The organism is Sphingobium sp. L-44 (assembly GCF_056859495.1).
Genome location: NZ_JBSXOQ010000089.1, coordinates 115,344 through 165,651, shown reverse-complemented (window position 1 = coordinate 165,651; position 50,308 = coordinate 115,344). Strand labels below are relative to the sequence as shown.

General features: G+C 65.2%; 47 protein-coding genes and 2 tRNA genes (1 of these 49 running past the window's edge). 20 read left to right on the top strand and 29 right to left on the bottom strand.

Features of this window, described 5'->3' with window-relative positions:
- Window positions 1–1,045 precede the first annotated feature (1,045 nt).
- The 7 genes from AC13EK_RS12645 to AC13EK_RS12615 form a co-directional block, all read right to left on the bottom strand.
- Window positions 1,046–1,121: transfer RNA gene (locus AC13EK_RS12645), tRNA-Lys, on the bottom strand.
- A gap of 59 nt (window positions 1,122–1,180) precedes the next feature.
- Window positions 1,181–1,256, bottom strand: a tRNA-Lys gene (locus AC13EK_RS12640).
- Window positions 1,257–1,376: 120 nt separating this feature from the next.
- A complete protein-coding gene (gene rodA, locus AC13EK_RS12635) occupies window positions 1,377–2,489 on the bottom strand; it encodes a rod shape-determining protein RodA (protein ID WP_004212355.1) in 1,113 nt (370 codons plus the stop codon).
- Window positions 2,489–4,606: a penicillin-binding protein 2 gene (gene mrdA / locus AC13EK_RS12630; RefSeq protein ID WP_277788321.1), complete on the bottom strand. Its 2,118-nt coding sequence runs from the start codon at window positions 4,604–4,606 to the stop codon at window positions 2,489–2,491. The genes rodA and mrdA overlap by 1 nt, the downstream gene beginning before the upstream one ends.
- Entirely contained in the window at window positions 4,603–5,130 is a 528-nt protein-coding gene (gene mreD, locus AC13EK_RS12625; RefSeq protein ID WP_017499256.1) for a rod shape-determining protein MreD, read from the bottom strand. The genes mrdA and mreD overlap by 4 nt, the downstream gene beginning before the upstream one ends.
- The gene (gene mreC / locus AC13EK_RS12620) at window positions 5,127–6,047 is read right to left on the bottom strand and encodes a rod shape-determining protein MreC (protein WP_004212358.1); all 921 of its coding nucleotides are present in this window, start codon (window positions 6,045–6,047) and stop codon (window positions 5,127–5,129) included. The genes mreD and mreC overlap by 4 nt, the downstream gene beginning before the upstream one ends.
- A gap of 17 nt (window positions 6,048–6,064) precedes the next feature.
- The gene (locus AC13EK_RS12615) at window positions 6,065–7,111 is read right to left on the bottom strand and encodes a rod shape-determining protein (protein ID WP_004212359.1); all 1,047 of its coding nucleotides are present in this window, start codon (window positions 7,109–7,111) and stop codon (window positions 6,065–6,067) included.
- 134 nt (window positions 7,112–7,245) lie between these two features.
- Between AC13EK_RS12615 and mutL the strand changes: the two genes are divergently transcribed.
- A complete protein-coding gene (gene mutL, locus AC13EK_RS12610; RefSeq protein ID WP_004212360.1) occupies window positions 7,246–9,060 on the top strand; it encodes a DNA mismatch repair endonuclease MutL in 1,815 nt (604 codons plus the stop codon).
- Between the two features lie 10 nt (window positions 9,061–9,070).
- Here mutL and sppA read toward each other — a convergent pair whose 3' ends face one another.
- Window positions 9,071–10,954: a signal peptide peptidase SppA gene (gene sppA, locus AC13EK_RS12605; RefSeq protein WP_069338196.1), complete on the bottom strand. Its 1,884-nt coding sequence runs from the start codon at window positions 10,952–10,954 to the stop codon at window positions 9,071–9,073.
- 154 nt (window positions 10,955–11,108) lie between these two features.
- Here sppA and gpmA point away from each other — a divergent pair, with 154 nt between their 5' ends.
- The 8 genes from gpmA (at window position 11,109) to AC13EK_RS12565 (ending at window position 19,302) form a co-directional block, all read left to right on the top strand.
- Window positions 11,109–11,795 carry a 2,3-diphosphoglycerate-dependent phosphoglycerate mutase gene (gene gpmA, locus AC13EK_RS12600; protein ID WP_069338195.1) on the top strand — a complete coding sequence of 229 codons (687 nt, stop codon included), beginning with the start codon at window positions 11,109–11,111 and terminating at the stop codon, window positions 11,793–11,795.
- A gap of 252 nt (window positions 11,796–12,047) precedes the next feature.
- On the top strand, window positions 12,048–12,536 hold the full coding sequence (gene purE, locus AC13EK_RS12595; protein WP_026108770.1) for a 5-(carboxyamino)imidazole ribonucleotide mutase: 489 nt from the start codon (window positions 12,048–12,050) through the stop codon (window positions 12,534–12,536).
- An 8-nt stretch (window positions 12,537–12,544) separates the two neighbouring features.
- Window positions 12,545–13,615: a 5-(carboxyamino)imidazole ribonucleotide synthase gene (locus AC13EK_RS12590; protein ID WP_069338194.1), complete on the top strand. Its 1,071-nt coding sequence runs from the start codon at window positions 12,545–12,547 to the stop codon at window positions 13,613–13,615.
- A 127-nt stretch (window positions 13,616–13,742) separates the two neighbouring features.
- The gene (locus tag AC13EK_RS12585; RefSeq protein ID WP_069338193.1) at window positions 13,743–14,237 is read left to right on the top strand and encodes a dihydrofolate reductase; all 495 of its coding nucleotides are present in this window, start codon (window positions 13,743–13,745) and stop codon (window positions 14,235–14,237) included.
- A gap of 137 nt (window positions 14,238–14,374) precedes the next feature.
- Window positions 14,375–15,301, top strand: a complete 927-nt coding sequence (locus tag AC13EK_RS12580) for a bifunctional riboflavin kinase/FAD synthetase (protein ID WP_069338192.1) — start codon at window positions 14,375–14,377, stop codon at window positions 15,299–15,301.
- A 151-nt stretch (window positions 15,302–15,452) separates the two neighbouring features.
- A complete protein-coding gene (gene ileS / locus AC13EK_RS12575; RefSeq protein ID WP_069338191.1) occupies window positions 15,453–18,359 on the top strand; it encodes an isoleucine--tRNA ligase in 2,907 nt (968 codons plus the stop codon).
- Window positions 18,356–18,868, top strand: a complete 513-nt coding sequence (gene lspA / locus AC13EK_RS12570; RefSeq protein WP_004212370.1) for a signal peptidase II — start codon at window positions 18,356–18,358, stop codon at window positions 18,866–18,868. The genes ileS and lspA overlap by 4 nt, the downstream gene beginning before the upstream one ends.
- Window positions 18,868–19,302 carry a DUF3035 domain-containing protein gene (locus AC13EK_RS12565; RefSeq protein ID WP_069338190.1) on the top strand — a complete coding sequence of 145 codons (435 nt, stop codon included), beginning with the start codon at window positions 18,868–18,870 and terminating at the stop codon, window positions 19,300–19,302. Before lspA ends, AC13EK_RS12565 begins: the two co-directional genes overlap by 1 nt.
- 1 nt (window position 19,303) lies before the next feature.
- Here the strand turns inward: AC13EK_RS12565 and AC13EK_RS12560 are convergent, their stop codons facing one another.
- The 11 genes from AC13EK_RS12560 to AC13EK_RS12510 form a co-directional block, all read right to left on the bottom strand.
- Window positions 19,304–19,633, bottom strand: a complete 330-nt coding sequence (locus tag AC13EK_RS12560) for an ArsR/SmtB family transcription factor (protein ID WP_069338189.1) — start codon at window positions 19,631–19,633, stop codon at window positions 19,304–19,306.
- Window positions 19,620–20,075: an SRPBCC family protein gene (locus tag AC13EK_RS12555; protein ID WP_069338188.1), complete on the bottom strand. Its 456-nt coding sequence runs from the start codon at window positions 20,073–20,075 to the stop codon at window positions 19,620–19,622. The genes AC13EK_RS12560 and AC13EK_RS12555 overlap by 14 nt, the downstream gene beginning before the upstream one ends.
- 64 nt (window positions 20,076–20,139) lie before the next feature.
- A complete protein-coding gene (locus AC13EK_RS12550) occupies window positions 20,140–21,615 on the bottom strand; it encodes a DUF4403 family protein (RefSeq protein ID WP_139150075.1) in 1,476 nt (491 codons plus the stop codon).
- An 84-nt stretch (window positions 21,616–21,699) separates the two neighbouring features.
- Window positions 21,700–23,619: a 1-deoxy-D-xylulose-5-phosphate synthase gene (gene dxs, locus AC13EK_RS12545; protein WP_069338186.1), complete on the bottom strand. Its 1,920-nt coding sequence runs from the start codon at window positions 23,617–23,619 to the stop codon at window positions 21,700–21,702.
- Window positions 23,620–23,629: 10 nt separating this feature from the next.
- Entirely contained in the window at window positions 23,630–24,652 is a 1,023-nt protein-coding gene (locus tag AC13EK_RS12540) for an AAA family ATPase (protein WP_069338185.1), read from the bottom strand.
- Complete coding sequence (gene pnuC / locus AC13EK_RS12535) at window positions 24,649–25,218, bottom strand: nicotinamide riboside transporter PnuC (RefSeq protein WP_017499241.1); 570 nt, start codon at window positions 25,216–25,218, stop codon at window positions 24,649–24,651. Before pnuC ends, AC13EK_RS12540 begins: the two co-directional genes overlap by 4 nt.
- Before the next feature lie 10 nt (window positions 25,219–25,228).
- Window positions 25,229–25,696 (bottom strand): Fur family transcriptional regulator, encoded by a 468-nt coding sequence (locus tag AC13EK_RS12530; RefSeq protein WP_017499240.1) that lies wholly within the window; start codon window positions 25,694–25,696, stop codon window positions 25,229–25,231.
- A gap of 44 nt (window positions 25,697–25,740) precedes the next feature.
- Complete coding sequence (locus AC13EK_RS12525; RefSeq protein ID WP_010339052.1) at window positions 25,741–26,070, bottom strand: DUF423 domain-containing protein; 330 nt, start codon at window positions 26,068–26,070, stop codon at window positions 25,741–25,743.
- A complete protein-coding gene (locus tag AC13EK_RS12520; RefSeq protein WP_004212381.1) occupies window positions 26,067–27,869 on the bottom strand; it encodes a cation:proton antiporter domain-containing protein in 1,803 nt (600 codons plus the stop codon). Before AC13EK_RS12520 ends, AC13EK_RS12525 begins: the two co-directional genes overlap by 4 nt.
- The gene (locus AC13EK_RS12515) at window positions 27,869–28,291 is read right to left on the bottom strand and encodes an iron-sulfur cluster assembly scaffold protein (protein WP_017499237.1); all 423 of its coding nucleotides are present in this window, start codon (window positions 28,289–28,291) and stop codon (window positions 27,869–27,871) included. Before AC13EK_RS12515 ends, AC13EK_RS12520 begins: the two co-directional genes overlap by 1 nt.
- Window positions 28,292–28,486: 195 nt before the next feature.
- Window positions 28,487–29,383 (bottom strand): LysR family transcriptional regulator, encoded by an 897-nt coding sequence (locus AC13EK_RS12510; protein WP_004212385.1) that lies wholly within the window; start codon window positions 29,381–29,383, stop codon window positions 28,487–28,489.
- A gap of 99 nt (window positions 29,384–29,482) precedes the next feature.
- On the opposite strand from AC13EK_RS12510, the gene AC13EK_RS12505 reads away from it, so the two are divergent.
- The 3 genes from AC13EK_RS12505 to AC13EK_RS12495 all read left to right on the top strand — a co-directional run bounded on the left by AC13EK_RS12505 (window position 29,483) and on the right by AC13EK_RS12495 (window position 32,194).
- Window positions 29,483–30,469, top strand: a complete 987-nt coding sequence (locus AC13EK_RS12505; RefSeq protein WP_069338184.1) for an aldo/keto reductase — start codon at window positions 29,483–29,485, stop codon at window positions 30,467–30,469.
- Between the two features lie 97 nt (window positions 30,470–30,566).
- Entirely contained in the window at window positions 30,567–31,022 is a 456-nt protein-coding gene (locus AC13EK_RS12500; protein ID WP_037507162.1) for a YaiI/YqxD family protein, read from the top strand.
- Window positions 31,022–32,194 carry a BaiN/RdsA family NAD(P)/FAD-dependent oxidoreductase gene (locus AC13EK_RS12495; protein WP_069338183.1) on the top strand — a complete coding sequence of 391 codons (1,173 nt, stop codon included), beginning with the start codon at window positions 31,022–31,024 and terminating at the stop codon, window positions 32,192–32,194. The genes AC13EK_RS12500 and AC13EK_RS12495 overlap by 1 nt, the downstream gene beginning before the upstream one ends.
- On the opposite strand, the gene AC13EK_RS12490 is transcribed toward AC13EK_RS12495, so the two are convergent.
- Both AC13EK_RS12490 and AC13EK_RS12485 read right to left on the bottom strand, forming a co-directional pair.
- Window positions 32,191–33,909 (bottom strand): ATP-binding protein, encoded by a 1,719-nt coding sequence (locus AC13EK_RS12490; RefSeq protein ID WP_277788319.1) that lies wholly within the window; start codon window positions 33,907–33,909, stop codon window positions 32,191–32,193. The genes AC13EK_RS12495 and AC13EK_RS12490 overlap by 4 nt on opposite strands.
- Before the next feature lie 170 nt (window positions 33,910–34,079).
- Window positions 34,080–36,155: a transglycosylase domain-containing protein gene (locus AC13EK_RS12485; protein WP_277788318.1), complete on the bottom strand. Its 2,076-nt coding sequence runs from the start codon at window positions 36,153–36,155 to the stop codon at window positions 34,080–34,082.
- A 107-nt stretch (window positions 36,156–36,262) separates the two neighbouring features.
- Here AC13EK_RS12485 and AC13EK_RS12480 point away from each other — a divergent pair, with 107 nt between their 5' ends.
- Window positions 36,263–36,472, top strand: a complete 210-nt coding sequence (locus AC13EK_RS12480) for a hypothetical protein (protein ID WP_004212393.1) — start codon at window positions 36,263–36,265, stop codon at window positions 36,470–36,472.
- On the opposite strand, the gene AC13EK_RS12475 is transcribed toward AC13EK_RS12480, so the two are convergent.
- Window positions 36,469–37,788 (bottom strand): MFS transporter, encoded by a 1,320-nt coding sequence (locus AC13EK_RS12475; protein ID WP_004212394.1) that lies wholly within the window; start codon window positions 37,786–37,788, stop codon window positions 36,469–36,471. The two genes, AC13EK_RS12480 and AC13EK_RS12475, sit on opposite strands and share 4 nt — an antisense overlap.
- A 131-nt stretch (window positions 37,789–37,919) precedes the next feature.
- On the opposite strand from AC13EK_RS12475, the gene pgsA reads away from it, so the two are divergent.
- From pgsA to AC13EK_RS12460, 3 genes are read left to right on the top strand one after another with little or no spacing between them, the layout of a single operon-like run.
- A complete protein-coding gene (pgsA, locus tag AC13EK_RS12470; protein ID WP_004212395.1) occupies window positions 37,920–38,483 on the top strand; it encodes a CDP-diacylglycerol--glycerol-3-phosphate 3-phosphatidyltransferase in 564 nt (187 codons plus the stop codon).
- A 5-nt stretch (window positions 38,484–38,488) separates the two neighbouring features.
- On the top strand, window positions 38,489–38,749 hold the full coding sequence (moaD, locus tag AC13EK_RS12465; protein ID WP_069338371.1) for a molybdopterin converting factor subunit 1: 261 nt from the start codon (window positions 38,489–38,491) through the stop codon (window positions 38,747–38,749).
- Window positions 38,746–39,189 carry a molybdenum cofactor biosynthesis protein MoaE gene (locus AC13EK_RS12460; protein ID WP_483022212.1) on the top strand — a complete coding sequence of 148 codons (444 nt, stop codon included), beginning with the start codon at window positions 38,746–38,748 and terminating at the stop codon, window positions 39,187–39,189. Before moaD ends, AC13EK_RS12460 begins: the two co-directional genes overlap by 4 nt.
- 4 nt (window positions 39,190–39,193) lie before the next feature.
- Here the strand turns inward: AC13EK_RS12460 and AC13EK_RS12455 are convergent, their stop codons facing one another.
- Window positions 39,194–40,123 carry a hydrogen peroxide-inducible genes activator gene (locus tag AC13EK_RS12455; RefSeq protein WP_004212401.1) on the bottom strand — a complete coding sequence of 310 codons (930 nt, stop codon included), beginning with the start codon at window positions 40,121–40,123 and terminating at the stop codon, window positions 39,194–39,196.
- A gap of 39 nt (window positions 40,124–40,162) precedes the next feature.
- Window positions 40,163–40,936: a sulfite exporter TauE/SafE family protein gene (locus AC13EK_RS12450; protein ID WP_004212403.1), complete on the bottom strand. Its 774-nt coding sequence runs from the start codon at window positions 40,934–40,936 to the stop codon at window positions 40,163–40,165.
- A gap of 188 nt (window positions 40,937–41,124) precedes the next feature.
- On the opposite strand from AC13EK_RS12450, the gene epsC reads away from it, so the two are divergent.
- The 4 genes from epsC to AC13EK_RS12430 all read left to right on the top strand — a co-directional run bounded on the left by epsC (window position 41,125) and on the right by AC13EK_RS12430 (window position 45,359).
- Window positions 41,125–41,841: a serine O-acetyltransferase EpsC gene (epsC, locus tag AC13EK_RS12445; RefSeq protein ID WP_010339066.1), complete on the top strand. Its 717-nt coding sequence runs from the start codon at window positions 41,125–41,127 to the stop codon at window positions 41,839–41,841.
- The gene (locus tag AC13EK_RS12440) at window positions 41,841–42,188 is read left to right on the top strand and encodes a DUF2794 domain-containing protein (RefSeq protein ID WP_069338373.1); all 348 of its coding nucleotides are present in this window, start codon (window positions 41,841–41,843) and stop codon (window positions 42,186–42,188) included. The genes epsC and AC13EK_RS12440 overlap by 1 nt, the downstream gene beginning before the upstream one ends.
- Window positions 42,189–42,509: 321 nt before the next feature.
- The gene (locus AC13EK_RS12435) at window positions 42,510–43,853 is read left to right on the top strand and encodes a UDP-glucose dehydrogenase family protein (protein WP_004212408.1); all 1,344 of its coding nucleotides are present in this window, start codon (window positions 42,510–42,512) and stop codon (window positions 43,851–43,853) included.
- Window positions 43,854–44,213: 360 nt separating this feature from the next.
- The gene (locus AC13EK_RS12430) at window positions 44,214–45,359 is read left to right on the top strand and encodes a family 16 glycosylhydrolase (protein WP_069338374.1); all 1,146 of its coding nucleotides are present in this window, start codon (window positions 44,214–44,216) and stop codon (window positions 45,357–45,359) included.
- Here AC13EK_RS12430 and AC13EK_RS12425 read toward each other — a convergent pair.
- The 5 genes in view from AC13EK_RS12425 to AC13EK_RS12405 are tightly spaced (each overlapping or abutting the next) and all read right to left on the bottom strand, a layout consistent with a single transcriptional unit that may run on beyond the window.
- Complete coding sequence (locus AC13EK_RS12425) at window positions 45,344–46,279, bottom strand: glycosyltransferase family 2 protein (RefSeq protein ID WP_277788317.1); 936 nt, start codon at window positions 46,277–46,279, stop codon at window positions 45,344–45,346. The two genes, AC13EK_RS12430 and AC13EK_RS12425, sit on opposite strands and share 16 nt — an antisense overlap.
- On the bottom strand, window positions 46,279–47,364 hold the full coding sequence (locus AC13EK_RS12420; protein ID WP_069338375.1) for an acyltransferase family protein: 1,086 nt from the start codon (window positions 47,362–47,364) through the stop codon (window positions 46,279–46,281). The genes AC13EK_RS12425 and AC13EK_RS12420 overlap by 1 nt, the downstream gene beginning before the upstream one ends.
- Complete coding sequence (locus AC13EK_RS12415) at window positions 47,361–48,482, bottom strand: endo-1,4-beta-xylanase (protein ID WP_069338376.1); 1,122 nt, start codon at window positions 48,480–48,482, stop codon at window positions 47,361–47,363. Before AC13EK_RS12415 ends, AC13EK_RS12420 begins: the two co-directional genes overlap by 4 nt.
- The gene (locus tag AC13EK_RS12410; RefSeq protein WP_004212417.1) at window positions 48,479–49,444 is read right to left on the bottom strand and encodes a glycosyltransferase family 2 protein; all 966 of its coding nucleotides are present in this window, start codon (window positions 49,442–49,444) and stop codon (window positions 48,479–48,481) included. Before AC13EK_RS12410 ends, AC13EK_RS12415 begins: the two co-directional genes overlap by 4 nt.
- Window positions 49,444–50,308, bottom strand: partial view of a glycosyltransferase family 2 protein gene (locus AC13EK_RS12405; protein WP_069338377.1) — the 3' portion only. It continues 77 nt past the right edge of the window; 865 of the gene's 942 nt are visible here — the last part of the coding sequence; the start codon falls outside the window, past its right edge; its stop codon occupies window positions 49,444–49,446. The genes AC13EK_RS12410 and AC13EK_RS12405 overlap by 1 nt, the downstream gene beginning before the upstream one ends.

Sequence of the window (50,308 nt, the reverse complement as noted above, 5' to 3'; positions counted from 1 at the left end):
ACATGCAGATCGAGGGCATGGCCGCCCTTGCCACACCCATAACCGAGGAGGTTCAGCCGCTACAGATTACACCCAAGGCCGCCTGAAAATGCAGCCCGATGGCCAGCACCGAAATTACACCACATTGACGGACGTGACCATTCGGGGCAAGCCGCTGGAGGCCGGATCATCCGGTTTTCAGCGGCTTTTTTCGTGCCGATGGGGTGGCCCAGACGACTTGGAGATGCCGGCGCCAAACAGCCGCAAAAGCGCCTAATGGCGGATTTGCGGTCGTCCCCGTTCACTGTCCTTTTCGGGTCGTTTGACGCTTGGGTTGAGCAGGAGGTGCTGCCTGGCATTGAGAGCGGGGCGCTGGACCGGCGCGATATGGTGGCGGTCGTCGCTGCCCTCCGTCGCTGGGAGCATGACGGGACATGGAGCGCGAGCAACGGTGCGCTAGACAGGTGACTGCACTCCCTTACCGTGCTCAAGAGCAACGATAGGAAAGAGAATCAGTGCGCGGGGACATCGATAATACTCAGCCGGTCTGTCTTGATGGTGCATCGTCAGCCAAGGCCCGCGTAATATACTCGCTACGGCGGGTGCCCGAGCAAAAGCTGCAATTTGGCACAGTCCAAGTCGACTATGGCACTGTGGCGGTTTGGCGACCGTTCGACCCTGACGATACCGGATATGAAGCGGCGTGGAGGTCTATCCCTTGGCGGAATGTTTATCGCATTCACGTTCCTCGGCATCCTATCCCAGACCGACCGAAGTATGTCGAATATGCGATCGAGGAAATGGCATTGGGCGATGTGCGTGCAAAGCTACCGGTCGCTATGCTTGAGTTGAGCTACCATCTCAAAGAGCATCTTAAAACGCTCTGATCCGAGAAAACCGACGCGTCAGCGCCCTGCACCTATCTGGTGTGGGGCGCTGCTATGATGGGCGTTTGGGCTGCTAGCGGAGCCTGCTGCGCGGCTAGCATAGTGCTAGCATGGAAATGCTAGCAGCGTTCGGAAGCTGGCCCCATGTGGGGTAAGTTGCTGTATTTTCTAGGAAAGTTTGGTGGACGCACTTGGGCTCGAACCAAGGACCCGCTGATTAAGAGTCAGCTGCTCTACCAACTGAGCTATGCGTCCACACTGGCCTATAAGCGATCCGCTGGAGGATCGAACCTGCATCAGGCCGATGCAGGATTTGGTGGACGCACTTGGGCTCGAACCAAGGACCCGCTGATTAAGAGTCAGCTGCTCTACCAACTGAGCTATGCGTCCATTCCGTTGCCGGTCAGTCTTGGTGACTGATCGCTTCGGTGTGGGCGGGCTGTTAGCAGGCACATTTGATTCTGCAAACAGTAAATTGCGTTATCGCACAATTTTTTCTCGATCGACCGCTCAGGCCCAGTTGCCGATGCGCGTGGTGCGCCTGGTCGAGCGGTCGATCGACATGATGATGCCTACGCACAGCATGACGGTCAGCATCGACGAACCGCCATAGGACATGAAGGGCAGGGGGATGCCGACCACGGGGGCAAGGCCCATCACCATCATCAGGTTGATCGCCATGTAGAAGAAGATGGTGGTGGTAAGGCCCGCTGCGACCAGACGCGCGAACTTGTCGGGCGTGCGCAGCGACACGCGGATGCCCCAGCGGAACAGCAGCATGAAGGCGCCGATCAGGAACACGCCGCCGGCCATGCCCCATTCCTCCGCCATGGTGGCGAAGACGAAGTCGGTATGGCCTTCGGGCAGATATTGGAGATGGCTCTGCGTGCCCTGGAGAAAGCCCTTGCCCCAAATGCCGCCGGAGCCGATCGCGATCTTCGACTGGCTGATATGATAGCCCGCGCCCAGCGGATCGCTTTCCGGGTCCATGAATATCAGGACGCGCTTCTTCTGATAGTCATGCAGGAAGCTGAAGGCGATCGGGATGATCGCGGCGACGGTGAGGCCGGAGCCGATGAACAGGCGCAGCGGCAGGCCGGCCAGGAACATGACGGTGATGCCGCCCGCCAGGATCATCGTCGCAGTGCCCAGATCCGGCTGTACCAGCACCAGCGCCCAGGGAACGCCGATCAGCACCAACGCGGGCCAGATGGCGTTCCAGCGGCGGATTTCCCCCACTGGCAGCATCGCATAGAAGCGGGCGACCGCCAGCACGATGATCGGCTTCATGAATTCCGACGGCTGCAACTGCATGAAGCCCAGGTTGATCCAGCGCTGGCTGCCACCGGCAACGCCACCGATCAGTTCCACCAGCACCAGCGACACCAGCACCGCGCCATAGGCGGGGAAGGCAAAGCGGGCGAACAGCTCCAGCGGGATGCGGCTCAGCACCAGCGCCATGACGGCGAAGATGACGAAGCGCACCCCCTGGTTGATTGCCCAGGGGGTGATGCTGCCGCCCGCGGCGCTGTAGAGCACCAGCGTCCCGAACAGGGCAATGGCGGCAAGCAGGCCCAGCACGCGCCAGGGAAATTCGGTGACGGACTGGGGTATGATGCTCATTACGGGTTTCCAGGACCGGGGGGCGCGGGCAGGTCGTCGCCATCATCGGCGTCCGCCGGGGGCGTTGCTGGTGGTGGCGGGCTGGCGGCGGGCGTGCTGGCGGCGGGCGTGCTGGCGGTCGGCGCGGTCGCATTGGCGGCCTCGCTACCATTGGCGGCCGCCGCCGCCGGTGGCGGCGCCTGTCCCTTCTCGATCGCCTTGGCCAGGCGGAAGGCGGCCATCTGCCGGGCCTGGCGTTCGGCCGGGGTGCCGCCCCAGCCCTTTTCCAGCGTCACCAGCTTCTCCATCGCCTTCTGCGGATCGAACAGATAGGACATGGTATCGCTGGCGATCATCGGCGCATCCTCATTGCGGATGGTGTGGCCGCCATGTTCGATGATGCAGGCGATGGCATAACGGGGATTGTCGAACGGCGCGAAGCCCTGGAATAGGGCGTGGTCGCGCAGCTTGAAGGGCAGGCCGGCATTGCCGCGCACGCCGCCGGCGCGCTCCGCCATGGTGATGCGACGCACCTGCGCGGTGCCGGTCTTGCCGGCGATCAGCACATTGGGAATGCTCATCCGTGCCGCGCCGCCGGTGCCGCCGCCATTGACCACCGCGCTCATCGCGTCGCGGATCGTCACCAGATGCTCCTCGGGCACGCCGACCAGTGCCGGCTCGGGCCGGGCCGCACCATGCAGGAAATTGGGCATCAATTGTCGTCCGGTCGCCAGCCGCGCTGCCATCACCGCCATCTGTAGCGGATTGATCAGCATATAGCCCTGGCCAATGGTCGCGTTGACGGTGTCGTACACCTGCCATTTCTGGTTATACTTCTTGAGCTTCCACGCCGGGTCCGGGACCGTGCCATAGCTTTGGCTGGGGAAGGGCAGGTCGAAGCGCTGGCCCATGCCGACGCGCCGGGCCATGCTGGCGATCCGTTCCATGCCGATCCGCTGGGCCATCTGGTAGAAATAGATGTCGCAGCTCTGGGCGATCGCGCCGCGCATGTTGAGCGGACCGTGGCCGCGCTTCTTGTGGCAGTGAAACAATGTGTTGCCGACGCGGATCGCGCCGCCGCAACTCACCGTCTCGGCCGGCGATACGCCCGCCTCCAGCAATGCCAGTGCCACCATCGGCTTGACCGTCGATCCGGGTGGATAGAGGCCCTGCAGCACCTTGTTGCGCAGCGGGACATGGTCGTCCTTCGACAGCATTTCCCATTCCAGATGGCTGATGCCGTCGGAAAAGCTGTTGGGGTCGAAGCTGGGCATCGATGCGCAGGCGAGCACATCGCCATTATGGCAGTCGATCACCACCACCGCGCCGCTCTGGGTGGCGAGGCGCCGGCCGGCATATTCCTGCAGGCCGGCGTCGATCGTCAGCTTGATCGGATTGCCGGGTGTGTCGGGCCGCGTCGTCAATTCGCGCACGATCTTGCCGCGTGCGGTGACTTCCACCCGCTTGGCGCCGGGCTTGCCGGTCAGATGCTCGTCATAGGCGCGCTCCAGCCCGTCCTTGCCGACCTTGAAGCCCGGCGTGATGAGCAGCGGATCCTTGCGCTTCTTATAGTCTTCCGCGGTCGCCGCGCCGACATAGCCGAGCAGATGGCCGACCGTGGCACCGGCGGGATAATGGCGCGAAAAGCCCTGGCTCGGCGCGACGCCGGGCAGGTCGGTCAGGCGGACGGAAACGGCGGCGAACTGGTCATAGGTCAGCTTGTCGGCGACCTGGACCGGACGGAAGCCGGCCGACTTGTCCAGTTCCTCCTTGATCCGATCGACATCGTCGGGCTGGAGCGAGAGGAGTTGCGCCAGATGGCCCACCGTCGCCTCGGCATCGACGATCCGCTGCGGGATCAGGTCGACGCGGAAATCGGTGCGGTTATTGGCCAGCGGCCGGCCGTTGCGATCGACAATCCAGCCGCGCCGGGGCGGGATCAGCGTCAGGTTGACGCGATTGCTTTCCGACAGGAGCTGATATTTCTCATTCTCGGCAATGCTGATCCAGCCCATGCGGCCAACCAGCAATGCGCCGATCGCGCCTTGGAGCCCGCCGACCACCATGGCCCGGCGGCTGAAGGTGAAACTCTGGGTGGCTTCGGTGACGATCTTGCGCTTGGGCGTCGGGAATTTCATGCCATCACGCGCCAGCGGTCGATCCGGGCGCATTGCCGGACGACGAAGGGAAAGAGCAATATCGTCCAGAGCATTTGGGGCGCGACCAGCAACAGTTTCACAGGACCTCCGCCGGTAATCCGCGCGAAGAAGACGCCGCCGGCCAGGCAGAAGATAATCGCCATGGTCGCGATTAACCAGTCCTGACGATAGCTGCGCCAGACGAGCCGATGCTCGATCGCGTCGATCCCGATCAGCATCACGGTCCACAGGAACATGGCGGAGCCGATCGGCTGGCCGCTCATCATGTCGTCGAACAGGCCAAGCGGCAGGCCGACCCAGGCGCGCCACAATTCCGGGCGCAGCAGCCGCCAGGCCAGCAGAACCAGCAGGCCGAAGGGCGGCATCGCCGGCGATTGGGCGATGACCGGCAGGATCGTCAGCATCGACCCCAGCATCACGGTCACCACCGGCGTTCCCGCCAGGCGCCAGCGCGACGGATGGCGGCCCAGGCGGGGAACCGGCGGCAGATTGCGATCGATCATGGCGTCGCGGCGTTCCCGGCGGCCAGGCCATTGGGGTCGCTGGTCGCGGCCACGCCCGGATCGGGGCGGGTCACGATCTGCTCGAAGGCGCGCTCCACGACCACGGCATCGACCTTGGTCGGGTTGGCAAGCGGCACGCCATAGGCGATCTCGCCCTGGACGCGGACGACCACGGCGACCGGGATATTGGGCTGGAAGATGCCGCCAATGCCCGACGTCACCAGCAGATCGCCCGGCTTGAACGGGTTGCGACCGGCCGCCAGCGCACGGATCTCCAGCGATCCGTCGCCGCCGCCGGTGGAGATGGCGGGGACATTGTCGTTGGCGCGGCGCACCGGCACGATATTGCTCGTGTCGGTCAGCAGCAGCACTTCGGCGGTGTTGGGCGTGGTGGTATGGACGCGGCCGATCAGCCCCTCGGCCGCGCGGACCGGCATGCCCGGACGCACGCCCTGCCAGCTGCCGGCATTGAGCCGGGCGAAGCGACGCGCGCTGCTGGCGGACGAACTGATCAGGCGCGCCGACAGCAGGGCGCTGCTGTCGACATCGACCAGCTTCAACAGCTTCTTGAGCCGCGCATTTTCCTGCGCGATGCCCTTCGCCTCGATGATCCGGTTGCGATCGGCCTCGACCTGACGGCGCAGGCCGACATTCTGGGAGCCGGCGCGCCAATAGGCGGCCAGAACCTCGTCGATCGAGCTGACGCCGCTCACCGTCCGCTTCATGCCGGTGGACAGGGGGCGGGTGATTTCCGCCGTCCCTGTCCGGATCGCGGCAAAGCCGGTCGGATCGAAGATGGCGACAACGATCAGCAGCAGCGCGATCGCTGCCCCGGCCATTGCCACCACATAGCTGGCGAAGAGGCTATATTGCGCCTTCCGGTTATGACCGGGGCGTCGGCTGGGTGGCCGCGCCATCGTCTATGTCCCCCGGATCAGGCAGTCTGCAACACGCCCCGGAAGATCGGATCCTCCATCGCGCGGCCGGTGCCGATCGCGACGCAGGTCAGCGGATCTTCCGCGATGGTGACCGGCAGGCCGGTCTCGTCGCGCAGTTCATCGTCCAGCCCCTTGAGCAGCGCGCCGCCGCCGGTCAGGACGATGCCCTGATCGACAATGTCGGCCGCCAGTTCGGGCGCGGTGTTTTCCAGGGCGATGCGCACGCCTTCGACGATCGTGCTGATCGGCTCGGCCAGTGCGTCGGCGATCTGGCCCTGGTTGATGCTGATTTCCTTGGGCACACCGTTGACGAGATCGCGACCCTTGATGTGGATCGTCTCGCCGACGCCGTCTTCGGGCGGCTGGGCAACGCCGAACTGCTTCTTGATGCGCTCGGCCGTGGCTTCGCCGATCAGCAGATTATGGTGGCGACGCACGAAGCTGACGATCGCCTCGTCCATCTTGTCGCCGCCGACGCGGACCGAGGTGGTGTAGGCGAGGCCGCGCAGCGACAGCACGGCGACTTCGGTGGTGCCACCGCCAATGTCGACGACCATCGAGCCGATCGGTTCGGTCACCGGCATGTCGGCGCCGATCGCGGCGGCCATCGGTTCCTCGATCAGGAAGACCTGGCTGGCGCCGGCATTGCTGGCGGCGTCACGGATGGCGCGGCGTTCGACGCTGGTCGAACCTGACGGCACGCAGATCACGATCTCGGGCGCGCGCCAGGGGCTGTGCTTGCCGCCATGCACCTTGTTGATGAAATGCTTGATCATCTGCTCGGCCACGTCGATGTCGGCGATGACGCCGTCGCGCAGCGGGCGGATCGCCTCGATCGAATCCGGGGTCTTGCCCATCATCAGCTTGGCATCGTCGCCGACCGCCTTGACGCGCTTGACGCCGTTCAGCGTCTCGACCGCGACCACGGAAGGTTCATTGAGGACGATGCCGCGGCCACGGACATAGACCACGGTGTTGGCGGTGCCCAGGTCGATGGCCATGTCCTGGGAGGAAAATTTGAAGAGGCGCGAGAAGATCGACATGCTTCATCCTGTTTCGCCCGGTTGCGCCGGGACGGCAGTGTTCGTGTCCGCGCTCCGTCCCGCCCAAATCTATGCTGGAATATTTTTGGGGTCGCGGCTCGCGGAAAGCGCTCGCTTGGGCTAGTCACTAATCAATGTCAATACGCCGTCTGCCCGAACATCTGGTCAATCGCATTGCCGCAGGCGAAGTGGTCGAAAGACCCGCCAGCGCGCTCAAGGAAATCGTCGAAAACGCGCTGGATGCCGGCGCGACGCGCATCGCCGTGCGCCTGTCGAGCGGCGGGCTCGACCGGATCGAGGTCAGCGATGACGGCTGCGGCATGGATTCGCAGGACATGGCCCTGGCGCTGGAGCGCCATGCCACATCCAAGATGCCTGACGACGCGATCGAGAATGTCGCGACGCTCGGTTTCCGGGGCGAGGCGCTGCCCTCGATCGCGTCAGTCGCGCGCCTCTCGATCGACAGCCGGCCGCGTGGCGCCGATGGCTGGAACCGCACCGTCGACAATGGCGTGCTGGTGGCCGAAGGGCCGGCCGCACTGCCGCCCGGCACCCGCGTCACCGTCGACCAGCTCTTCGCCAGGGTGCCCGCGCGGCGCAAATTCCTGCGCTCGGCCAAGTCGGAATATGCTGCCTGCCTCGACGTCATGCGTCGCCTGGCCATGGCCCATCCGTCGGTCGCCTTCTCGGTCGAGCATGATGGCCGCCGCGTGCTGGGCGTGCAGGCGGGCGAGGCACGGGAAGAGCGGGTCGCCGCGCTCACCGACCGGCAGCTGGCTGACAATCATGTGATCGTCAGCCTGGAGCGGGACGGGGTGCAACTTTCCGGCGTCGCCTCGCTGCCGACCTACAATCGCGGCGTGGGCGATCATCAATATCTGTTCGTCAACGGCCGCCCGGTCCGTGATCGGCTGCTGATCGGCGCGCTGCGCGGTGCCTATGCCGACATGCTGGCGCGGGACCGCCATCCGGTGGTTGCCCTGTTCCTCGACGTCCCGCCGCTGGAGGTGGACGTCAATGTCCACCCCGCCAAGACCGAGGTGCGTTTCCGCGATCCGGCGCTGATTCGCGGCATGATCGTCTCGGGCCTGCGCCGCGCGCTCGACGCGGAGGGTTTTCGCGCCGTGCAGCATGCCGATCCCGCCGCACTCAACGCCTGGCGGCCCGAGCCGCTGTCGCCCACGCCGATCGGCGCCATGCCGATCTTCGAGGCGGCGGCCACGCCCTATGCGCCGCCCAGCTACAGCCAGTTCGCACCATCCTCGCCCGCCGGCTATCAGGGCGTCGGCGATCGGCGGCCGAATTTCCTGACCCCGCCGCCCCAGGCGCGGGCCGAACCCGCCGCCGCGCCGGCACCCGAAGGGCACAGTTTCCCGCTGGGCGTCGCGCGCGGTCAGGTCGCCCGCACCTATATCGTCGCCGAGGCCGAGGATGGTCTGGTCATCGTCGACCAGCATGCCGCGCACGAGCGGCTGACGCTGGAACGGATGCGCCGCGCGATGGAGGGGCAGGGCGTTGCGTCGCAGGCGCTGCTGCTGCCCGAGGTGGTCGAACTGGACGAGCCGGCTTGCGACCGGCTGGAGGCGCGGGTCGCCGAACTCAAGGAGTTCGGCCTGGAACTGGAGCGCTTCGGCCCCTCCGCCATGCTGGTGCGCGCCACCCCGGCGATGCTGGGGCAGGGCGATGTGCAGGGGCTGGTCTCCGACCTGGCCGACGATCTTGCCGCCTATGACAGCGCCTTGTCGCTCAAGGAGCGGCTCGATCTGGTCGCCGCAACCATGGCTTGCCACGGCTCGGTCCGTGCCGGCCGTATCCTGAGCGTCGCGGAAATGAACGCCCTGCTGCGCGAAATGGAAGTGACCCCGCGATCGGGCCAATGCAACCATGGCCGGCCCACCTGGGTGAAGCTCGGCCATGGCGATATTGAGAAACTGTTCGGGCGAAAGTGACGGCCTGGCGTCAGTGCCAGGCTGCCCCCAGCAACGCCAGCCACCCGCGCGCATCCGCCTGGTTTGCAGGCCTGGGGGCGCCATAGCCGCGGCATTCCAGGCAGTCGGCGCGCACGCCCGCGCCGCTCACCAGTCCGCGCACATCGGCGACGGCCTGCAGCGCCCAGCGCTGCTGCAGCTTCGCCTCGCGGCCGATCAGGTCGCGCGGCGCGCCGGCATCATCCTTCTCGCGGTCGGCGATCGACTGGATGAACTCGGCGAACTTGTCCGGCTGCTTCTCTATCCAGTAGGGCTTGGCCTTGGCCGGATCGATCTTGGCGCGGCGCGCCGCTTCGGCAATCGCGTCGTTGAGGTCGCCGAACCGGTCAATGAGGCCGATCTGGCGGGCGGTGCCACCGTCCCAGACGCGGCCCTGGGCGATGGTGTCGATCTGCGCAGGCGTCTTGTGCCGCGCCTGCGCGACCAGGCCAACAAACCGGCGATAAATATCCTCGACCCCCATCTGCATGATCTGGTCGAATTGCGGGGTGGTGCCGCCGGCAATGTCGGGCTGGCCCGACAAGGGCGTGGTGCGCACGCCGTCGGTGGTGATGCCCATCTTGGCCAGCGTGCCCTCGAAGCTCGGGATGATGCCGAACACGCCGATCGACCCGGTGATGGTATCGGGTTCGGCAAAGACGATGTCGGCCGGGGTCGAGACCCAATAGCCGCCGCTGGCCGCGACATTGCCCATCGACACGACGATCGGCAGGCCGCCGGACTTGGCCTCCATGATGGCGCGGCGGATCTTCTCCGACGCCTGCACCGATCCGCCCGGCGAATCAACGCGCACGACCAGGGCCTTCAAGTCCTTCTCGTCCAGCGCCTTGAGCAACAGGTCGGAAATCGTGTCGCCCGCCGCGGTGCCGGGGCCGGCCTCGCCATCTACAATGTCGCCGGCCACGGTCAGCACGCCGATCTGCCCGTCATTGGCGGGCTTCCTGGCCTTCACATAGGCGGCATAGTCGATCGCGGCATAATCAGTGTCGTCCTTGTCGGACGGGTCGCCCGCAACCTTGGCCACGCGCTCTTCAAAGGCGTCCTGATCGCCCAGCTGGTCGACCAGCCCGGCGGCCAGCGCAGCCTTGGCCATGTCACCGCCGGCAGCGCTGGCGGCGGCGGCGGGATCGGCGGCATAGGTCGCGACCTTCGCCTTGGGCCGCGCCCTGGTCACGTCGTCCTGCCAGTTCTGCCACAGCGCGCCGGCCAGTTCCTGATTGGCCTGCTTGGCGGCGGGCGACTGGTCGGCGCGGATATAGGGTTCGACGAAGCTCTTGTAGGTGCCGACGCGATAGACATGGGTGTTGACGCCCAGCTTGTCGATCAGCCCCTTATAATAGAGGCCGGAGCCGCCGCGTCCGGCGATGGCGACGCCGCCCATCGGGTCGACCCAGGCTTCGCTGGCATGGGCCGCGAGCTGGTAACTGTCGTCGCTATAGAGGGTGGCAAAGGCGAAGACCGGCTTCTTGGCGGCGCGCACCGCGTCCAGCGCCTTGCCGACTCGGGCGATCGCGACCTGACCGCCGCCGGTGAAATCGTCGAGGTCGAGCACGACCGCCTTCACCTTGTCGTCGGTGCGGGCGGCGTCGAGCGCGGTCAATATGTCGGACAGGCGATATTCCTTCGCCTGGTCGCCCGAGCCCGACAGGATGGCGGTGGCGCTAACCTCGGCCGGTTGTTCGACGATGCTGCCGTCAAGGTCGAGCAGCAGCGCGCCGCTGCCGATCGGCTTGGCCGGCTTGGGCGAGAAGGAGAGAGCGGCATAGAGCAGCCCGAAGAAGAGCAGGAGGAACAGGAGCACCAGTCCGTCCTTGATCGCGACCAGGATGCGCCACGCGCCCTTCACAAATGCCAAATCGCCATTCCTTTTCCGTTGGTCGTCCCGAGCTATCGCATCGCCGGTTTGACTGCAATGTGGGCTTGTCCTGACCCGCGACAAGCTTGCGCCCATAATTTTGCCCGCTATGGCAGGCGCATCTTTCGCCCCTATCGTGCAGGAGACACGCCCGATGCCCACGCTCGTCCTCATCCGCCATGGTCAGTCGACCTGGAACCTGGAAAACCGCTTCACCGGCTGGTGGGATGTCGACGTGACGGAAAAGGGCGTGGAAGAGGCACGCGCCGCCGGTCGCCTGCTCAAGGAAAAGGGGCTGGATTTCGATCAATGCTATACCTCGGTCCAGAGCCGCGCGATCAAGACGTTGAACCTGGTGCTGGAGGAAATGGGGCGGCTGTGGCTGCCGGTCGAGAAGGACTGGCACCTGAATGAACGCCATTATGGCGGCCTGACCGGCCTCAACAAGGCCGAGACCGCGGCCAAGCATGGCGATGCGCAGGTGAAGATCTGGCGCCGCAGCTTCGACGTTCCGCCGCCGGTGCTGGAAGCGGGCAGCGAGTTCGACCTGTCGAAGGACCGCCGCTATGACGGCATCGCCATCCCGTCGACCGAAAGCCTGAAGGACACGATCGCCCGCGTGCTGCCCTATTGGGAATCGGTCATCGCGCCCGACCTGAAGGCTGGCAAGCGCGTCGTCATCTCCGCCCATGGCAATTCGCTGCGCGCGCTGGTTAAGCATCTGTCGAACATCCCCGATGACGAGATCACCGAACTGGAAATCCCGACCGGCCAGCCGATCGTCTATGAACTGGCCGACGATCTGACCGCGACCGATCGCTATTATCTGTCGGAACGGTAAGAGCGCCGTTCGTCCTGAGCGAAGTCGAAGGACTGGCTGAGCTTGGCGAAGCCACTTCACTTCGTTCAGTGCCGGGCTTCGACTTCACCTTTGGTGAAGTTTATCCTGAGCGCCTGCTGCAAGCAGGCAGTCGAAGGACTCAGCCCGAACGGAATTTTAATGTCCATAACAATTGCCCCTTGGCGGCCCGGCCGCTAAGGGGCTTTGCTTTCCGGGCAGGCCGGTGGGCCGCCCCATCAGGGGAAGCAAATTATGAGCGGGGCAGTGGAAGTCGGCATCATCATGGGCTCGCGCTCCGACTGGGAGACGATGCGTCATGCCGCCGAGACGCTGGAAGCGCTGGGCGTCGCCCATGAGTGCAAGGTCGTGTCCGCCCATCGCACCCCGCAGCGCCTCTATGATTATGCCACCAGTGCCGCCGGCCGCGGCCTCAAGGTCATCATCGCCGGTGCTGGCGGGGCCGCCCATCTGCCGGGCATGGCCGCGTCGATGACCCGCCTGCCGGTGCTGGGCGTGCCGGTGGAATCCAAGGCGCTGAAAGGCATGGATTCGCTGCTGTCCATTGTTCAGATGCCCGGCGGCATCCCGGTCGGCACGCTGGCGATCGGCAAGCCCGGCGCGATCAATGCCGGCCTGCTCGCCGCGTCGATCCTGGCGACGCATGACGATGCTCTGGCTGAGCGGCTGGACGCCTGGCGCGCGCGCCAGACCGACGCCGTCGCCGAAACCGTCGAGGACTGATCCCGATCATGACGACCATTGCCCCCGGCGCCACCATTGGCATCCTTGGCGGCGGCCAGCTTGGCCGGATGATCGCCATGGCCGCGGCCCAGCTTGGCTATCGCACCCACATCTACGCGCCCGAGGAAAGCGGCCCCGCCGCCGATGTCTCGCCGAGCTGGACCCAGGGCGCCTATGAGGATGCCGCCGCGCTCGCCGCCTTTGCCGAGGGCGTGGATGTCGTCACCTATGAGTTCGAGAATATCGATCCGTCGGCGGTCGAGGTGCTGGCGAGCCATGGGCTGGTCCGTCCCGGCGCCGGTGCGCTGCGCGTCGCGCAGGATCGTCTGGCCGAAAAGCGCTTCGTCGCCGATCTGGGCGGCCTGACCGCGCCCTTCGCGCCGGTCGACAGCCTGGACGATCTGGAAACCGCGATCGAGACGATCGGCAGCCGCGCGATCCTCAAGACCAACCGCATGGGCTATGACGGCAAGGGCCAAGCCCGGATCAACGAGCCGGGCGATGCGGTCGGCGCCTGGAACGCGATTGGCCGCCAGCCCGCGATCCTCGAAGGCTTCGTGACCTTCGATCAGGAATATTCGGTGATCCTGGTGCGTGGCGCCGACGGCGCGGTGCGCTTCTGGGATTCGGCCGCCAACGTCCATGTCGACGGCATCCTCGCCACTTCGACCGTGCCGGCCGGCTCGCTGATCGAGGGGCAGTTGCCCGCCGCCCGCGCGCTCGCCAAGCAGGTTGCCGATGCGCTCGACTATGTCGGCGTGCTGACGCTGGAATTCTTCGCCAGCGCCGACGGCCCTGTGTTCAACGAAATGGCGCCCCGCGTCCATAATAGCGGTCACTGGACCACCGAGGGGGCGCTCACCAGCCAGTTCGAGAACCATGTCCGCGCGATCTGTGGCCTGCCGCTCGGCGATACGGGCCTGGCCGCCCGGCAGGTCGAGATGCGCAACCTGATCGGCGACGATGCTGCGGAATGGCTGGCGATCCTGTCCGACCCGGAAAATCATCTCCACTTCTATGGCAAGCATGAGGCGCGTCCGGGCCGCAAGATGGGGCATGTGACGCGGTTGTCGCTTTAATCTATTCACGTCGTCATCCCCGCGAAGGCGGGGATCCATCTCACGCGTTCGCCCCATTGGCTTGGTTCGGTGATGGATTCCCGCCTGCGCGGGAATGACGAGATTTTTTGGCGGAGGAAGCGCGATCATGAGCGAGCAGCCGGACATCGTCCTGATCCTGGCCCGCGCCGACAATGGCGTGATCGGCCGGGATGGCGATCTGCCCTGGCGACTGCCGGCCGACCTCAAGCATTTCAAGGTGCTGACCGCCGGCCATCCGATGCTGATGGGACGCAAGACATTCGACAGCCTGCCCGGCCTGCTGCCTGGCCGTCGCCATATCGTGCTGACCCGCGATCTGGAATGGACGGGTGAGGGGGCGGAGGTCGCCCATGATGTCGACGCGGCGATCGCGCTGGCCAACGCGCCGGTGCTGATGGTGATCGGCGGCGCGGAAATCTATCGCCTGTTCCTCGATCGGGCCGACCGGATCGAACTGACCGAGGTGCATGTTGACGCCGAAGGTGACACCCATATCGCCTATCCCGATCCGGCGGACTGGCGCGAGACAGCGCGCGCGGATCATCCCGCGCAGGACGGGCGCCCGGCCTACAGCTTCGTGACGTTCGGCCGTCGCCCGTAAATCTTCCGTCATTGCGAGCGTAGCGAAGCAATCCACCGACGCACATGGATTGCTTCGCTACGCTCGCAATGACGACAGGGATGTGTGGACGTGATCGCCAATTGCCACGCCCTGTGTGTCACCCTATAGCCCCGGCCATGGAGCGGCTTACCAGCAATGCCCCGATCCCTGCGCATCTGCGCGGCGGCGTCATGGCGCTTGGCAATTTCGACGGCTTTCATGCCGGCCATCAGGCGGTGGTCGGCCGCGCGATCGCGCGTGCGCGGGCGGAGGGGCGGCCGGCGATCGTCGCCACCTTCGATCCGCATCCCATGCGCCTGTTCCAGCCCGATACGCCGCCCTTTCGCCTGACCACGCTGGACCAGCGCCAGGCGCTGTTCGCGGCCGCCGGGGCCGACGCGATGCTGGTGTTCGACTTCACCCGCGAACTCGCCGCGCTCGACCCGGCCGGCTATGTCCGCCTGCTGGTGGAGCAACTGGGCGTCGCCGCCGTCGTCACGGGCGAGGATTTTACTTTCGGCAAGGGCCGCAGCGGCACGATCGCCAGCTTCGGCGAACTGGGCCTGCCGGCCGAAGCGGTCGCACCGGTCATGGACGCGGAGGGAGTGATCAGCTCCAGCCGCATCCGCGCCGCATTGCAGGCCGGCGATTGCGCCACTGCCACCCGCCTGCTGACGCGCCCCTTCACGATCCAGGGCATGGTCCAGCATGGCGACAAGCTTGGCCGCACCATCGGCTTCCCGACCGCCAATATCGATCTTGGCCCCTATCTGCGCCCGGCGTTCGGCATCTATGCCGTGCGCGGGCTGCTGGCCGATGGCCGGGTGCTGGACGGCGCCGCCAATCTCGGCATCCGCCCGACCTTCGATCCGCCCAAGCTGCTGCTGGAACCGCATTTCTTCGATTTCGCCGAAAGCCTCTACGATCAGAGCATTGAGGTGCAGTTGATCCACTATCTCCGCCCGGAAGCGAAATATGACGGCCTCGACCCGCTGATCGCGCAGATCGCACGCGACTGCGACGACGCGCGGCAAATCCTTGCGGGAACGCCTTACCTCGCGTAGGGCGACGCTTCCACTTTTCCCGTTCGTGTCGAGCGAAGTCGAGACACGCGGCCGAGCGGAGCCGAGGCCCGGTTAGAGCCCTCGCTTCCCTCGGGCCGGCCCTTCGACTTCGCTCAGGGCGAACGGATTCATAAACTTGCACGGACATTCGATGACCGACCAGCCCGATTACAAAAGCACCGTCTTCCTTCCCGTCACCGACTTCCCGATGAAGGCCGGCCTCGCGCAGAAGGAACCGGCGATTGCCGCGCGCTGGGCGGCGATGGATCTTTATGGCAAGCTGCGCGAGAAGCGCGCCGGCCGCGAACGCTTCATCCTGCATGATGGCCCGCCCTACGCCAATGGCGACATCCATATGGGCCATGCGATGAACAAGGTCTTGAAGGACATCATCGTTCGCAGCCAGTCGCTGCTCGGCAAGGATGCGCCCTACGTGCCCGGCTGGGATTGCCACGGCCTGCCGATCGAATGGAAGATCGAGGAGGAATATCGCAAGAAGAAGCTGAACAAGGATGAGGTGCCCGCCGCCGAATTCCGCGCCCAGTGCCGCGCCTATGCCGACAAATGGGTGGACGTGCAGAAGGAGCAGTTCAAGCGTCTGGGCGTGATGGGCGACTGGGCCGATCCCTATCTGACCATGAAGTTCGATGCTGAAGCCACCATCGTGGGCGAGCTTCTGAAGTTCGCGGAAAGCGGCCAGCTCTATCGCGGCGCCAAGCCCGTCATGTGGTCCCCGGTCGAAAAGACCGCGCTGGCCGAAGCGGAAGTGGAATATGAGGACATCACCTCGACCCAGATCGACGTGGCGTTCGAGATTGTCGAAGCGCCGAACGCGCCCGAACTGCTCGGCGCCCATGCGGTGATCTGGACCACGACGCCCTGGACGATCCCGGTCAACCAGGCTTTGGCTTATGGGCTGGAGGTCGAGTATGTGACGGTTTGCTCGCGTTTTGAACGCGGTCTTTGGGCAGGTCGTAAATTCGTCGTGGCCAAGGAACTGCTTGGTTCCTTCGTTAGTCGCCTCGATCGGACCATCAAGGCGCAATTTGCTGCTGACTTCCCGGAAGAGGAAATTCCTGAAGTTCAGTTTGAAAATACTCCGGCATTCAAAGGCTCCGACCTCGCCGGAGCCGTCGCGCGTCACCCGATGCACGCGCTTGGCGGCTTCTTCGCCAAGCCGCGTCCGTTTCTCGCGGGTGATTTCGTCACGACCGACGCGGGTACCGGCCTCGTCCATATGGCGCCCGACCATGGCGAGGACGATTTCGCACTGTGCAAGGCGAACGGCCTGAACCCCGTCTTCGCGGTCGAGGGCGACGGCAAATATCGCGCCGACTGGCTGTGGCTGGGCGGGCAGGGGTCGGTCATCAACCCCAAATTCGTCGGCAAGGATGGGCCGATCTGTTCGGACCTGCGCGAAGCGGGCGCGCTGCTCGCCGCGTCGGACGATTTCAAGCACAGCTATCCGCACAGCTGGCGCTCCAAGGCGAAGATCATCTTCCGCTGCACCCCGCAATGGTTCATCCCGATGGACAAGCCGCAGGAAGGCGTGGTGGCCGATGTCGATGGCGGCGTGATGCCGACCCCGATCGTCACCGGCAACGGCCCGACCCTGCGCGAAATCGCGCTCGACGCGATCGAGCATACGCGCTGGGTGCCGGAGCGTTCGACCAACCGTATCCGCTCCATGGTCGAAGGCCGTCCCGACTGGGTCATCAGCCGCCAGCGCGCCTGGGGCGTGCCGATCGCCCTCTATGTCCATCGCAAGACCGGCAACTATCTAGTTGATAAGGCGGTCAATGGCCGCATCATCGAAGCGTTCAAGGGCGCCGGCGCGGACGCTTGGTTCGGCGCGGATCATCAGGCGCTGCTCGGTCCCGATTACGACCTCGCCGACTATGAGGTCGTGAACGACATTCTCGACGTCTGGTTCGACAGCGGCTCGACCCACAGTTTCGTGGTCGAGGGCCGCTATGGCGAGGGCACCCGCGCCGATCTCTATATCGAAGGGTCGGACCAGCATCGCGGCTGGTTCCAGTCCTCGCTGCTGGAAAGCTGCGGCACCCGTGGCCAGGCCCCCTACAAGGCGGTGCTGACCCATGGCTTCGCGCTCGACGGTTCGGGCAAGAAGATGTCCAAGAGCCTTGGCAATGTCGTCGATCCGCTCAAGATCATGGCCGAAAGCGGTGCCGATATCCTGCGCGTCTGGGTCGCCAGCACCGACTATTTCGATGACGTCCGCATCGGCAAGGAAGTGCTGGCCGGTTCGTCCGATGCCTATCGCAAGCTGCGCAACACCTTCCGCTACATGCTCGGCGCCCTGTCCGACTATGATGAGAGCGAGGCGGTGTCCTATGCCGAGATGCCGGAGCTGGAGCGCTATATGCTCCACCGTCTGGCCCAGCTCGACGCGGAACTGCGCGCGGTGGTCGACAAGGCGGCGAAGAGCGAGAACTGGCTGGAATTCAGCCGCTACACCCGCGCGATCTTCGACTTCGCGAACAGCGACCTGTCGGCCTTCTTCTTCGACATCCGCAAGGACTGCCTCTATTGCGATGCGAAGTCGGACCCCAAGCGTCGCGCCTATCGCACCTTGCTCGATACTTTGTTCCACGCGCTGGTCCGCTATGTCGCGCCGATCATCCCCTTCACCGCTGAGGAAGTATGGCAGAGCCGCTTCCCAAGTGACGAGGATAGCGTTCATTTCCTGGAATGGCCGGAGGTCGACCATCGCTGGATCGACAATCATCTGAACGACAAGTGGGCGGAGCTGCGCGACCAGCGCGAGCAGGTCAACGAGGCGATCGAGCCCTTCCGTCGCGAGAAGGTGATCCGCTCCAGCCTGGAGGCCGACGTCACCATGGGCGAAATGCTGCCCAGCGACGGTGTGAACTTCGCCGAAATCGCCATCGTCGCCCGGATCGAGATGGGCGTGGGCGACGGCATCATCGTCAAGCCCACCGAGTGGCACAAGTGCGGCCGCTGCTGGCGCCTGCTGCCCGAGGTCGAGGAAGATGGCACGCTGTGCAACCGCTGTGACGAGGTGTTGAAGGCATGAGTGCCATCAACCATCGCCCGCTGGGGCTGACGGTCGCGATCGTCACCCTCGCGCTCGACCAACTGGTCAAATATACCGTCACCTATCCCCTCGCGCTGCAGAGCCGGGCGGATGCGGGGATCGAGATATTGCCCTTCTTCCGCCTGCGCTGGCTGGAAAATCGCGGCGTGTCGATGGGCTTCTTCCATGCCGACAACGACACGATGCGCTGGATGCTGGTCGGCATGACCATGTTGATCGCCGGCTTCGTGGGCGTGTGGATGTGGCGCGAAAAGGCGCGGTCGGACGTCGCGGCGCTCGGCCTGGTGCTGGGCGGCGCGATCGGCAATATCGTCGACCGGATGCGGCTGGGCTATGTCGTCGACTATGCCGACCTGCATTTCGGCGAATGGCGCCCCTTCCTGATTTTCAACCTGGCCGACGCGGCCATCACGTTCGGCGTGCTGATCCTGCTTGCGCGGGCGCTGCTGCTGCGCGAGAAGGGCGCAAAGACGGAGACCCTGAAGTAATGCGTAAACTGATCCTCGCCGCCGGCCTTGTTGCAACCCTGTCGGCGTGCGGCGGCGGTGGTAACGGCCTGCTCAATCGTGGCCGTCCCGACGAGTTCGCTGTGACGCGCCAGGCGCCGCTGGTCGTGCCGCCCGATTTCGCGCTGGTCCCGCCCGCGCCGGGCACCCCGGCTGCTGCCACGGTCGATTCGAGCCGCGCCGCACAGGAAGCGCTGTTCGGCGGTCCGGCCCCGCGCAGCGCATCGGAAAGCGCGGCGCTGAATTCGGCTGGCCGTGGCACCGCCGCCGCCGGCATCCGCTCGCAGGCGGGTGATCCGGATACCGAAGTGGTCGACAAGGGCGCCACCACCCGCGACATCATCGCTGCGCCGGAAGGCGACGGCCAGGACGCCCGTGCCGCCACCGGCACGCAGACGACCCCGCCGCAGCAATAATCTATGGGGAAGGGGGCGGATCGTCCCTTTCCGCAAAAGCCTTGAGCAGGGCGAGCGTGCCATCCCATTGCGCGCCGACCCGGCCGAGCCAGTCCTGCGCCGCCGCAACCGCCTCCCGGCGCAGCGCGAAATGCACTTCCCGCCCCTGCTTGCGCCTGCGCACCAGCCCGGCGCCGTGCAGCACATCCAGATGCTTGGCCACCGCCTGACGGCTGATTGGCAGGCCTTCGCCCAGTTGCACAATCGAGCGCCCATTGCCGTCGCCCAACCGCGCGATGAGCCCCAGGCGCGTGGGATCGCCCAGTGCGGCGAAAATCTCAGCCGGTGACATGGTCGCGGATATTCTTCACCTGTTCCGCCCAGCCGCCGTCATTGTCGCGCATGACATTGGTCCGGCGCGGTTCGGGCACCGCATCGAACCCGCTTTCGGTGACGGTCAGGCGGGTGCCGCCGTTGATCGGCTCCAGCACGAACTCCACCAGCGTCCATTCGGGCACCGGCACGCCGCTCTCCATCAGCGCCTTGTCGCCGCCGGTCGCAGGCCATTCATAGGCAAAACGGGTCATCGGCTCGATCGCCACGACCCGCGCTTCCCAGCGATAATCCTCATAGCCCGGATAGGTCATATGCCCGGTCGAGGGCTGGCCGATGGCAAAGGGCTGGTCCAGCGCGACGCGGAACCAGGTGCCGAATTGCGCATGGTCGGTCAGGGCGTCCCATACCCGTTCTACCGGCGCGGCGATGTCGATCGTCTTGATGATGCTGTCGGTCATGATAGGCAACCTCCTGATTGGCTATATGCGCCTCATGGCAGGAATATGCAACTATATGGTTGCGCTATAGCGGCCCGCCGGCGTAGCGGATCGAGGCTCGTCCGGTTGCCCGCACGGGTAGATACAGGCCCTGGCCATAGGCACTGATCTCGCCGATTTCGGCATCGTCCAAACGCGCACTGATACGGAAATGCGGGGTTTTGCGTTCGCCGATGGCGCGCCGGATCTTGCCCTTCAACTCCTCCAGATCATGGGTGAAATTCTGGCTGAGCGCGCCGGCGATGACGTTGGAAAAGGCGGGGCTTCCCGCCAGCGCGATCAGGATGTCGCCGCCAATGCCGTCGCTGTTGCCGGTCACCTGCAAATCCTCGAAATGGACCAGCGCAGAATTGGGCTGGTTGACGGGGCGGGCGGTTAGCCAGACGGTGCCATGGGTGTCTCCTACCTTGCCGCTTGCCGGACGCGCTGCGAGCGTGACGCCCACCGCAATGCGGTTGCCCGTCGTGCCATAGGCCGTCAGCTTGTCGAAGCGCGCGATGATAGGGCCTAGCTTTGGCAAATCGAACGGGCGCGCGGCGCGCTTGTGCAGGGCGCGCAGGATGACCGGCTCCAGCTGCGCATAATCGGCCCGCACCGGCAGGAAGAAATGCAGCGCGTCATTGATCGGCGCACGCGCTGGCGGTGGCAGTCCGGTCGGTTGCGGATCGACCGGCCGGTCGCCGACCACGGTTTCGGTCAGCGCCTCGATCCCCAGCCGGAAGCGCAGTTGGGCGCCGCTGTTGCCATAGCCGTCGAACAGGAAGCGTTGCGGCGTGATGCGCATCCATACCGGCGGATCATGGTCGTTGAGCGAAAGGCTGGTAAAGGCCGCGCGCCACAGCCGTTCGATCTTGCTGCGCAGGTCGAGCTTGGCCAGTTCGTGCGGCAATTGTCGTTCGAGGTCGCGCAGAACCGGCGCGATCTTGCGGTCGACCTTGTCGGCGAAGGTGATGCGCTGGCCGAGGAAATCGATGCCGGGCGTCTGGGTCCAGTCATAGCTGAGCTTCAGCGTGCCGTGAGGGCGCCACTGGTCATCGATGCCGAGCTGAATCCGGGCATGGGCCATGGCGTCGCCGGTGGCCGTCTCGCCCTTCAGCAATCCGGCAATGTCGCGCGCGCTGACCTGCGCATGGATCGGGATGTCGGCGATCAGGTCGCGCCCATTGCCGCGCAGGTGGATCGGCCCGCGCGTGACCGCGCCGATAATGTGGCAGTCGATCGGCGGTGTCACCCTGATCTGCTTGCCTAGCAATTTGACCCGCTTGGGCTGGACGCAGCGCGTGCCTGGCCGGTCGATGCGCCAGAGCTGGCGCGGCATGGCCCGGTCGATCGCCTGGGCAATCCGGGCCCGGTCGATTTCCACCGGGACACTGATGATCGAAGATGCGCTGGTCGCCGGCACGGGATCATTGGCGCGCGGCGGCGGCTCCACCGCCTGTTTCTGTGAACAGGCGGCGAGCAGCGGCAGGAGCAGCAGCCAGCGATGATGTCGACCCGGCAATGCTCTGCCCAACCGCCTTCTCCCGGACATGGTCCAGCGAAAGGCAGGCTAGGGCAGTTGGTTGAGGAGGTCCAGCGCGGACCTTCAGGCTCGCGCTTCCTCCACGCCGGCGCTGTTGTGGCGCAGCGCCGTCAGCACCGTGTCGACGATCGCATCGGCATCCAGCCGCGCGTCGGCATATTGCTGTTCGGGCTTGTCCTGATCCTGGAAGATGTCGGGCAGGCGCATGGTGCGGATCTTGAGGCCATTGTCAGTCAGGCCAAGATCGCTCGCCAGCGTCAGGACATGGGCGCCAAGGCCGCCGATCGACCCTTCCTCGATCGTCACCGCCACCTCATGGGTGGTCAGCATCCGGCGGATCAGCGCCTCGTCCAGCGGCTTGGCGAAGCGCAGGTCAACGACAGAGGCCGACAGGCCCTTGGCCTCCAGCGTGTCGGCGGCCTTCATCGCTTCTTCCAGCCGGGTGCCGAGCGACAGGATCGCGACCTGGCGTCCTTCGCGCACGACGCGGCCCTTGCCGATCTCCAGCGCTTCAGGAACCTCGGGCATGGCGACGCCGGTGCCGTTGCCGCGCGGATAGCGCACCGCGATCGGCCCGCTGTCATGCATGGCGCAGGTGTGGACCATGTGCGTCAGCTCCGCCTCGTCGGCGGCGGCCATCACGACGAAATTGGGCAGGCTGGCGAGATAGGTGACGTCGAAGCTGCCGGCATGGGTGGAGCCGTCGGCGCCGACCAGACCGGCGCGGTCGATGGCGAAGCGCACGGGCAGGTTCTGGATCGCGACATCATGCACCACCTGGTCATAGGCGCGCTGCAGGAAGGTCGAATAGATGGCGCAGAAAGGCCGCATCCCCTGCGCCGCGAGGCCGGCGGCGAAGGTGACGGCATGCTGTTCGGCGATCCCGACGTCGAAGGTCCGGTCGGGGAAGGCCAGTTCGAACTTGTCGAGCCCCGTGCCCGACGGCATGGCGGCGGTGATCGCGCACACGCGCGGGTCGCGCTCGGCCTCGGCTATCAGCGCCTGGGCGAAGACATTGGTATAGCTGGGCGGACCCGGAGGTGCCTTGGCCTGGGTGCCGGTGATGACGTCGAACTTCTGCACGCCATGATATTTGTCGGCGGCCGCCTCTGCCGGGCCATAGCCCTTGCCCTTCTGGGTCACGACATGGATCAGGCACGGCCCTTCGGCCGCATCGCGGACATTTTCCAGCACCGGGATCAGATGTTCGAGATTATGGCCGTCGATCGGGCCGACATAATAGAAGCCCAGTTCCTCGAACAGAGTGCCGCCGGTCGCCATGCCGCGGGCAAACTCGTCGGTCTTCTTGGCCGCCTTGTGCAGCGGGCGGGGCAGCTTGCGCGCCAGCTTCTTGGCCATGTCGCGCAGGCCCAGAAACTCGCGGCTCGACACCAGCCGGGCGAGATAGGCGGACAGGCCACCGACCGGGGGCGCGATCGACATGTCATTGTCGTTGAGGATGACGACCAGACGGTTGCCGGCCTCGCGCGCATTGTTCATCGCCTCATAGGCCATGCCGGCCGACATGGCGCCGTCGCCGATCACGGCGATGCCCTTGCCGGGCTTGTCCTGCATCTTGTTGGCGACGGCAAAGCCCAGCGCCGCGCTGATCGAGGTCGAGCTGTGCGCCGCGCCGAACGGGTCATATTCGGATTCGGCGCGCTTGGTGAAGCCACTGAGGCCGCCGCCCTGGCGCAGCGTGCGAATGCGATCGCGCCGGCCGGTCAATATCTTGTGCGGATAGCATTGATGGCCCACGTCCCAGACCAGCTTGTCGTTGGGCGTGTCGAACACATAATGGATGGCGGTGGTCAGTTCCACGACACCCAGGCCCGACCCCAGATGGCCGCCGGTCACGCCGACGGCGGCGATGGTTTCGGCGCGCAGTTCATCGGCCAGCTGGCGGAGCTGGTCGGGCTGCAGCTTGCGCAGGTCGGCGGGGATATTGACGGTGTCGAGCAACGGCGTGGACGGATTGGACATGGGGAACTGCCTACTCGCTTTCCTGCGCCAAGTCGAACCCTGACGTCATGCAGGGGGGCGCCAAATCTTCAATCAGGGAAACGGCGCGGGTGAAACGACTGTCCCAATCCCCGCCGACCGAAGCCCAGGTAACGCCGCTGTCGATCAGCACGTTCCGGCTGATATCGGCAAATCGCGCCCGCACCGGATCGTCGCCATAGAGGCGCGTGCCATCGTCGATCCAGGCGACATCGGGTTCCAGCAGCAGATAGAGGTCGGCCTTCGGGTAAGCGAGCAGCGCGTCGGGCGCATGGCCGATCATCATCTCGGCCCAGGCCGCCGTCATCAGCGCGTCGGTGTCGGCGAACAGGCGACGGTTCGCCAGTCGCTGGCCGGCGGTGATCGTCGCGGACTGGGCGGCACCGATCAGCAGCAGGTCGGCCTCGTTCATATCGACACTGTGAACTTCAGCCTGGGCGCGGCCATATTCGGGCACCCAGATCGTGTCGAAATGCCGGGCGAGCCGTTCGGCCAGCACCGACTTGCCGGTGCTTTCGACGCCATGCAGTACGATCGTCCGGGTGAAATGCGCGCGGACCGGCGGCGCGATCCAGCGCCACTGCCCCCAGGGATCGGCACGCACGACGCTGGCGGACAGGCCACCCAGTCCGTTCTGGTCCGCACCCAATATGCGGGCACCCAGCGGCACGAAGCTGCCGCCGACTTCCTGCGCGAGCCGCAGCCCATAGGCTTCGCCGGCGAACAGCAGGTCGATCGGCTCGGGATGGGCCTGCGCCACGATGGCCCGCCAGATCGGCCAGAAGTCGGCGGAGTCTTCAGGCGCCTGCGGCACGACCGCATCATGGCCGATGACCCGGCACCCCGGCGCCAGTTCGCGCATCCATTGCAGCCGCAGTGGACCGGGGATCGGATCGCCCGGCAACCAGCAGACCAGGATGGTGAGTTCGTCCACCATCGCCCGCGCACAGTCGATCAGCATCTGATGGCCGGCATGGGGCGGCATGAACTTGCCGAGCAGGAAGCCGCGGGTCATGCCGGCGCACGGTCCATCGTGCGGCGCCAGGCGATCAGGCCCCATAGCGCGATGAAGAAGAAGATGGCGTAGAGGATCGACGTCGCGGTCAGGCCGCGGCTCCAGAACAGGCCGGTGGCAAGGGCATCGACCGCCACCCACAGAACCCAGCTTTCGACCTTGCGCTGCGACTGCAATATCTGCGCGGCGACGCTCATGCCGGCGATCATGGCGTCGGCGAAGGGCGCGGCGGCGTCGGTGAAGCGCGCCATGCCCAGGCCCCAGGCCAGGCTGGCGAGCGCAGTGCCCGCGATCCAGGCGAGGCGGGCCGGAACGCTAAGGCGCGCCACCGCTATGCCGCCGTCGGCGACCTTCTCGCTATGCACCCAGTTCCACCAGCCATAGGCGTTGATCACCAGGAAGAAGATTTGCAGCAGCGCGTCGCTGTAGAGCTTCGCCTCGAAAAAGACGAAGAAATAGAGCGCGACCATGGCGATGCCGAACGGATAGTTCCACAGCGAACGGCGCGCCACCAGCACGACATTGATCAGGCCCAGCGCGGCTGCGACCCATTCGATGATGGTCATGAACCGCCCGTCAGTGGCAGGCGCTGCAGGTGCCGCGCACCTCGATCACCGGCCGCACCGGCGCGAAGCCGGCCTTTTCAGCCACCGACCGCAGCGATCCGGTGATGGGATCATTGTCGATATGCGTCACCTGGCCGCAACTGTCGCAGACCAGGAAGATGCAGTCATGATGGCAACCGGGATGCGCGTTGGCGATATAGGCGTTCGCGCTTTCCACCCGCATCGCGATATTGTTCGCTACGAACAGGTCGAGGATGCGGTAGACGCTATTGGGCGCGACCCGCTTGCCGCGTGCCTTGGACACGGTGTCGGCGATATCATAGGCCGATGCCGGCTTTTCTTCGGCTGCCAGCGCGTCGAAGATGGCGGCGCGCATCGGCGTCCACTGCTCATCCTTCGCCTCCAGCGTAGCCTGCGCCGCGTCGGCCAGCTTCTTGCCGGTGGGTTCCTGATGATGATGGTGCGAATGATCTGCCATGGCGATTATCTAGGCGTGTCCACCTGCGGCGGCAAGTGGCTGGGTCAGCCCCGCTGCCAGTAGTTGAAGGCGGCCCAGAGCCAGCCGCCGATCATCATCGCGCCGCCGATCGGCGTCACCGCGCCCAGCCAGCGCGGGCAGCCCAGCGCCATGGCATAGAGGCTGACGGCAAAGATCGCCGCGCCGATCAGTAGCAACAGGGCGCCGCCGCGCGTGATGCCCATGATCGTCAGGACCGCGACGGCATGGATCAGCTGATAGAGTCCGCCGGTGCGCAGCCACTCCGCCGCCTGCGGGCTGGCGGCGCCATGGGCGCCAAAGGCACCGGCAGCAATGGCGAGCGCTGCCGACAGGGCGGCCAGAATGGCGATCATGCTTCTTCTCCATCTCCGCGCGCGCGCAGGCGCATGCCCCGGCCGGGGCGGTACATCAGGTCCTTGGCCGCCAGCAGATTCCCATGCTCGATCTGCAGGGCGAGGCGCTGGCCGTCATTCTCGCGATATTGGCGCTCGACTTCCTCGACCTCTTCGGGCGGCACACCCAGCGTCTGCATCGCCTGGACGCCCATGCAGATGGCCGATTCGAATACTTCCCGCACCACGCCGGCCAGTTCGATATCCTGCATCGCCAGGATCTGGCGACGATCGAACACGCGCGCCATCAGCGCGGCCTGGGGGAAGGCTTCGGCAATGGGCTGCAGCACACGGCCATCCAGCGAAGGATCGTCGATGCAGAAGGCGATCAGCCGGGCTTCGTCGGCACCGGCGCGGCGGAGCAGGTCGATCCGCGTGCCATCGCCATAATAGACCTTCATGTCGAAGCGGCTCGACACCTCGATCTGGGCGGGCTTCTTGTCGATCAGCACGACGCCGAAGCCATGGCCCATCAGCATCTGGGCCACGGTCTGGCCGAACCGGCCATAGCCCACGATGATGGCGCTGCCGCGCGGCGCATCCTCCGGCCCCGGCAGGTCGTCGCGATCCTTGGGCTGGGCGAATTCGAAGCGGCGGGCAAACAGCATCAGGAAGGGCGTGGTCGCCATGGAGAAGGTGACGATCGCGCTGAACAGGCTCGCCGCCTGCGGTGCGATCAGATAGGCATTCTGCGCCTGGGCGAAGAGGACGAAGCCGAATTCACCGCCTTGGGAGAGTAGCAGGCCGGCGCTCAGCGCCTGTTGCCAGGCCATGCCGAACAGCCGGGCGAGCAGGGCGATGATCGCGGTCTTGGCGGCCACCAGCATCGCCGCCATGCCGATGACGAACAGGGGATTGGCGGCGACGGCGCGCAGGTCCAGCACCATGCCGACGGCCAGGAAGAAGAGGCCGAGCAGGATGGAGCGGAACGGCTCGACGTCGGATTCGATTTCGTGGCGATAGGGCGAGTCGGCCAGCATCACGCCCGCGACGAAGGCGCCAAGCGCGGTCGAGAGATGCAGGCTGTGCATCACAGATGCGGCGGCCAGCACGGTGAACAGGCCGACCGCAACGAACAGTTCGCGCTCGCCCTGCCGACCAACCAGGTTGAGCAACGGCCGCAGGATGAAGCGGCCGGCCAGCACCAGCCCGGCGATCGCGGCGACGGTATAGCCGGCCAGCACCCATCCGGGCGGACCGCCAGCGTCTGCCGGATTGCGGGAGAGGGCGGCGACGATGGTGATCAGCGGGACGATCGAGAGATCCTGGAACAGCAGGATCGAGAAGACCTTCTCACCGAAGGGCGAGTTGATGCGGCCGCTGCTCTTGAGGCTGGGCAGCACCTGCGCGGTTGAGGAGAGGGCGAGCGGCAGGCCGAGCGCGATCGCGGCGCCCCAGGTGAAGCCGGTCGAGTAGAAGATGATGGCGATGAGGGCGAGGCCGCACAGCACGACTTGTGCCAGGCCGAGCGCGAAGATGTCGCGCTTCAGTCGCCACAGGCGCGCGGGATGGAGTTCGAGGCCGACGAGGAAGAGCAGCAGGACGATGCCGATTTCGGCAATGGCGAGCTTCGATTCCGCGCCGCCGACCAAGCCCAGCCCTTGCGGGCCGACCAGCGCGCCGGCGACCAGATAGCCCAGCACCGCACCCAGGCCGAAGCGGCGGAACAGCAGGACGAAGGCCACGGCGACGCCGAGCAGGATCACGCCTTCGGACAGGAGAACGTCGGTGGCCGACATGGCGGTTTCCGCGACCGGCATCAGGCGTCCGCCATCCGCGCGGCTTCGGCGATCGCCTCGAAGCCCAGACGGATCGAGGGGTGGCGCGCGGGATAGCCGCGGGCCGGCGCCAGCACTGCAAGGCCGGGCCAGAAATCCAGATCCTCGCTCTCGCCCGACAGATAGGCGGCCAGCTTGTCGCGTGCCTCCGCCAGTTCGTCAGCAGTCAGGCCGATCGCCTGCGCCGCCATCAGCGCGGCGGAGGCCTGGCCCAGGGCGCAGGCCTTCACGTCCAGGCCCATTTCGGCGAGCCTGCCGTCGGCCATGCGGACATCGGCCGTAATGCGCGAGCCGCAGGTCGGCGATCGCTTTTCCACGCTGGCCTGCGGATCGGCCAGCCGCTGGTGGTGCGGAATGCTCGCGGCGAGGCGAAGAATGTCGTTATTGTAGAGGGATGCGCTCATTATCCCTCCATGTAGGACAGTTATCGCCGCGGGAGAAGGCGGCAAAATGGCCTAGGGTCAATCGACATTCAGCCCTGACGGCCTGCAAATGGCGGCCTTCCGCACTTCCAGTGCTCACGTACTTTAAGTACGCTGCGCTCCGGATTACGGAAAACCACCATTTTCGTCACGTCATCATCTGAATGTCGATCGCCCCTAGGGGCCGCGATAGCGCAGCGCGTCGACCAATATGCTGAAGGCGGCGGCGGGCTGGCGGCGGCTGGGATAATAGAGATGATAGCCGGCAAAGGGCGGGCACCAGTCCTCCAGCACCGGGATCAGCCGGCCTTCGTCGATATCCGCGCGCACCTGATCCTCCATCACGAAGGCGAGGCCGAAGCCGGCGAGGGCGGCGCGGCGGATCATCTCGATGCTGTTGAAGGCCAGTTGCCCCTCCACCCGCACCCGGATTTCATGGCCGTCCTTTTCCAGTTCCCAGGCATAAAGGCCGCCGGCGCTGCGCAGGCGCAGATTGATGCAGTCATGAGCGGCCAGATCCTGCGGCGTGCGCGGCACCGGGCGGCTGGCGAAATAGGCGGGCGCGCCGACCACGATCATGCGCAGGTCCGGGCCGATGCGCACGGCGACCATATCCTTGGCGATCGCCTCGCCCAGCCGCACGCCAGCATCGAAGCGTTCCTTGACGATGTCGACAAAGCCGGAATCGATGCTCAATTCGACATGGATGTCGGGATAGCGCGGCAACAGCCGTTGCAATGCTGGCCAGACGACCGTGTTGCTGGCATGTTCGGCGGCAGTGATGCGGATCGTGCCGGCCGGCCGTTCGCGCAGGTCGCCGAGCGAAGCCAGTTCGGTCGCGATGCTGTCGAGCGCCGGGCGCAGCGTGGCGGACAGGCGATCGCCGGCCTCGGTCAAGGAGACGCTGCGGGTGGTACGGGTGAGCAGGCGCACGCCCAGGCGCGTTTCCAGCCGCCTTATGGTATGGCTGAGCGCGGACTGCGACGTGCCGAGCAGCGCGGCCGCTCGGGTGAAATTGCCGGTGTCGGCGACCATCAGGAAGGCGTTGAGGTCGACCAGCTCTTCGCGCCGCATTCATGAACTCCGGATATAAAGTCTTGCCGCTTTTATGATCTAATCCGCCGCTTGGCGACAGCCTATCTTCCGTTCGGACATCAAATCGGAGTGACCGCTATGGAAAAGCGACTTTTGGGCAAGAGCGGGCTGGAGGTTTCGGCCATTGGCCTGGGCTGCATGGGCCTCAACTTCGGCTATGGCACCGCCGTCAGCCAGGATGAAGGGATCAAATTGATCCGTGCGGCTGTCGACTTCGGCGTCACCTTCTTCGACACGGCGGAGGTCTACGGCCCCTATACCAACGAGGAAATGGTCGGCGCCGCGCTGGCGCCGGTGCGCGACCAGGTGGTGATCGCCACCAAGTTCGGCTTCGACATCGGCGCCGGTCTTGGCGCGCTCAACAGCCGGCCGGACAATATCCGCGCGGTGGCGGACGCCTCGCTCAAGCGGCTGGGTGTCGAGGTGATCGATCTTTTCTACCAGCATCGCGTCGATCCGGCCGTGCCGATCGAGGATGTGGCGGGGGTGGTCAAGGATCTGATCGCCGAGGGCAAGGTCAGGCATTTCGGCCTGTCCGAGCCGTCGGCTGCGACGGTCCGCCGCGCCCATGCGGTGCAGCCGGTCGCCGCGCTCCAGAATGAATATTCGCTCTGGACCCGTGGCCCGGAAACCAACGGCATCCTTGAAACCTGCGAGGAACTAGGCATCGGCTTCGTGCCCTACAGCCCGCTCGGCAAGGGGTTCCTGACCGGCGCGATCGGCAAGGATACGGCGCTGGCCGAAGGCGATTTCCGCAACAGCCTGCCGCGCTTTGCCGCCGAGGCGCGGGAGAAGAACCTGGCGCTGGTCGATCTGCTCAAGGGCATCGCGGCCGAGAAGGATGCGACCCCGGCGCAGATCGCGATCGCCTGGCTGCTGGCGCAGAAGCCCTGGATCGTGCCGATCCCCGGTACCACCAAGCTGCACCGGCTGGAGGAAAATCTGGGCGCGGCCCAGGTCGAATTGAGTGATGCCGACCTGACCCGGATCCGCGCGGCGGCCGACGCCATCCCGGTCGAGGGCGAGCGCTATCCGCCGCATCTGCTCGAAATCGTCGGGCGCTGAGGACAGGATGGGCCGGGGGTTTCCCCGGCCCATTGCACGTTGCTCCCTGTCCGCCTATCGCCGCCGCGAACGGCCGGGACGAAAGGACAGCGCGGCGATGCACATATTGGTCGATGCCGACGCCTGCCCGGTGAAGGAGGAAATCTATAAGGTTGCCTTCCGCCATGGCGTGCCGGTCACCATCGTCAGCAACAGCCCGATCCGCATTCCGGCGCATGAGTTGATCGACCGCGTGGTGGTGAGCGACGGGTTCGACGCCGCCGACGACTGGATCGCCGAACGCGCCGGTGCCGATACGCTCTGCATCACCGCCGACATTCTGCTTGCCGACCGCTGCCTCAAGGCCGGGGCGGGGGTGATCGCGCCCAATGGCAAGCCCTTCACCAGCGCCTCGATCGGTAGCGCCATCGCGGTGCGGGCGATCATGGCGGACCTGCGCGCCGGCGCCGTGGGTGATCCGGTCGGCGGGCCGCCGCCTTTCTCCAAGACGGATCGATCCCGCTTCCTGTCCGCGCTGGACGAGGCCATCGTGCGGATGAAGCGGGGGCGGTGATGGGCGATTATGACGCGATAATCCTGGGCGCCGGCGCCGCCGGCATGATGTGCGCAGCGACCGCCGGCCAGCGCGGCCGCCGGGTGTTGCTGACCGACCATGCCGATGCGCCGGGCAAGAAAATCCTGATCTCCGGCGGCGGCCGCTGCAATTTCACCAACATCCATACCGCTGCCGATCGCTATCTGTCGGCCAATCCGCATTTCGCCAAATCGGCACTGGGCCGCTACACGCCGCAGGATTTCCTTACCCTGATCGGCCGTTATGGCATCACCTGGCATGAGAAGACGCTGGGCCAGCTTTTCTGCGACGGATCGGCGAAACAGATTGTCGCCATGCTGGCAGAGGAGTGCGCGGCCGGCAGCGTGACCATGGCGCTGGGCCAGCCGGTGACGGATGTCAGCCATGGCGATGGCCTGTTCCGCATCAAGCTGGGGGATCGCACCGTGTCCGCGCCGTCTTTGGTACTGGCGACCGGCGGTCCTTCCATCCCGAAACTCGGCGCGACCGGCTTTGCCTATGAGGTTGCGCGCCAGTTCGACCTCAAGGTGGTGCAGCCCCGGCCGGCGCTCGTGCCCTTCACCCTGGGGCCGGACGATGCGCTGTTCCAGTCGCTCTCCGGCGTCTCGGCCGAGGTGGAGGTGCGCTGGAACAAGACCCGGTTCCGCGAGGCGGCGCTCTTCACCCATCGGGGCCTCTCCGGCCCGGCGATGTTGCAGATTTCCTCCTATTGGGAGCATCGCACGCCGATCCACGTCAATTTCCTGCCCGACCTCGGCGTGGACTGGTTGCTGGACGAGAAACGCAATCGCCCGCGCACCGGCTTGCGGCGCGTGCTGGTCGAGCGCTTCCCCGAGCGCATGGCCGATGCCCTGCTCGAACGGATCGGCGCCAAGGGCGACCTTGGCAATCTGCCCGACAAGACCCTGCGCCAGATCGGCGAGCGGCTGGCGGGCTGGTCCTTCATACCGTCCGGCACCGAAGGCTATGCCAAGGCGGAGGTCACGGTCGGCGGCATCGCCACCGCAGGCCTGTCGTCGCGGACGATGGAAGCGGCCAAGGTGCCGGGCCTCTACGCCATTGGGGAGGCGGTTGACGTTACCGGCTGGCTTGGCGGCTATAATTTCCAATGGGCCTGGGCCAGTGGCTGGGCGGCCGGGCAGGCGCTCTAGGCGCGCCCCACCGTCTGGGCCTGCGCGGCTGCGATGCTGGCCTGAAGATGCTGACGGCGGAAGGGCTTGGAAAGGCGAGGGATATCCGGCGCGATCAGGTCGACGCCTTCATAGCCCGATATGATGAGCAACGCGATCTCGGGATGGTCGACGCGCAACCGCAGCGCCAGTTCGGCGCCGGTCATGCCGGGCATGATATGGTCGGTGACGACAATGTCGGGCCGGAAATCGGCGGCGATCATGCTGAGCCCCAGTTCGGCATTGTCGATGTCGACCACGTCATAGCCAAGGTCGGTCAGCATTTCCCGCGTGCCATGGCGGACCAGGGCATTGTCGTCGATCAGCAGCACCTTGCCTTGCGTTGCTGCGATCTCGCCGCCATCGCCATCCGCCACGATGGCCACCGGCTTCTGCTTCTCGATCGGCAGCCAGAGCTGGACTTCCGTGCCCTGGCCCACTTCACTGACGATTTCGAGCGCGCCACCCAACTGGCCAGCCAGGCCATGCGCCATCGACAGGCCAAGGCCGGTGCCATGGCCGACCGGCTTGGTTGTGAAGAAGGGCTCGGTTGCGGACGCCTTGACCGCCGGGGTCATGCCGATGCCGGTATCGGTGATGCGCAGGCAGACAAATTGGCCGGGAATCAGCGGCACGGGGAGGCGGCTCTTGCACCGCTCGGCGGAAATGATGACCTGCCCGCCGTTCGGCATGGCGTCGCGCGCATTGACCACCAGGTTGAGGATGGCCAGTTCCAACTGATGTCGATCGGCGCGCACCGGCGGCACATCCGGCGCGGCATCGACATGGAGAATGATCTGCGGGCCGACCGTGCTGACCAGCAAGGTTTGCATATTCTCCAGCGTCTCGGAAAGATTGACCGATGTCGGTTGCAACGGCTGGCGACGGCCAAAGGCGAGCAGCCGCTTGACCAGCGTCTGCGCGGTTTCCGCCGCCTGCATCGCGATATTGGCGGTACGGGCGACCGCTTCGGGGGATCGACCACCGGCGATGATCTGGTCCAGCCCGCCGATGATCGGCGTCAGCAGATTGTTGAAGTCGTGCGCGACATGCCCGGTCAACTGGCCCAGCACGTCCATCTTCTGGATTTGCCGCAGCTTGTCCTGCGCGCTTTCCAATTCGCTCGTGCGCTCGCGCACGCGCTGGTCCAGATGATCGTTCAAGGATTCGAGTGCGCTGAAGAGCCGGCCATTTTCGAGTGCGGTGGACGCGGCCCGCGCCAGCGCTTCGAGCAGCGAAATCTCGTTGTCGGTCGGCATCGCCGGTTCGGACCAATAGGCGCCCACGGCGGCGATCGGGTCGACCCGGCCGATCGGCACCATGATCATGCTGCGGACGAAGGTCTGGCTATAGGCGTCCACCGGCACCCGGACATCGTCGAATATGTCGGCGATGACCGCAGTTTCCTGGTTCAGCATCGCCCAGCCGGACACACAGGTTTCCGCCGGAAATCGTTGCCCGGCCCATAAAGGCGCCTTGGCGTCCTCGGCGATATAATGGCATTTGTCGCCGTCGCGCAGCACGACCGCGATACCGTCTGCGCCGACGGCGCGGCGGGCGAAGGCGCGCAGGACGGCGACCACCGCATCCAGGGACCGCGCGCCGGCCAGGGCTTCCATGGCCTCGGCCGCTATGGTCCAGCGGGCGGCGAGCGCCTTCTGCGTCGAATGGTCTTCCCGGCCATATGCTCCATCCATCGTGTGACCTCTGAAGTGGAAGGGAATCGCACTATATCATCGATCAGACGGGCAGGGGAAATGGAGATTTGTCAGTAGGTTAAGACTAGGTATGATTACATAATATACGCAATTTTACGGCCTGTTCGCATAGGCGCGGAGGCATGAAATGCAGGTCATCGAAATCGCCGTCATGGCTGTTGCGGTTCATTTTCCTGGGGCTGGGTCGGCGCGATCCGCGGTGGGGGCACGCCTTGCGGCGGCAGCGGCACAGGCTGGTCGGACGGAAGGCGAAGCTGGTTGCCGTCGATCGTGACGGTCATTCCGCCCTGATCCATGCCGACGCCGACATTGCCGATGCCGGTTTCGACGCTGACATTGGCGATGGCGTTGACCAGGTCGGGATCCTGCTCTTCCTCGGGCACCTTCTCGACGGGTTCGTTGATGGCGCCGGCCATGAAATTGCGCCAAATACGTGCTGGCACACCGCCACCGGCCGCGCCGCCGGGCAGCGGGGCATTGTCATCATTGCCGATCCACACCGCCGTCACCAGGCCGCCGGCATAGCCGACGAAAATCGCGTCGCGACTATCCTGGGTCGTGCCAGTCTTGCCGAAGGTGCTGGTGCGCAGCGCCGCCGCGCTGCCGGTGCCGCGATTGGCGGCGGATGACAGGAGGTCGCGGATCATTTCGAGCTGGTCGTCGCTGAAATGACGCTGGCGCTTCATCAGGCGATCGAACCAGCCCTGTTCCTCGGGCGGCAGGCCATGGGCCAGCACCGGATAGGCGCCGGCCGCCACCGACGCATAGGCCTCGGCCAGCTCCACCAGCGGGATTTCCGACGTGCCGAGCGCGAGGCTGAGATCTTCGGTCAACGGCGCGGTAACGCCCAGATCGCGGGCAACCTTGATGACATTGTCGACGCCGACCTTCTGGGTCAGGCGCACCGCTGCCACATTGCTCGACGCGGCAAAGGCCTGACGCAACGTGATGCGGCCGCGATATTTGCCGCCATGATTGGCCGGGCGATAGGTGCCGGTGGTGATCGGCGTATCCTCGATCATGTCGTCGGGCGTCATGCCGGCGCGGAACGCGGCGAGATAGACGAACAGCTTGAAGGTGGAGCCGGGCTGGCGCTTCGCCTGCACGGCGCGGTTGAAGCTGCTCTTCTCGTAATTCTTGCCGCCGATCATGGCGACGACGCTGCCGTCGGGCTTCATCGCCACCAGCGCCACCTGCGCCCCGCCCAGCGGCGCGCGCCGGATCGCGGCTTCGGCGAGGCGCTGGATGCGCCAGTCGAGCGTCGTCTTCACCTCCTGCGCGCCATAGACGGCGCCCGCCCGGTCGCGCGCTTCGGGCAGCACCCAGTCGGCAAAATAGGTGCCGCTGGTGGCATCCGGGGACTCGCGCACATCAAGGCGGGCCGGGGCGAGCTGATTGCGCTGGGCCTTGCTGATATAGCCGGCCTCGACCATCGCCTGCGTCACCAGCGCGGCGCGGGCGCGCGCGCCCTTCAGATTGCTGGTCGGTGCGAGGCGCGAGGGCGCCTTCAGCAGGCCGGCCAGCATCGCGGCCTGGGGAATGGTCAGCCGTTCGGGCTGACGATCGAAATAATGGAGCGAGGCGGCGCGCAGGCCATAGACATTGTCGCCGAAATAGACGTTCGAGAGATAGCGTTCGAGGATCTGGTCCTTGGTCAGCCAGGCCTCCAGCCAGAAGGCGATCAGCGCTTCGCGCGCCTTGCGGCCCATGGTCCGGTCGCTCGACAGGAATACGCCCTTGGCCAGCTGCTGGGTGATGGTACTGCCGCCCTGCGATGATCCATCGGACCAGATATTGTGCCACATGGCGCGGGCGATGCCGCGCGGATCGACACCCCAATGGTCATAGAAGCGACGATCCTCGATCGCCATGAAGGCCTGGGGCACATGGGCGGGCAGCTTGGCCACCTCCACCGGCTTGTCGATGATGGCCCCGCGCCGGGCGACCAGATGGCCGTCGGCCGACATCAGGCTGATGCTGGGCGGGGCAATGGGCTGGAGCGAACGCGACATTGGCGCCGTCACCGCCAACCAGGCGATGATCAGCATCAACAGGGCCAGCCCTGCCGCCACGATCCAGCCGAAAATCTGCAGCCGCCGCTTCCACGGGGTGGGGGGGGCAAAGGCGCTGGGCGGCCCGGCGCCGAACGGGCGCGCTTCGTCAGCGGCCGGGGCAGGCGTGCCGGTAGGGGCGGGGTTGGGCAATTCGGTCATCGGCACGGCCATGCTGTATTATGTTGTTGATACGGTCAAGTCTGTCCCGCGACGGGACATCCCGGATTTTACGAAATTTGCCATGGAACTAATGGTAAATATCGCGTTAACCAATCCTTATGAGAAACCGAGTCCTCGTCCTCACCAACGAAGCCGCCCGTCACCCCTTTCGGCAGCGGCTGCCCCGTCACATTTTCCAGCTGACGGACGATGCGTCGTCGCAGGCGCGTCGCCGCCGCGATGTGGCCGTTTCCGACGATAATGACTGGAAGCTGTTCGTGCTGAGCTTCTCGGCCTTCTTCACGGCTTTCTACAGCTTCATCTTCTAAAGCTCGCCGCTGCAGGCCGGGCCGTCACAGGCCTTGTGCAGCCGCCAAGCCAGCCAGGCGCAGGGCAGGCACATCGCCGCCACCAGCAGCAGCTGATAGACCACCTCCAGGCCGGCCAAGGTCAGGCCGATCGCGATCAGTGATCCGACCACCATGGCGCCGGAATTGACGATATTATTGGCCGCAACGGTGCGCGCCGCTTCGCACTTCTCGACCGTGGTGGTGAGGAAGGCGTAGAGCGGCACCACGAACATGCCGCCAAAGGTCGCCACGCCGAGCAGGCAGAGCGACAGTGGGATCGCCATGGGATGGGCGAGGAAGCCGGCGAGCGGCAGCATCTGGCCACCGGGTGCAGGCGTCCACAGGTCGCACACCACATGGAAGGCGATGATGCAGCAGCCCATGCCGATCACCGACGCGGGGGCATATTTGGCCGAGACATGGCCGGCGAGCAGCCGGTTGATCGCGATCGATCCGATCGCGATGCCGATCGAGAAGATCGCCAGGAACAGGCTGGCAACCGACTTGTCCGCGGTCAGGACATTCTTCACCAGCGGCGGGAACTGGATGAACAGCACCGATCCCACGGCCCAGAAGAAGCTGATCGACATGATCGCCAGATAGAGGCGCGGAATATGCATCGTGCCGCGCACCAGCGCGACCGAGGATCGGATGACATGGAAGTCGATCGGTTGCTTGGCGAGCAGCGATGGGGCGGGCGGCACGGCCCGGCTGGCAAAATAGCCGATGAAGGCGGTCACCACCACGCCGATGGCCGCAGCCTCGATCGGGATGATGCCGGCCAGGATGGTGCCGGCCAGGATCGCGATATAGGTGCCGGCCTCCACCAGTCCGGTGCCGCCCAGGACCTCGTCATCATGCAGATGCTGGGGCAGGATCGCATATTTGATCGGGCCGAAGAAGGTGGAGTGGATGCCCATCGCGAACAGCGCGGCGAGCAGCAGTGGGATCGCCAGGATATGGACGGCAATGCCGCTCCAGATCAGCGCCAGGCCGGTCGCGCCGACCGTCATGATGACGATTTCGGCTGCCTTCACCCAGCGGATGATGACGGCCTTGTCGCGCTGATCGGCTAATTGGCCCGACAGGGCGGACAGCAGGAAGAAGGGAATGATGAAGATGCCGGTGGCCAGCGCACTGAACCAGGTTTCGGACCGCTCGTCATTATAGACCTGATACACCACGAACAGCACCATGGCGTTCTTGAACAGGTTATCGTTGAAGGCGCCGAGAAGCTGGGTGATGAAAAGCGGCAGAAAACGGCGCTTTTTGAGGAGCCTGAGTGAGGCTTGCATGAGTGCGTTTGGCTTTTCGCTGTGGACGACCGGGGGGCGGTCTAGCCGCTGCAGGCGGGCCTGTCCAATTTCCTGTTCACTTCTTGCTGCCTTCGCTTGTGCCCGATGCGGGACTGTGGCAGGTCGCCCTGATGCTGACGCTGCCCAATTTGCTGACGCTTTCGCGCATCATCACCGTGCCCTTGCTGGTGGCCCTGTTGTGGCCCGGCGAGATGGGCGCGCGCTGGACCACGGGCTATGGCCTTGCCTTCGGTCTCTACTGCCTGATGGGCATCACCGACTATTTCGACGGCTACCTCGCCCGTGCGCAGGGCGCGGTGTCCAAGCTCGGCGTATTCCTTGATCCGATCGCGGACAAGATCATGGTCGGCGCGGTCATCCTGATGCTCGCCGCGACGCGCGACATCGCCGGCATCCATATCGCGGCCGCGATGATCATCCTGCTGCGCGAGATTGCCGTGTCGGGGCTGCGGGAATTTCTGGCCGGCCTTCAGGTGTCGGTCCCGGTATCGCGCCTGGCCAAGTGGAAGACGACGTTCCAGTTGATTGCGCTGGGCGCCCTGATCCTGGCCGGCGCCGTGCCGCAATTTCCCTTTGTGCAGAGCGTCGGCATCCTGACGCTGTGGGCCGCCGCGATCCTGACGCTGATTACCGGCTGGGATTATCTGCGCGTCGGCATCAAGCATATGGACTGACCGGCATGGCCGCTGTGACCCTCGTCTATTTTGCCTGGGTGCGCGAAGCCATTGGCCGCGATGAGGAGCGGGTCGAACTGGCTTCGCCGGAGGAAACCATAGCGGAACTGGTGGCGCGACTGGCGGCACAGGGCGGGGGCTATGCCGAGGCGCTGGCCGATCCCGATCGGTTGCGCGCGGCGCTGGACCAACAATTTGTCGGTTTCGATCAGGCAATCGGCACGGCGCGGGAACTGGCGCTGTTCCCGCCGGTCACGGGTGGATGAAACGGGTCGCCATCCAGGCGGATGATTTCGATATTTCGGCCGAGCTTGCCGTGCTCGAAGCGCTGGGCGGCGGCGGGGTGGCCAGTTTCACCGGTATCGTCCGCGTCGAAGAGGGGCTGGTGGCGCTGGAACTGGAACATTATCCGGCGATGACGCAGCGCCAGGCCGAACGGATCGCGGAGGAGGCGATGGCGCGCTGGCCGCTGCTGGGACTGTCCATCATCCATCGCCATGGCCGGCTGCTGCCGGGCGAGCGGATCGTGTTCGTCGGCACGGCATCACGGCATCGCGTGGCGGCGCTGGAAAGCTGCGCCTTCCTGATCGACTGGCTGAAATCGCGCGCACCCTTCTGGAAGAAGGCGCATTATGCCGATGGCGCAGGTGCCTGGGTCGCGCCCCGCGCCGAGGATGAGGCCAAGGCGCAGGGCTGGGATCGCTGATCGATCAGGCGGCGTTGGCGCGGATCGCGGGATGGTCCGCCGCGTCGCGCAATATCTCGGCGAGCAGATGGAATTCCTTTTCGCGCGGGCTGTTCTTGCGCCAGACCAGGGCAATGTCGCGCCAGGCATGATCGGACTGCAGCGGGCGCGCGGTGATATTGGTATGTTCCAATATGCCTCCGGCCAACGCCATTTCCGGCAGCATCGTGACGCCCAGGCCATTGTCCACCATCTGTATCAGCGTATGGAGCGAGGTGCCCATCATCGTCGCGCTGGCGCGCAGGTCGGGGCGATTGCAGGCAGCCAGCGCATGGTCCTTCAGGCAATGCCCGTCCTCCAGCAGCAGCAGCTTGTTCTCGTCGATCATGTCCGGCTTAATCCAGTCCGGCGGATTGGTCGGATCGTCGCGCGGGAAGGCGACATAGAGCGGATCCTGGAACAATATTTCGCTGTCCAGTTCGCCGGTCGGATAGGGCAGCGCCATCAGCACGCAGTCGACATTGCCATGGCGCAGCGAATCGATCGCCGCCTGGGTCGTTTCCTCGCGTAGATAGAGTTTCAATTCCGGCCGGTCGGCGCGCAGGCGGGGCAGTAGGCGCGGCAGCAGGAAGGGCGCGATCGTCGGGATGACGCTCATCCGCAATTCGCCGGTCAGCGGCTTGCCCGACGCCTCGGCGATCGCGGCAAGCTCCTCCGCCTCGCGCAGGACGCGGTGCGCCTTTTCGACGATGCGATCGCCCAGCGCCGTGAAGCGCACGACGCGGCGCGTTCGCTCGACCAGCGTGACGCCGATCAGGGATTCCAGTTCGCGGATGCCGGCCGACAGGGTGGACTGGGTCACATAGCAGCTGTCGGCCGCCTTGCCGAAATGGCCATGTTCCTTCAGCGCAACCAGATATTGCAGCTGTTTGAGCGTGGGCATGTAGTTCGACATTTATCGGATTCCTGAATTAGAAATCCGAATATAAGCGAATTATCCGATATAACCAAGATATTTGGCGATGCCGAAGGCCGACGTCAGGGTCAGGATGATGCCCACGGCCACGAACAGCACCTTTGGCGCGACATGGCGGGCCAGCATGGCGCCAAAGGGGGCTGCCACCACGCCGCCGATCAACAGGCCGATCGTGTAGGTGGTGAAGCTTTCCCAGCCCAGATGGAACAGGAACGTCAGGCTGATCGACAGGGTCAGGATGAATTCGACGCTGTTGACCGTGCCGATGGTGTGGCGCGGGCTCGATCCCTGGATCAGCAGGTTGGAGGTCACGACCGGACCCCAGCCGCCGCCGCCCGACGCATCCATGAATCCGCCGACCAGGCCCAGCGGCGCGACCCATTTCGGGCTCTTGCTGTGCGGGGGGAAATGGAAGCCGCGCCAGATCAGGTAGATGCCGATCGCTGCCAGATAGAATTGGACGAAGGGCTTGATGATCGCGCCGTCGATATTGGAGAGCAGGTAGGCGCCGGCCACGCCGCCGATCACGCCGGGAATGACGAGCCGGGCGAACAGGCCCCAGTCGACATTGCGGTGCAGGATATGGCTGATCGCTGACACCCCGGTGGTGAAGGTTTCGGCGGCATGGACGCTGGCGGACGCGCGGCTGGGCGGCACGCCCATGGCCAGCAACAGGGTGCTGGAAATCACGCCATAGGCCATGCCGAGGGCGCCATCGATAATCTGCGCGCCGAAGCCGATCAGGATGAAGGGCAGTATTTCGCCAAAATGGGCGATAAATGTGTCGATCATCCAAACACCTTCGTTCTAATTGTCTACCTCAATGATTGGTATATCTTGAGGCGCCAAGCAAGTTTCTGTTTTGGGCCGGGAAGGCGAATTAGGGCGCGCTCTGGAAAAATTGCCGCTTAATCTCTATGTTGCTGGCAACAGGGTAAAAGGGGCGCGCCAGCAGGGCGGGTCCGTTCAGGGACGTTTCGATGCTGCGTAATCTCATCGCCTATCTGGATTCGGTCAAGTCGCGCGACCCTGCGCCGCGATCGCGGGCGGAAATCCTGCTCTATCCCGGTATCTGGTCGCTGGCCTTCCATCGCGTGGCGCATCGTCTCTATCGGGCGCGGCTCTATTTCCTGGCGCGGGCAGTCAATCATCTGTCGCGCTTCCTGACCGGCAATGACATTCATCCCGGCGCGAAGATCGGCAAGCGCTTCTTCATCGATCATGGCTTCACCGTGATCGGCGAGACGGCGGAGATTGGCGACGACGTCACTCTCTATCAGAATGTGACGCTGGGCGGGACCGATCCCGCCAACGGGATCGCCGGCAAGCGCCATCCGACGCTGGAAAATGGCGTGATCGTGGGGTCGGGCGCGCAGGTGCTGGGCCCGGTCCGTGTCGGCGCCCGTGCCCGTGTCGGCGCCAATGCGGTGGTGACCAAGGATGTTGCGGAGGCCGCGACCATGGTCGGCATCCCCGCGCGCGCGATGCTGGTCGATGTCACCGCTTATCAGCGCGACTTCCTGCCCTATGGCACGCCCTGCTCCGATTGTTTCGATCCCGAAAAGCAGAAGCTGGAATTGCTGCAGTGCGAAGTGGAGCAGTTGCAGAAGCGGCTGGCTGAGTTGCTGGCGCAGAAGCAGGTGCCCGAACTGCCTGCCGATGACGTCGCCCTGTTCAAGGAGCGTGGCCGGGCCTGATGTCCAATGTGACGCCGTTCCCAGCACCCAACGGCCAGCAACAGGGGCAGGTCGGGTTCGATCGCCTGGAGTTGCAGCGGATCATGGATCTCTATGGCCGCATGGTCGCTGCCGGACACTGGCGCGACTATGCCATGGACCTGGGGCGTGAGGCGGCGATTTTCTCCGCTTTTCGGCGCTCTGCCGAGCGTCCTGAATATCGGATCGAGAAGCGGCCGGCGTTGCGCAATCGCCAGGGCATGTGGACGCTGGTGGGGGAAGCGGGTCATGTGCTCAAGCGCGGGCAGGAGTTGCAGGGCATATTGGCGCCTGTCGAACGCAAATTGATGCGCATCGTCGAGGATTGACCCGCAGATCCGGTTAATTGCGCCCGCGCGCTGCGGCAGTTCGGCGCATTTTCCATTCGCCCCACGTCCACATGTGCCCGCGTAGCGCCAAGTCGCGTTGCAACAGCGTCATGACCCGACTTATGCTGCATCGCGTCAACAGGTGGCTGGTTCCACTGACGCGGCAACTGTCCGAACAGGCCGGGGGCCTCGATCTTTGTCAGGGCGAGAGGTGCGCGCATCCGGATTTTCCGGAGCGCTCTGTCGCGTCCTATCCGGATCGGGGCGATCGGTTGCGGGCAGATTGTCGATTAGCTTGCACATTGGACAAGGAGAATTGTCATGCGGATCGTGATGACCGGATCTGGTTATGTTGGTCTGGTATCGGGCGCCTGCCTCGCGGATTTCGGCCACGAAATCATCTGCGTCGACAAGGATGAGCGCAAGATCGCCAAGTTGCGCGAAGGCGGCGTGCCGATCTATGAGCCGGGCCTAGCCGATCTCATTGCGCGCAACGTCAAGGCGGGCCGATTGAGCTTCACGACCGATCTGGCAACGTCCGTGGCGGACGCCGATGTCGTCTTCATTGCGGTCGGTACGCCGGCGCGTCGGGGCGATGGCCATGCCGACCTCAGCTATGTCTATGATGCCGCGCGCGAGATTGCCGGGGCACTCAAGGGCTTTACCGTTGTGGTTACGAAGTCGACCGTGCCGGTCGGCACCGGCGACGAGGTCGAACGGATCATCCGCGAAACCAATCCTGACGCCCAGTTTGCGGTCGCCTCCAATCCCGAATTCCTGCGCGAGGGCGCCGCGATCGAGGATTTCAAGCGCCCGGATCGCATCGTCGTCGGCATCGAGGACGAGCGTGCACGTCCGGTGATGGAGGAGGTCTATCGCCCGCTCTATCTCAACCAGGCGCCACTGCTGTTTACCGGTCGTCGCACCAGCGAACTGATCAAATATGCCGCCAACGCCTTCCTGGCGATGAAGATCACCTATATCAACGAGATGGCCGAACTGTGCGAACGGGTCGGCGCGGATGTGCAGCAGGTGGCGCGCGGCATTGGCCTGGATAACCGGATCGGTTCGAAATTCCTGCATGCCGGCCCCGGCTATGGTGGCTCCTGCTTCCCCAAGGACACGCTGGCGCTGGTCAAGACGGCGGAAGATTCCGGCGCGCCCATTCGCCTGATCGAAACCACCGTCGCGATCAACGAAAGCCGCAAGCGCGCCATGGCGCGCAAGGTGATCGGCGTGTGCAACGGATCGGTGCGGGGCAAGACGATTGCGGTGCTGGGCCTGACCTTCAAGCCCAATACCGACGATATGCGCGATGCGCCGTCGCTGTCGATCATCCAGGCACTGCAGGACGGCGGTGCGCAGATCCGTGCCTTCGACCCCGAAGGGATCGAGGCGGCCCAGCCGCTGCTGCAGAATGTCGATTTCTTCCACGATCCCTATGCGGCGGCGCAGGGAGCCTCGGCCGTCGTACTGGTCACCGAATGGGATGCGCTGCGCGCGCTCGACCTGTCGCGCTTGCGCGGCGTGATGGCTGGCAATGGTTTGGTCGACCTGCGCAACATCTATCGGCCCGAAGTCGCTGAAGCGGCTGGATTTATCTATGACAGCGTTGGCCGTGGCATGGCGCCGGAGCCCGAAATGCTGGTTGAAGCTGCCGAGTAAAAGTTCCTCGCCTCGTCGCAAAAATGGCTGATTTGCGACGAGGCGAGCTTGTCTGGAAGCATTTGTTAACCCTCGTGGCGGACCCTTTAGGGACACCAAAACGGGGGTTGCATTATGCGCAGCAAATCGGCCGGCTCCATGATCGGAGCCGGAGCAATCATTACGTCTGTCTTCGCGGCAGGCGCCGCCACGATCCTGTCGGGCGGAACCAGCACGACCAGCAGCTCATCGACCAGCACGGCCGATAGCGGCACGGTCACCATCTCCAGTAGCAGTGCGAGCAGTGCGACGACCAGCACGGCGACGACCAGCAGCACCAGCAACAGCTTTGCCGACTTCGACTTCGCCAATGGCACGGTATTGCCGGGCAAGGCGACGCTCTGGATCGGCAACGCCACCTACAAGCCGGGCAGCAGCACCGCCTATGTCCCGGTCTATCTCGATCGGGCGACGCCCAACACGGTGATCGCGCGGATCACTACGGTGAACGGCACCGGCACGCTGAAGGCCACGTCGGGTACAAACTACAAGACGGTCGATACCGTCGTCATCTTCCGGCCGGGCGATCCGCTGGAACAGACGGTGGAAGTGCCGGTCATTAGCGCTAGCGAAGGCCAGCAGTTCAGCGTGAAGCTGCGTGAGGCGCCATGGGGCGCACTGCAGGGCCAGTCGACCGCAACCGTCACGGCCAAGGCCTATGTCGCGGCCACCGAGAAGGCCAGCGGCACCTTCCGCGAAGCGCGGACCTTCGCGGCCTCGGGCACGCTGCAGTTCGAACTGCTCAAGGACACGCACAAGCGGTCGGTCGATGGCGGCTGGGACCGCTGGGCCACGACCCTGTCGCATGGCCGGGCGCAGACCGGCAATGGCGAGACCGGCCTCTATGTCGACACCACCACCTATCCGGGGATCGAAGGGCCGGTCTACTGGAGCAACAAGGGCCTGGTGCTGCACAGCCAGGTGCTCAAGACGCCGATCAGCTATCAGGGCGTGACCTATAATTATGGCGCGTCGATCCTGGACGGCCGCAATTTCCTCGCCTCGCAGATCGGTTATGGCCAATATGAGTGGGAAGCGAAGATGCCCAACCGGCGCGGTTCCTGGCCCGCTTTCTGGCTGATCTCGACCAGTGGCTGGCCGCCGGAAATCGATGTCTATGAAGGCTTTGGCTATCAGAGCTATTGGGATTTCGATCGCCATGTCGGCCAGACGATCCATGTCGGTGCCAACAGCACCCGCTATGACCAGCGTGGCATCGTCATCCAGACCGAACAGGCCTATGGCCTGTCGGGCTATTCGCAGGACTTCCACAAGTTCGCGGTCGATATCCAGCGTGACTACATCACCTGGTTCGTCGACGGCAAGGAAACCTACCAGTCGGTCAACCCGTTCAAGGGCTTCCGCTTCTATCCGCTGATGAATGTCGCGGTGAAGACGACGGGTGCCTATGACGATGGCAGCGGCGACATGACCATCCGCAGCTTCAAGGTCTATTCCGCGCCATAATAAGCCCGGCTGCCCCGGCCCGTCAGGGCATAGAGGCGGCCCCAGCATTTGATCCACTGCCCGGCGATGTCGACCCGTCGCGCGCCGGGCAGTAACAGGGCGAGGAGGCCGGCGGTGCGCATCGCGAACACCGCCAACGTCCGCCCGAACAGGGTGAGGGTGCCGACGATGCCGGGCCGATGCTTCCGGCGGGTCAGCGTCTCGGTAAAGCCGATCCGCCACATGCGGGACAGTATCCAGCCGAGCCGGACCCGTTCGGGCGGCACCCATTCGCTGACGCGCGCATCTGCAGCCCAGCCGAAACCGATGCCGGCATCGCGCAGGCGGGTGAGGTAATCCAGATCCTCGCCGCCGCTGCGATTGAAGCGCGGATCGAACCAGGGGGCGGGCAGCGCCTCTAGCGCCTTGCGGCTGAGCAGCAGATTGTTGCTGGCCCATAGCATGTCGGTTGCACCCGAGGGCCGATCCTCGGCCCGGAATACCAGCGCTTCGCGCGCCCAGTGCGGCGGGGGGCGCATGAAATGGGCGTCGACCGGGCCGCCAACCACATCGGCGCCGCACATCTCGCGACAGGCCAGCAGCGCGTCGAGCCAGCCGGGCTGCGGCCATTCATCATCATCGATCATCGCCAGATACTGCATTGCCGGAGCTGCCAGTGCGGTGGCGACGATCGCGTTGCGGACCGAGCAAAGGCCGGGCTCTGGCACATGCAGGATATGGATCGGCAGAGGATAATCGGGGTCATCCTGCATCTCGTGTGCGACCATCGCGCCTTCCTGCCCGACGGGGTCGTTGTCGGCGACCAGCAACTGGACATCTTCATGCGGAACGACGGCGGCCAGGCTTTCGAGCAGATGGCGCAACTGCCCCGGCCGGCGAAAGGTCGGGATCGCGATCCAGATGGTCGGGGCAGGGGGCATCAGGCAGCAACCTTGACCGGGACCGGGCGGGCGCGTCCGCCGCGTTGTAGCCATTTGATGATCTTGTGGCCCGGCAGCTCGATCAGGCGATAGCTCGCCCAGCAGAGCAGCCAGGTAGCGACCAGCATGGCGGCGATGAAGATCCAGTCATGGCCGATAAAGCCATGGCGATGGGCGATGCCCATGACGCGGGCCATGATGTCGCGCACCAGCGGATGCCAGAGGTAAATGGAATAGCTGATCAGGCCCAGATGATAGCTGACCGGGTTGGCCATCACCGCGCGGGCGGCGGCGCCATCATAATAGCAGGTGAGGACCAGCGCGGGCATCAGGCACACGACCAGCACGTCGGCGGCTCGGGGGAGCATCAAGGCGACAGCGATGATGACACATATGGCGGCAAATCGGCCGGGGCCGTCGAGCAGGCTGCGGGTCAGCGCCATGTCGCGGATGCGATAGGTCAGGACGCCAAGGGCAAAGCCGGCAAGGCAGCGCAGCAGCGTCAGCACTGTGTCATAGTCGTTGACATCCAGGGGGCCGCTGGCGCCCCGGCCGGAACTGGCGACCAGCACCAGAATGCCGACGCACAGCGCCAGTTGCGCCCAGGCCCAGCGGGAAAAGGCCATGATCGCGATCAGCGGGTAGAGGAGATAGGCGGCGACCTCGGTGCTGACCGACCAGCTGTTGCCGGCGATCGGCTGGGTGCCCCATCCCCAGCTCTGGATCATCAGCAGGTTGGTGAGGATATTGGGCAGGTCGAGCGGGATCGCCTGTGTCCCCGACACATTGACCAGGATGCGGGCCATGAACACCAGCGTCACGATCAGGTGCAACGGCCAGACGCGGGCGGTGCGGTTGATCAGGAAGTCCATGTAACTGGACCGCCCCAGATTGTGCATCAGCCGGTCATAATAGCCGTAGGAAATGACGAAGCCGCTGAGAATGAAGAAAAGGTCGACCGCCAGATAGGCGCGCGAGAAAAGCGGGATCGCGAAGGCCTGAAAGGCCGGCGCATGGGGAATATGGTAGAGCAGGACCGAAACGGCGGCGATACCGCGCAGGCCCGTGAGCGAGGAAATTCTCATGCGGCATGTCTCCCGGCCGGCGGCGCGTCGTCGAAGGCGGCGGCGATGGCGTCCCACAGCGGCTTGCGGCGCAGGGAACCGTCCAGCGGCAATCCGCGCGACAGCTGGCCGTCGGGCCATTTATAATCCTTGTAGTTGGACAGCCAGGAATAGCGGTCCGACAGACCCCAGCAGAGCACGGCCTGCATCGCCGGATTGTCCAGCGCGACATCGATGAAGGCCCGGCCGACACTGGCAACTTCGCTGTCACGCTTGGCCGGGTTGGGCGGTCCGCCAATGTCGGCAATGTCGAACTCGGTAATCTCCAGCTTCAGGCCATAGCCGCGCAACTGGTCGAGGAAATCGGCGAAGCGGTGCTCGTTGAACCCTTCCTTATAGGGTTTGAGATGACCCTGGATGCCGATCGCGTCGATTGGCACGTCGCGGGCCTTCAACCGGTCAAGCAGCTTCAGCATCGCGGTCCGGCGCCGTTCGCAGCGGGGCGAGTCATGTTCGATGCCATAATCGGTCAGGAACAGGGTCGCCTTGGGATCGGTCTCGCGCGCGGTGTGGAAGGCGATGTCGATATAATGTTCGCCCAGCGCCTGCATCCACATGCTGTCGGCGCGCATCCCGTCGGCGCGGCCGTCATTGGGCTCCAGCGCCTCGTTCACCACGTCCCATTCCTGGATGCGGCCGGCATAGCGGGGCATGGCCGTGGTGATATAGCTGGTCATCAGCTTCTGGCGGCCGCGATCGCTGGCCGCCTGCAGTGCGGGCTCCAGCCATTTAGGCTGGGCGGCATACCAGACCAGAGCATGGCCGCGCGCGCGCATGTCATGCTTCTGGGCGAAATCGATGATCTGGTCGGCACCGCTGAAATCATATTGGCCCGGCTTGGGCTCGGTCGTGCCGCGCTTCAGCTCATATTCCTGCACCAGGATATTGCATTCCTGCGCCACCGCCTGGGTGAAGCCGGCATCCTCTCGCAACTGGCGCGACTTGACCGCCGCGCCGAAATAGCGGCCCTTGGCACGGGCATGGGTGGCGAGGCCGGGCGGCATGGCGGCTGCCGCCACGCCAGCGGGCAGCGTCGCCGCCAGCGCCATGCCGCCGGCCAGAAATTCGCGACGCTTCACAGGCGCGGCCTCCCGCCCACCATCTGCGCCATGTCGATCCAGCGATCGGAAATCCGGCGATAGACGGGATCGGGCAGGATGATCTGCATGAGCACAGTCGCGGCCAGCCGCGGGCCGAAGGCGCCGCGCAGCACCGCGCCGACATAATAGCGCATCGCCTGAAACCGGCTGGTCGGCCAGATGCTCTTGGCCGCATGCCAGCCCATATAGGCGGAAAAGGCACGGGCCGAGATATGGGGGCGCAGGTCGCGCAGCCAGATGAGGCTGCCGACGCTGCCACGAACCGCCGACAGTCGATGTTCGGCATCGCGGTCGGCCCAGATGGTGCCGGGCCGCGCAGTCATCTGAAACTGGCCCCCGGCCAGCGCCAGACGCACGGCAAAGTCGGTATCGTCGCCGAACTTCACATCCTCGCGATAGCGGACCTTGTTGGCGAGGCCGCGACTGAGCGCCAGGCTGCTGGTCTGGATGAAGCCGCGATCGCACATGAGATAACGGTCGATCGTCTCGCCGGTCGCGATCGCGCGCGGGGGCTTCAGGAAATTGCGGCCCTGGCCGCGATCGACCAGCACCTGGCCATAGGCGACCACATTCTCGTCCTGTTGCAGCAGGGGCAGAAGGTCGGCGAGATGATGGGGCAGGAAACGGTCATCGCAGTCGAGAAAGGCGATATAGCGCCCGCGCGCCTGCGCGATCCCGGTGTTGCGCGCGGCCGATGCGCCGCGATTGGGCTGGACGATGACACGCAGGCGCGGGTCTGCGATCCCGGCCAGCACCTGTTCGGTGTCGTCGGTCGATCCGTCGATCACGACGATCACCTCGATCAGCGCGATCGTCTGGTCGAGCGCGGACAGCACCGCATCGACCACCTTGTCGCGGCGCTGATAGGTCGGGATGACCACGGAAAAGAGCGGCGAAGCCGCCTGTTCCTGCAGCGCGGACGGAGGTTGCCAGGCCGCCATCACGAACGGGCGCCGCTACTGAGGGCATCGGCCTTGCCGAAACGCAGGACGAAGCCGTTGACGAGCGAGCGATAGAGCGACTTGGGCATGTAGGAACGCAGCAGCTGGCGCGCGATCACCCGTGGCGGCACGCCGCCCGCGGTCAGGCCGATGGCGAGGTCGCGGATCGCCGCGACCGGGCGGATCGGCGCCATATGATAGGCGAGCACGGTGGCACGATAGCCGCGCCGCGCCCGGTTGGTCAGCATATGGCCGCAGCGATCGAGCCAGTCGAGCGAGGTTTCATAGCCGCGCACATAGGAGGTGCGGCCGACCTCGGTCGCGTCCAGCCAGATGGTGAGCGGGCGCTCGATCATGCGGAAGCGCGCGCCCGCGCCCTGAAGCCGGACGCAGAAGTCGAGATCCTGCCCCTTCTTGAGCGCGGGGTCGAACAGCACCTGCTGGGCCATCCGGGTCGGTACGACCATCGTCGAGGTCTGCATGAACTGGTTGGCGCAGAAGAGATATTCGCCGACATCCTCATCTTCCCGAATGCCGCGGTCTGGGCGGATCCAGTAACGGTCGACGCCCCGGTCCACCTTCATCCGAGAATAGAGCACGGCATGGCCGTCGTCGTCCGCCAGCGCTTCCGCCATGGTCGACAGCTTGCCGGGCAGGAACAGATCGTCGGAATCGAGGAAGGCGATGTAGCGCCCCTCGGCGGCGAGGATGCCCCGATTGCGCGCCGCGCCACCGCCGGCATTGTCCTGCCGGATGTAACGCAGGCGCGGGTCGCCGATCGCTTCGATCACCGGGCCGGGATTGTCATGCGAGCCATCATCGACGACGACGATCTCGAAATCGGTCCAGTCCTGCGCCAGTACC

What these genes read in the sequence shown, in the direction of transcription:
- rodA (WP_004212355.1), bottom strand. Translation starts at nt 2,489, where the DNA reads ATGAGCATCATACCCCAGTCCGTCACCGAATTTCCCTGGCGCGTGCTG.
- mrdA (WP_277788321.1), bottom strand. Translation starts at nt 4,606, where the DNA reads ATGAAATTCCCGACGCCCAAGCGCAAGATCGTCACCGAAGCCACCCAG.
- mreD (WP_017499256.1), bottom strand. Translation starts at nt 5,130, where the DNA reads ATGATCGATCGCAATCTGCCGCCGGTTCCCCGCCTGGGCCGCCATCCG.
- mreC (WP_004212358.1), bottom strand. Translation starts at nt 6,047, where the DNA reads ATGGCGCGGCCACCCAGCCGACGCCCCGGTCATAACCGGAAGGCGCAA.
- AC13EK_RS12615 (WP_004212359.1), bottom strand. Translation starts at nt 7,111, where the DNA reads ATGTCGATCTTCTCGCGCCTCTTCAAATTTTCCTCCCAGGACATGGCC.
- mutL (WP_004212360.1), top strand. Translation starts at nt 7,246, where the DNA reads ATGTCAATACGCCGTCTGCCCGAACATCTGGTCAATCGCATTGCCGCA.
- gpmA (WP_069338195.1), top strand. Translation starts at nt 11,109, where the DNA reads ATGCCCACGCTCGTCCTCATCCGCCATGGTCAGTCGACCTGGAACCTG.
- purE (WP_026108770.1), top strand. Translation starts at nt 12,048, where the DNA reads ATGAGCGGGGCAGTGGAAGTCGGCATCATCATGGGCTCGCGCTCCGAC.
- AC13EK_RS12590 (WP_069338194.1), top strand. Translation starts at nt 12,545, where the DNA reads ATGACGACCATTGCCCCCGGCGCCACCATTGGCATCCTTGGCGGCGGC.
- AC13EK_RS12585 (WP_069338193.1), top strand. Translation starts at nt 13,743, where the DNA reads ATGAGCGAGCAGCCGGACATCGTCCTGATCCTGGCCCGCGCCGACAAT.
- AC13EK_RS12580 (WP_069338192.1), top strand. Translation starts at nt 14,375, where the DNA reads ATGGAGCGGCTTACCAGCAATGCCCCGATCCCTGCGCATCTGCGCGGC.
- ileS (WP_069338191.1), top strand. Translation starts at nt 15,453, where the DNA reads ATGACCGACCAGCCCGATTACAAAAGCACCGTCTTCCTTCCCGTCACC.
- lspA (WP_004212370.1), top strand. Translation starts at nt 18,356, where the DNA reads ATGAGTGCCATCAACCATCGCCCGCTGGGGCTGACGGTCGCGATCGTC.
- AC13EK_RS12565 (WP_069338190.1), top strand. Translation starts at nt 18,868, where the DNA reads ATGCGTAAACTGATCCTCGCCGCCGGCCTTGTTGCAACCCTGTCGGCG.
- AC13EK_RS12560 (WP_069338189.1), bottom strand. Translation starts at nt 19,633, where the DNA reads ATGTCACCGGCTGAGATTTTCGCCGCACTGGGCGATCCCACGCGCCTG.
- AC13EK_RS12555 (WP_069338188.1), bottom strand. Translation starts at nt 20,075, where the DNA reads ATGACCGACAGCATCATCAAGACGATCGACATCGCCGCGCCGGTAGAA.
- dxs (WP_069338186.1), bottom strand. Translation starts at nt 23,619, where the DNA reads ATGTCCAATCCGTCCACGCCGTTGCTCGACACCGTCAATATCCCCGCC.
- AC13EK_RS12540 (WP_069338185.1), bottom strand. Translation starts at nt 24,652, where the DNA reads ATGACCCGCGGCTTCCTGCTCGGCAAGTTCATGCCGCCCCATGCCGGC.
- pnuC (WP_017499241.1), bottom strand. Translation starts at nt 25,218, where the DNA reads ATGACCATCATCGAATGGGTCGCAGCCGCGCTGGGCCTGATCAATGTC.
- AC13EK_RS12530 (WP_017499240.1), bottom strand. Translation starts at nt 25,696, where the DNA reads ATGGCAGATCATTCGCACCATCATCATCAGGAACCCACCGGCAAGAAG.
- AC13EK_RS12525 (WP_010339052.1), bottom strand. Translation starts at nt 26,070, where the DNA reads ATGATCGCCATTCTGGCCGCCCTGTCGGCAGCGCTCGCCATTGCTGCC.
- AC13EK_RS12520 (WP_004212381.1), bottom strand. Translation starts at nt 27,869, where the DNA reads ATGCCGGTCGCGGAAACCGCCATGTCGGCCACCGACGTTCTCCTGTCC.
- AC13EK_RS12515 (WP_017499237.1), bottom strand. Translation starts at nt 28,291, where the DNA reads ATGAGCGCATCCCTCTACAATAACGACATTCTTCGCCTCGCCGCGAGC.
- AC13EK_RS12510 (WP_004212385.1), bottom strand. Translation starts at nt 29,383, where the DNA reads ATGCGGCGCGAAGAGCTGGTCGACCTCAACGCCTTCCTGATGGTCGCC.
- AC13EK_RS12505 (WP_069338184.1), top strand. Translation starts at nt 29,483, where the DNA reads ATGGAAAAGCGACTTTTGGGCAAGAGCGGGCTGGAGGTTTCGGCCATT.
- AC13EK_RS12500 (WP_037507162.1), top strand. Translation starts at nt 30,567, where the DNA reads ATGCACATATTGGTCGATGCCGACGCCTGCCCGGTGAAGGAGGAAATC.
- AC13EK_RS12495 (WP_069338183.1), top strand. Translation starts at nt 31,022, where the DNA reads ATGGGCGATTATGACGCGATAATCCTGGGCGCCGGCGCCGCCGGCATG.
- AC13EK_RS12490 (WP_277788319.1), bottom strand. Translation starts at nt 33,909, where the DNA reads ATGGATGGAGCATATGGCCGGGAAGACCATTCGACGCAGAAGGCGCTC.
- AC13EK_RS12485 (WP_277788318.1), bottom strand. Translation starts at nt 36,155, where the DNA reads ATGGCCGTGCCGATGACCGAATTGCCCAACCCCGCCCCTACCGGCACG.
- AC13EK_RS12480 (WP_004212393.1), top strand. Translation starts at nt 36,263, where the DNA reads ATGAGAAACCGAGTCCTCGTCCTCACCAACGAAGCCGCCCGTCACCCC.
- AC13EK_RS12475 (WP_004212394.1), bottom strand. Translation starts at nt 37,788, where the DNA reads ATGCAAGCCTCACTCAGGCTCCTCAAAAAGCGCCGTTTTCTGCCGCTT.
- pgsA (WP_004212395.1), top strand. Translation starts at nt 37,920, where the DNA reads ATGCTGACGCTGCCCAATTTGCTGACGCTTTCGCGCATCATCACCGTG.
- moaD (WP_069338371.1), top strand. Translation starts at nt 38,489, where the DNA reads ATGGCCGCTGTGACCCTCGTCTATTTTGCCTGGGTGCGCGAAGCCATT.
- AC13EK_RS12460 (WP_483022212.1), top strand. Translation starts at nt 38,746, where the DNA reads ATGAAACGGGTCGCCATCCAGGCGGATGATTTCGATATTTCGGCCGAG.
- AC13EK_RS12455 (WP_004212401.1), bottom strand. Translation starts at nt 40,123, where the DNA reads ATGTCGAACTACATGCCCACGCTCAAACAGCTGCAATATCTGGTTGCG.
- AC13EK_RS12450 (WP_004212403.1), bottom strand. Translation starts at nt 40,936, where the DNA reads ATGATCGACACATTTATCGCCCATTTTGGCGAAATACTGCCCTTCATC.
- epsC (WP_010339066.1), top strand. Translation starts at nt 41,125, where the DNA reads ATGCTGCGTAATCTCATCGCCTATCTGGATTCGGTCAAGTCGCGCGAC.
- AC13EK_RS12440 (WP_069338373.1), top strand. Translation starts at nt 41,841, where the DNA reads ATGTCCAATGTGACGCCGTTCCCAGCACCCAACGGCCAGCAACAGGGG.
- AC13EK_RS12435 (WP_004212408.1), top strand. Translation starts at nt 42,510, where the DNA reads ATGCGGATCGTGATGACCGGATCTGGTTATGTTGGTCTGGTATCGGGC.
- AC13EK_RS12425 (WP_277788317.1), bottom strand. Translation starts at nt 46,279, where the DNA reads ATGCCCCCTGCCCCGACCATCTGGATCGCGATCCCGACCTTTCGCCGG.
- AC13EK_RS12420 (WP_069338375.1), bottom strand. Translation starts at nt 47,364, where the DNA reads ATGAGAATTTCCTCGCTCACGGGCCTGCGCGGTATCGCCGCCGTTTCG.
- AC13EK_RS12410 (WP_004212417.1), bottom strand. Translation starts at nt 49,444, where the DNA reads ATGGCGGCCTGGCAACCTCCGTCCGCGCTGCAGGAACAGGCGGCTTCG.